At 65.7% G+C, this 55,875-nt stretch carries 62 protein-coding genes; 44 read left to right on the forward strand and 18 right to left on the reverse strand.

Annotation, left to right across the window (positions count from 1 at the left end; all coding sequences use genetic code 11):
* Positions 1-174, reverse strand: a 174-nt coding sequence (locus tag VHK65_14370) for an FAD-dependent monooxygenase (protein HVS07327.1), incomplete at its 3' end; no start/stop codon positions are given.
* Positions 175-381: 207 nt separating this feature from the next.
* Here VHK65_14370 and VHK65_14375 point away from each other — a divergent pair.
* From VHK65_14375 to VHK65_14385, 3 genes are read left to right on the forward strand one after another with little or no spacing between them, the layout of a single operon-like run.
* The gene (locus VHK65_14375) at positions 382-1,371 is read left to right on the forward strand and encodes an ATP-binding cassette domain-containing protein (GenBank protein ID HVS07328.1); all 990 of its coding nucleotides are present in this window, start codon (positions 382-384) and stop codon (positions 1,369-1,371) included.
* Positions 1,368-2,210, forward strand: a complete 843-nt coding sequence (locus tag VHK65_14380; GenBank protein HVS07329.1) for an ABC-2 family transporter protein — start codon at positions 1,368-1,370, stop codon at positions 2,208-2,210. The genes VHK65_14375 and VHK65_14380 overlap by 4 nt, the downstream gene beginning before the upstream one ends.
* Positions 2,210-2,998: an ABC-2 family transporter protein gene (locus tag VHK65_14385; protein ID HVS07330.1), complete on the forward strand. Its 789-nt coding sequence runs from the start codon at positions 2,210-2,212 to the stop codon at positions 2,996-2,998. The genes VHK65_14380 and VHK65_14385 overlap by 1 nt, the downstream gene beginning before the upstream one ends.
* Before the next feature lie 17 nt (positions 2,999-3,015).
* On the opposite strand, the gene VHK65_14390 is transcribed toward VHK65_14385, so the two are convergent.
* Together VHK65_14390 and VHK65_14395 are read right to left on the reverse strand one after the other, a co-directional pair.
* The gene (locus VHK65_14390) at positions 3,016-3,381 is read right to left on the reverse strand and encodes a hypothetical protein (protein ID HVS07331.1); all 366 of its coding nucleotides are present in this window, start codon (positions 3,379-3,381) and stop codon (positions 3,016-3,018) included.
* A 20-nt stretch (positions 3,382-3,401) separates the two neighbouring features.
* Positions 3,402-4,226 carry a hypothetical protein gene (locus VHK65_14395; GenBank protein HVS07332.1) on the reverse strand — a complete coding sequence of 275 codons (825 nt, stop codon included), beginning with the start codon at positions 4,224-4,226 and terminating at the stop codon, positions 3,402-3,404.
* Positions 4,227-4,368: 142 nt separating this feature from the next.
* On the opposite strand from VHK65_14395, the gene VHK65_14400 reads away from it, so the two are divergent.
* From VHK65_14400 to VHK65_14425, 6 genes are read left to right on the forward strand one after another with little or no spacing between them, the layout of a single operon-like run.
* Positions 4,369-4,734 (forward strand): hypothetical protein, encoded by a 366-nt coding sequence (locus VHK65_14400; protein ID HVS07333.1) that lies wholly within the window; start codon positions 4,369-4,371, stop codon positions 4,732-4,734.
* A 7-nt stretch (positions 4,735-4,741) separates the two neighbouring features.
* On the forward strand, positions 4,742-4,879 hold the full coding sequence (locus VHK65_14405; GenBank protein HVS07334.1) for a hypothetical protein: 138 nt from the start codon (positions 4,742-4,744) through the stop codon (positions 4,877-4,879).
* Positions 4,876-5,325 (forward strand): hypothetical protein, encoded by a 450-nt coding sequence (locus tag VHK65_14410; protein ID HVS07335.1) that lies wholly within the window; start codon positions 4,876-4,878, stop codon positions 5,323-5,325. The genes VHK65_14405 and VHK65_14410 overlap by 4 nt, the downstream gene beginning before the upstream one ends.
* A gap of 32 nt (positions 5,326-5,357) precedes the next feature.
* Entirely contained in the window at positions 5,358-5,864 is a 507-nt protein-coding gene (locus VHK65_14415; protein HVS07336.1) for a MogA/MoaB family molybdenum cofactor biosynthesis protein, read from the forward strand.
* Positions 5,864-6,745, forward strand: coding sequence for a DUF72 domain-containing protein (locus VHK65_14420; GenBank protein ID HVS07337.1), 882 nt, complete (start codon positions 5,864-5,866; stop codon positions 6,743-6,745). Before VHK65_14415 ends, VHK65_14420 begins: the two co-directional genes overlap by 1 nt.
* Positions 6,746-6,801: 56 nt before the next feature.
* Positions 6,802-8,061: a hypothetical protein gene (locus VHK65_14425; protein HVS07338.1), complete on the forward strand. Its 1,260-nt coding sequence runs from the start codon at positions 6,802-6,804 to the stop codon at positions 8,059-8,061.
* Here the strand turns inward: VHK65_14425 and moaC are convergent.
* Together moaC and dinB are read right to left on the reverse strand one after the other, a co-directional pair.
* On the reverse strand, positions 8,045-8,542 hold the full coding sequence (gene moaC / locus VHK65_14430; GenBank protein ID HVS07339.1) for a cyclic pyranopterin monophosphate synthase MoaC: 498 nt from the start codon (positions 8,540-8,542) through the stop codon (positions 8,045-8,047). The genes VHK65_14425 and moaC overlap by 17 nt on opposite strands.
* The gene (gene dinB / locus VHK65_14435; GenBank protein ID HVS07340.1) at positions 8,539-9,744 is read right to left on the reverse strand and encodes a DNA polymerase IV; all 1,206 of its coding nucleotides are present in this window, start codon (positions 9,742-9,744) and stop codon (positions 8,539-8,541) included. The genes moaC and dinB overlap by 4 nt, the downstream gene beginning before the upstream one ends.
* Before the next feature lie 208 nt (positions 9,745-9,952).
* Between dinB and VHK65_14440 the strand changes: the two genes are divergently transcribed.
* Complete coding sequence (locus VHK65_14440; GenBank protein ID HVS07341.1) at positions 9,953-10,702, forward strand: hypothetical protein; 750 nt, start codon at positions 9,953-9,955, stop codon at positions 10,700-10,702.
* Between the two features lie 15 nt (positions 10,703-10,717).
* Here VHK65_14440 and VHK65_14445 read toward each other — a convergent pair whose 3' ends face one another.
* Genes VHK65_14445 through VHK65_14455 form a run of 3 tightly spaced genes read right to left on the reverse strand, consistent with a single transcriptional unit; the run spans position 10,718 to position 12,688 of the window.
* Positions 10,718-11,041, reverse strand: coding sequence for a hypothetical protein (locus VHK65_14445; protein ID HVS07342.1), 324 nt, complete (start codon positions 11,039-11,041; stop codon positions 10,718-10,720).
* A gap of 10 nt (positions 11,042-11,051) precedes the next feature.
* Positions 11,052-11,840, reverse strand: a complete 789-nt coding sequence (locus tag VHK65_14450) for an HAD family hydrolase (protein ID HVS07343.1) — start codon at positions 11,838-11,840, stop codon at positions 11,052-11,054.
* On the reverse strand, positions 11,837-12,688 hold the full coding sequence (locus VHK65_14455; GenBank protein HVS07344.1) for a deoxyribonuclease IV: 852 nt from the start codon (positions 12,686-12,688) through the stop codon (positions 11,837-11,839). The genes VHK65_14450 and VHK65_14455 overlap by 4 nt, the downstream gene beginning before the upstream one ends.
* Positions 12,689-12,712: 24 nt before the next feature.
* Here VHK65_14455 and VHK65_14460 point away from each other — a divergent pair, with 24 nt between their 5' ends.
* Positions 12,713-13,312, forward strand: a complete 600-nt coding sequence (locus VHK65_14460) for an MBL fold metallo-hydrolase (protein HVS07345.1) — start codon at positions 12,713-12,715, stop codon at positions 13,310-13,312.
* Between the two features lie 56 nt (positions 13,313-13,368).
* A complete protein-coding gene (locus VHK65_14465) occupies positions 13,369-15,573 on the forward strand; it encodes a TIM-barrel domain-containing protein (GenBank protein ID HVS07346.1) in 2,205 nt (734 codons plus the stop codon).
* A gap of 108 nt (positions 15,574-15,681) precedes the next feature.
* Here VHK65_14465 and VHK65_14470 read toward each other — a convergent pair whose 3' ends face one another.
* Together VHK65_14470 and VHK65_14475 are read right to left on the reverse strand one after the other, a co-directional pair.
* Positions 15,682-16,740 (reverse strand): hypothetical protein, encoded by a 1,059-nt coding sequence (locus VHK65_14470; protein ID HVS07347.1) that lies wholly within the window; start codon positions 16,738-16,740, stop codon positions 15,682-15,684.
* Between the two features lie 159 nt (positions 16,741-16,899).
* Complete coding sequence (locus tag VHK65_14475) at positions 16,900-17,433, reverse strand: hypothetical protein (protein ID HVS07348.1); 534 nt, start codon at positions 17,431-17,433, stop codon at positions 16,900-16,902.
* A 22-nt stretch (positions 17,434-17,455) separates the two neighbouring features.
* Between VHK65_14475 and VHK65_14480 the strand changes: the two genes are divergently transcribed.
* Together VHK65_14480 and VHK65_14485 are read left to right on the forward strand one after the other, a co-directional pair.
* Positions 17,456-18,643 carry a M20 family metallopeptidase gene (locus tag VHK65_14480; protein ID HVS07349.1) on the forward strand — a complete coding sequence of 396 codons (1,188 nt, stop codon included), beginning with the start codon at positions 17,456-17,458 and terminating at the stop codon, positions 18,641-18,643.
* Positions 18,644-18,667: 24 nt separating this feature from the next.
* On the forward strand, positions 18,668-19,828 hold the full coding sequence (locus VHK65_14485; protein ID HVS07350.1) for a thymidine kinase: 1,161 nt from the start codon (positions 18,668-18,670) through the stop codon (positions 19,826-19,828).
* Here VHK65_14485 and VHK65_14490 read toward each other — a convergent pair.
* Together VHK65_14490 and VHK65_14495 are read right to left on the reverse strand one after the other, a co-directional pair.
* Positions 19,814-21,517, reverse strand: a complete 1,704-nt coding sequence (locus VHK65_14490) for a hypothetical protein (GenBank protein HVS07351.1) — start codon at positions 21,515-21,517, stop codon at positions 19,814-19,816. The genes VHK65_14485 and VHK65_14490 overlap by 15 nt on opposite strands.
* A complete protein-coding gene (locus tag VHK65_14495) occupies positions 21,501-22,265 on the reverse strand; it encodes an ABC transporter ATP-binding protein (protein HVS07352.1) in 765 nt (254 codons plus the stop codon). The genes VHK65_14490 and VHK65_14495 overlap by 17 nt, the downstream gene beginning before the upstream one ends.
* A 165-nt stretch (positions 22,266-22,430) precedes the next feature.
* On the opposite strand from VHK65_14495, the gene VHK65_14500 reads away from it, so the two are divergent.
* Complete coding sequence (locus VHK65_14500; protein HVS07353.1) at positions 22,431-23,933, forward strand: diguanylate cyclase; 1,503 nt, start codon at positions 22,431-22,433, stop codon at positions 23,931-23,933.
* Between the two features lie 65 nt (positions 23,934-23,998).
* Positions 23,999-24,919 carry a TIGR01777 family oxidoreductase gene (locus VHK65_14505; protein HVS07354.1) on the forward strand — a complete coding sequence of 307 codons (921 nt, stop codon included), beginning with the start codon at positions 23,999-24,001 and terminating at the stop codon, positions 24,917-24,919.
* Positions 24,920-24,971: 52 nt separating this feature from the next.
* On the opposite strand, the gene VHK65_14510 is transcribed toward VHK65_14505, so the two are convergent.
* Positions 24,972-25,100 (reverse strand): hypothetical protein, encoded by a 129-nt coding sequence (locus VHK65_14510; protein HVS07355.1) that lies wholly within the window; start codon positions 25,098-25,100, stop codon positions 24,972-24,974.
* Between the two features lie 8 nt (positions 25,101-25,108).
* Between VHK65_14510 and VHK65_14515 the strand changes: the two genes are divergently transcribed.
* The 23 genes from VHK65_14515 to VHK65_14625 all read left to right on the forward strand — a co-directional run bounded on the left by VHK65_14515 (position 25,109) and on the right by VHK65_14625 (position 44,996).
* Positions 25,109-25,987, forward strand: a complete 879-nt coding sequence (locus tag VHK65_14515) for a DUF4166 domain-containing protein (GenBank protein HVS07356.1) — start codon at positions 25,109-25,111, stop codon at positions 25,985-25,987.
* A 44-nt stretch (positions 25,988-26,031) separates the two neighbouring features.
* Complete coding sequence (locus VHK65_14520; protein HVS07357.1) at positions 26,032-26,427, forward strand: hypothetical protein; 396 nt, start codon at positions 26,032-26,034, stop codon at positions 26,425-26,427.
* On the forward strand, positions 26,427-26,657 hold the full coding sequence (locus VHK65_14525) for a hypothetical protein (protein ID HVS07358.1): 231 nt from the start codon (positions 26,427-26,429) through the stop codon (positions 26,655-26,657). Before VHK65_14520 ends, VHK65_14525 begins: the two co-directional genes overlap by 1 nt.
* 40 nt (positions 26,658-26,697) lie before the next feature.
* Positions 26,698-27,549, forward strand: a complete 852-nt coding sequence (locus VHK65_14530; GenBank protein ID HVS07359.1) for a conjugal transfer protein TrbL family protein — start codon at positions 26,698-26,700, stop codon at positions 27,547-27,549.
* On the forward strand, positions 27,546-28,112 hold the full coding sequence (locus tag VHK65_14535; protein HVS07360.1) for a M23 family metallopeptidase: 567 nt from the start codon (positions 27,546-27,548) through the stop codon (positions 28,110-28,112). Before VHK65_14530 ends, VHK65_14535 begins: the two co-directional genes overlap by 4 nt.
* Positions 28,113-28,187: 75 nt before the next feature.
* A complete protein-coding gene (gene ssb, locus VHK65_14540; GenBank protein HVS07361.1) occupies positions 28,188-28,565 on the forward strand; it encodes a single-stranded DNA-binding protein in 378 nt (125 codons plus the stop codon).
* Positions 28,566-28,580: 15 nt separating this feature from the next.
* On the forward strand, positions 28,581-28,718 hold the full coding sequence (locus VHK65_14545) for a hypothetical protein (GenBank protein HVS07362.1): 138 nt from the start codon (positions 28,581-28,583) through the stop codon (positions 28,716-28,718).
* A gap of 12 nt (positions 28,719-28,730) precedes the next feature.
* The gene (ychF, locus tag VHK65_14550; protein HVS07363.1) at positions 28,731-29,828 is read left to right on the forward strand and encodes a redox-regulated ATPase YchF; all 1,098 of its coding nucleotides are present in this window, start codon (positions 28,731-28,733) and stop codon (positions 29,826-29,828) included.
* Positions 29,821-30,651 (forward strand): biotin/lipoate A/B protein ligase family protein, encoded by an 831-nt coding sequence (locus VHK65_14555; GenBank protein HVS07364.1) that lies wholly within the window; start codon positions 29,821-29,823, stop codon positions 30,649-30,651. Before ychF ends, VHK65_14555 begins: the two co-directional genes overlap by 8 nt.
* A gap of 256 nt (positions 30,652-30,907) precedes the next feature.
* Positions 30,908-31,204: a hypothetical protein gene (locus VHK65_14560; GenBank protein HVS07365.1), complete on the forward strand. Its 297-nt coding sequence runs from the start codon at positions 30,908-30,910 to the stop codon at positions 31,202-31,204.
* Positions 31,205-31,290: 86 nt separating this feature from the next.
* On the forward strand, positions 31,291-31,704 hold the full coding sequence (locus VHK65_14565; protein ID HVS07366.1) for a polymer-forming cytoskeletal protein: 414 nt from the start codon (positions 31,291-31,293) through the stop codon (positions 31,702-31,704).
* A gap of 72 nt (positions 31,705-31,776) precedes the next feature.
* Positions 31,777-32,439, forward strand: a complete 663-nt coding sequence (locus VHK65_14570; GenBank protein HVS07367.1) for a site-2 protease family protein — start codon at positions 31,777-31,779, stop codon at positions 32,437-32,439.
* 2 nt (positions 32,440-32,441) lie between these two features.
* On the forward strand, positions 32,442-33,794 hold the full coding sequence (gene selA, locus VHK65_14575; GenBank protein HVS07368.1) for an L-seryl-tRNA(Sec) selenium transferase: 1,353 nt from the start codon (positions 32,442-32,444) through the stop codon (positions 33,792-33,794).
* Positions 33,791-35,680: a selenocysteine-specific translation elongation factor gene (gene selB / locus VHK65_14580; GenBank protein ID HVS07369.1), complete on the forward strand. Its 1,890-nt coding sequence runs from the start codon at positions 33,791-33,793 to the stop codon at positions 35,678-35,680. The genes selA and selB overlap by 4 nt, the downstream gene beginning before the upstream one ends.
* Positions 35,680-36,378, forward strand: coding sequence for an LppX_LprAFG lipoprotein (locus VHK65_14585; protein ID HVS07370.1), 699 nt, complete (start codon positions 35,680-35,682; stop codon positions 36,376-36,378). The genes selB and VHK65_14585 overlap by 1 nt, the downstream gene beginning before the upstream one ends.
* Positions 36,338-37,882: an MFS transporter gene (locus VHK65_14590; protein HVS07371.1), complete on the forward strand. Its 1,545-nt coding sequence runs from the start codon at positions 36,338-36,340 to the stop codon at positions 37,880-37,882. The genes VHK65_14585 and VHK65_14590 overlap by 41 nt, the downstream gene beginning before the upstream one ends.
* 27 nt (positions 37,883-37,909) lie before the next feature.
* Positions 37,910-38,869: an ROK family protein gene (locus VHK65_14595; GenBank protein HVS07372.1), complete on the forward strand. Its 960-nt coding sequence runs from the start codon at positions 37,910-37,912 to the stop codon at positions 38,867-38,869.
* Entirely contained in the window at positions 38,820-40,250 is a 1,431-nt protein-coding gene (locus VHK65_14600; GenBank protein ID HVS07373.1) for an HD domain-containing protein, read from the forward strand. Before VHK65_14595 ends, VHK65_14600 begins: the two co-directional genes overlap by 50 nt.
* The gene (locus tag VHK65_14605; protein ID HVS07374.1) at positions 40,247-41,359 is read left to right on the forward strand and encodes a cation:proton antiporter; all 1,113 of its coding nucleotides are present in this window, start codon (positions 40,247-40,249) and stop codon (positions 41,357-41,359) included. Before VHK65_14600 ends, VHK65_14605 begins: the two co-directional genes overlap by 4 nt.
* Before the next feature lie 84 nt (positions 41,360-41,443).
* Entirely contained in the window at positions 41,444-41,839 is a 396-nt protein-coding gene (locus VHK65_14610) for a hypothetical protein (GenBank protein ID HVS07375.1), read from the forward strand.
* 5 nt (positions 41,840-41,844) lie between these two features.
* Entirely contained in the window at positions 41,845-42,282 is a 438-nt protein-coding gene (rplI, locus tag VHK65_14615) for a 50S ribosomal protein L9 (GenBank protein ID HVS07376.1), read from the forward strand.
* Positions 42,283-42,290: 8 nt separating this feature from the next.
* Complete coding sequence (gene dnaB / locus VHK65_14620) at positions 42,291-43,649, forward strand: replicative DNA helicase (GenBank protein ID HVS07377.1); 1,359 nt, start codon at positions 42,291-42,293, stop codon at positions 43,647-43,649.
* 3 nt (positions 43,650-43,652) lie between these two features.
* Positions 43,653-44,996, forward strand: a complete 1,344-nt coding sequence (locus VHK65_14625; GenBank protein ID HVS07378.1) for an adenylosuccinate synthase — start codon at positions 43,653-43,655, stop codon at positions 44,994-44,996.
* Here VHK65_14625 and VHK65_14630 read toward each other — a convergent pair.
* Positions 44,940-46,301 carry an RnfABCDGE type electron transport complex subunit D gene (locus tag VHK65_14630; GenBank protein HVS07379.1) on the reverse strand — a complete coding sequence of 454 codons (1,362 nt, stop codon included), beginning with the start codon at positions 46,299-46,301 and terminating at the stop codon, positions 44,940-44,942. The genes VHK65_14625 and VHK65_14630 overlap by 57 nt on opposite strands.
* 114 nt (positions 46,302-46,415) lie before the next feature.
* On the opposite strand from VHK65_14630, the gene VHK65_14635 reads away from it, so the two are divergent.
* Both VHK65_14635 and VHK65_14640 read left to right on the forward strand, forming a co-directional pair.
* Complete coding sequence (locus VHK65_14635; protein HVS07380.1) at positions 46,416-47,696, forward strand: hypothetical protein; 1,281 nt, start codon at positions 46,416-46,418, stop codon at positions 47,694-47,696.
* 160 nt (positions 47,697-47,856) lie between these two features.
* Positions 47,857-48,321, forward strand: a complete 465-nt coding sequence (locus VHK65_14640; GenBank protein HVS07381.1) for a RidA family protein — start codon at positions 47,857-47,859, stop codon at positions 48,319-48,321.
* Here VHK65_14640 and VHK65_14645 read toward each other — a convergent pair.
* Together VHK65_14645 and VHK65_14650 are read right to left on the reverse strand one after the other, a co-directional pair.
* On the reverse strand, positions 48,318-49,760 hold the full coding sequence (locus VHK65_14645; GenBank protein HVS07382.1) for an ATP-binding protein: 1,443 nt from the start codon (positions 49,758-49,760) through the stop codon (positions 48,318-48,320). The two genes, VHK65_14640 and VHK65_14645, sit on opposite strands and share 4 nt — an antisense overlap.
* A 34-nt stretch (positions 49,761-49,794) precedes the next feature.
* On the reverse strand, positions 49,795-50,496 hold the full coding sequence (locus VHK65_14650) for a response regulator transcription factor (GenBank protein ID HVS07383.1): 702 nt from the start codon (positions 50,494-50,496) through the stop codon (positions 49,795-49,797).
* A 107-nt stretch (positions 50,497-50,603) separates the two neighbouring features.
* Here VHK65_14650 and VHK65_14655 point away from each other — a divergent pair, with 107 nt between their 5' ends.
* Complete coding sequence (locus VHK65_14655) at positions 50,604-51,545, forward strand: phosphatase PAP2 family protein (protein HVS07384.1); 942 nt, start codon at positions 50,604-50,606, stop codon at positions 51,543-51,545.
* On the opposite strand, the gene VHK65_14660 is transcribed toward VHK65_14655, so the two are convergent.
* Positions 51,520-52,830: a gluconeogenesis factor YvcK family protein gene (locus VHK65_14660; protein ID HVS07385.1), complete on the reverse strand. Its 1,311-nt coding sequence runs from the start codon at positions 52,828-52,830 to the stop codon at positions 51,520-51,522. The genes VHK65_14655 and VHK65_14660 overlap by 26 nt on opposite strands.
* 179 nt (positions 52,831-53,009) lie before the next feature.
* Between VHK65_14660 and VHK65_14665 the strand changes: the two genes are divergently transcribed.
* Together VHK65_14665 and VHK65_14670 are read left to right on the forward strand one after the other, a co-directional pair.
* Complete coding sequence (locus VHK65_14665; GenBank protein HVS07386.1) at positions 53,010-53,981, forward strand: branched-chain amino acid transaminase; 972 nt, start codon at positions 53,010-53,012, stop codon at positions 53,979-53,981.
* A 31-nt stretch (positions 53,982-54,012) separates the two neighbouring features.
* Positions 54,013-55,152: a glycerate kinase gene (locus tag VHK65_14670; GenBank protein HVS07387.1), complete on the forward strand. Its 1,140-nt coding sequence runs from the start codon at positions 54,013-54,015 to the stop codon at positions 55,150-55,152.
* Here VHK65_14670 and VHK65_14675 read toward each other — a convergent pair.
* A complete protein-coding gene (locus VHK65_14675) occupies positions 55,126-55,551 on the reverse strand; it encodes a hypothetical protein (GenBank protein ID HVS07388.1) in 426 nt (141 codons plus the stop codon). The two genes, VHK65_14670 and VHK65_14675, sit on opposite strands and share 27 nt — an antisense overlap.
* Between the last annotated feature and the right edge of the window lie 324 nt (positions 55,552-55,875).

A 55,875-nucleotide genomic window follows, 5' to 3' on the forward strand; every position in this document is an offset into this window, starting at 1 on the left:
CTGATCGAGCACTTCGATGGTGCGGGAGTGCAGACCTCGCGAGCGCGAGCTTTCCAGCTTGAAGCTGGCGCGTCGCTCGACGATGACAACGTCGGTCCCCGCCAATGTCAGCTCTGCCGCCAGCATCATCCCCGTCGGACCTCCTCCGGCGATCACCACCGCATGCTCGGTCATCGCCACACTCCGGTCGGCATCACCCCGGTACGGCCCAAAAACACGCATTCGTGACTCCCATTTCCGTAGGTTCTGGCTTCGTCCGGCGATTATGCGGCACTACCCGGGGCTTGCCGCAAGCCCCCCGTTGCGCTATATATTGAAAGTGGAGAGGAGCGGGTACTCTCCTTTCCGGCCTCATCACCGTTCGCTAGCATTCGACGTGCCATGTCGGAGCGCACACCGGATGTCCTCGTATCGAACCTATCGCGCACCTTTTTCGTCCCCGAGCGCGAGGCTGGCATGCGCGCGGCAATCGGCAGCCTCATTCACCGAAAGACGCGCGCAGTTCGCGCGGTCCACGCCATCTCATTCGAAATCAAACCTGGCGAAATCGTCGGCTTCCTGGGTCCGAATGGCGCGGGCAAGACGACGACCCTCAAAATGCTCTCCGGCCTTGTTTATCCGACCAGCGGCGAGGCGCGTGTCCTTGGCCACATCCCCGCGCGACGAGAGCGAGATTTTCTCAGCGGGATCACGCTCGTCATGGGAAACCGCAGCCAGTTGCAGTGGGACCTGCCCGCCCTCGACTCGTTCGAGCTGAATCGGGCGATCTACCGCTTGCGCCGTGACGACTTCATGGCGATACGGGACGAGATGATCGAGCTGCTCGAGGTCGCCGACGTGGTCCGCAAGCCGGTGCGCAACCTCTCCCTCGGGGAACGGATGAAAGTCGAAATGGTGGGCTCGCTGCTCCACCGCCCCCGCGTGCTCTTTCTCGACGAGCCGACCATCGGCCTCGACGTGACCATGCAGAAGCGGGTGCGCTCCTTCATCGCCGAGTACAACCGGCGCTATGGGGCCACGGTGCTCCTCACCAGCCATTACATGGCCGACGTCGTGGCGCTGTGCCGCCGGGTGATCGTGATTCACCACGGGCGAGTGCTCTTCGACGGCGACCTGACGGCCCTTGCGGATCGCTTTGCCGCCTACAAGACGATCAACGTCACCCTTGCCAACGCCTCGGTGCCGCTCGATTCCTACGGTGAGGTCATGGAGCGGGATGGCTATCGGGTGAAGCTGCGCGTGGCGAGGGCAGACGTGTCGCGCATCGCCGCGCGCTTGCTCAGCGAGCAGCAGGTCACCGACCTCACGATCGAAGAGCCGCCGATCGAGGACGTGATCGAGCTGGTGTTCGCTCAAAAGGCAACGGCATGACCATCGCTGCTCCCGTTCGCGGCCAACCGTCCCCGCTGCGCGCGATGATCGATTTCTACCTCACGATGATGCGGACCGCGATCCAGACCCAGTTCCAATACCGGGCTGCGACCTATATGTACCTGCTCGGGATGGTCGCCGAGCCCGTGATCTACCTCGTGGTCTGGACGACCATCGCTCGATCCCATGGCGGCGAGGTTGCGGGCATCACCGCCGGTGGGTTCGCCGCCTACTACATCGTGTGGACCCTGGTCCGCAATGTGAACATCGTCTTCACGCCCTACGGGTGGGAGGCGCGGATTCGCGAGGGGCAGCTCTCTGGCCAGCTGCTGCGACCGCTGCACCCGATTCATTACGACATTGCCGACTTCGCCGGCGGCAAGGTGATCTGGGTGTTGTTCTACCTCCCGATCGCGGTCGGACTGACGCTCGTCTTCAAGCCGACCTTCGACCTGACGCCACTCGGACTCGTCGTGTTTTTCCCGGCGATCGTGGGCGCGTACCTGATTCGCACCATGAACCTCTGGCTGCTTGGGATGGTGACCTTCTGGACCACTCGGGGCAGCGCCATTTTCGAAACCTACATCATGGCCGAGCTTCTTCTTTCCGGTCGCCTCGTCCCCTTGCAGCTGATGCCGGCCTGGGTCCAGGGAATCGCGAACTGGCTTCCGTTCAAGTGGACCTTCTTTTTCCCCATCGAGGTCCTGGTAGGACATCAGTCCGCAACGTCGCTCCTGATCGGCCTGGGCATGCAGGTCTTCTGGACGGCGGTTGGTGCGGGTCTGGTGTGGCTCCTCTGGCGCGCCTCCGTAAGGCACTACACGGCGGTGGGCAACTGATGCCCCGTCCTCTCGCGGTCGCCTGGCTCTACGTTCGCATCGGGGCCATGAACGAGCTTCAGTACCGCGCCAACTTTATCGTCGCGCTTTTCCAGGCGCTGCTCGCGCTCGCGGTTGCCCTTGTCGTGCTCAGTCTCGTCTACGCCCATACGACGGAGCTCAACGGCTGGACGCAACCGCAACTCCTCTGCCTGCTCGGAATCCAGATCTTGATGGGAGGCGTGATCAACGCTGTGATCCAGCCCAACATGGAACGGCTGATGGAGGAGATCGGAGACGGAAAGCTGGACCATGCCCTCACCAAGCCTGAGGATGCGCAGCTGCTCGTCAGCGTCCGCGAGCTGCGCATCTGGCGGACGATCGACCTCATCACGGGTGCGATCGTGATCGGCGTCGGCCTCACCCAGCTCCATCGCGGCATGGCGGTTGGCGACTGGCTGGCGTTCGCGCTGCTCATCTTGCTCGGTGGCGTGATGATGTACTGCTTCTTGCTCATCCTCACGACCGGCGCCTTCTGGGTTGTCCGAATGGGGTTTCTGCCGGACTTGTTCGAAGGCGTCTATCAAACCGGCCGGTGGCCGATCGGCATCTATCCGGACTGGCTGCGCTACTCGCTGACCTTCCTGGTCCCGATTGGATTTGCCATCACCGTACCGGCGGAAGCCCTAACCTCTCGGCTTCAGGAAAACACCGTCCTGCTGGCGACAGGATTTGCGATCGTTCTGCTCACGGTCAGCCGCTGGTTCTGGCGTCGCGGGCTCCGCCGTTATTCGGGCGCGTCGGCCTGAATTCGCGGCGGCAGGAGCTAGCCGGTCAGGCGCCGCCGGCGCTTCCCGGCGATGTTGAGGCGCCCAAGGATGAAGGCGTCGAGGACGCGGTGCGAGGCGATGACGCCGTCGCCCACGCGGCGGGATCCCTTACGCCGGTCCGCCTTGAGATCGATCAAGTACTTCTCCTGCTGTGCCCACACCATCTCGATCAGGCGGCTGAAGCTCGTGCCGTCCTCGACGGTGATGCCTTCCTTCTCGATCCGGGCCTTGACCGCCTCGGGCAGCGTTTTGGCCTCGGCGAGGTTCAGCCGCTCCAGCGCTTCCAGCAGGTCGTCGAGCCGTCGGAGGTGGTAGCGGCGCTCCGCCTCGTTGCCGTATGCGTGAGGTGCTGATGCGTCCAAGCGGTCCTCCTCGTTGTGGTCTACGGTCGTATAACTCCGGAGCCCGCGATAACTTCGATTCCCTGCTTCTCCAGGGCATCGATCACCCGGTTCATCCCGATGGAGTCGCTGGGGATGTGGCCGGTGATCACCAGGTTCGCTGTAGGCCGCTGCAACTGCTCCAGCTCCCGCAGGTCCCGCTCGTCGATGTGCATCGCCAGAATGGTATCAATGCCATGCTCATAATACGTGCGATAGACGAGTGCGCCACCATTGGTTCCGGCTGCCATCTGGACCACCCAGCGTCCAACCGGGTTTTGGGCCTCCCCCAGCCAGAGTTCCGGCTGCACCAGCGAAGCCTCCATTTCCGGGATCGTCTTGAGCTCGCCCAAGAGGCCGCCGACACTCGTCGTTCCGGCGTCGACCACCCGGCCCACGAAGTCGATGAAGAACTGGCGCCCGATCAGGTCGGCCGCCAAATGGATGTTCATCATCGGCATCTCGAGCTGGCGCGCCGCATCCACCACGCGGTCGTAGTTGGTTGTGTGCAGGCCGTGGGCCACGGGTCGCTGACGGGCCAGCATCATCTCGTGGGCGACCTCGGCCGGGATCCCGGCAGCCCGCATCTGGGTCTTATGGCCTTCGATCACCGTGGCCAGGCCGAGCCGGGCGTGCGAACCGATCGGGTGGTGAGCGATCACCCCGTCGGCGCCGAGCGCCCGGGCCAGGAGCAGCTCACCGACGTCGACGTCGATACCGACAAAGACCCGCCGTACCTCACCGTCGAGGTAGACCTGCGAGTCGGACGGAGTCTGGTCGCAGCCCGCGAGGCGATTGGCCGTCGCCATGATGTCGCTGAGCCGCACTCCGGCATTATCTTCTCTGCCTCTCCCTCCCCCGCTCCGGGCCTGTCGGCCCACGCGAGCGGCGCTTCAGTGCCAGGCGAGCGGTTGAGACGTTCCGGGGGAGGGTTGGGGTGAGGGCGTTAAGGCCAATTAGAATCCGTCCGTGCCGGCCAATGCGGGAACCGATCGCCGGGGCGGCGACGGCGGATTCGCGCCGACCTTCAAGGAAGCGGTGGGTCGCTGGCGTCGCCGCCATCGACACCCCGGGCCCAGCGAAACCTGGTTCGCCGTGCACTACCGGGTCGGCTGGCTTGTCGAGCGCCTCTCCTACCTGGAGAGCATCCACCTCCTTCGCCAGGGCCTCGACGTCCGCTCCCTCGCGGCTGAACGCCCGGCACGGCGGAAAAAGGGCGAGGCCAGCGCTGATGACGCGCACCCCGACGACGCCAACCCCCTCGATGTCGAAGACGAACCAGCGGACGCCCTGGCGTCGACCGAGACAGGCACACCGCCCGGCGATGCCCGATAATCCGCCCATGCCGCGCTTTCGGCCGCGCTGGCTTAGTGCGCTCCTCGGTGGCATCGTCCTGCCATTTGATCCCGTGCTCGGCATGGTGATACTGATGGTCGGGTTGTTGCCAAAGCGAAGGACCGCCCCCAGAGTCCTGAAGTGAAGGTGTACCTCGGCCGCGCGGTCAGCGGCGAATTGGGTCCGCGCAGCTTGGAGGCGATCCAGCTGGCCCACCGGGCGCTGCGTGAGTTCGGGGTCGGCATCCTCGCCGAGCGGGTGGCGGATCCTGATTACCGGCCCGGGCTCGATCGTCCCGAGCTGATCGCCGAAATGATGCACCGCGAACTCCTCGAAGCGGACGCCGGCTGCATGGAGATGACCGGGCGCAGCACGGGGGTTGGCTTCGAGGCGGGCTGGCTGCTGGGGCGTGGGCGGCCGGTGCTGGCGCTCTATGACGCCGACGTTCCGCCGGCGTCATCCGTGGTTCGCTTCCCGCCCTTTGATCACTGCGTGCCCTTCGGCTATCACGACCTGATGGACGTTGGCGGCGCCGTCACCGACTTCTGCCGCACCATCGCCGCGCACGCCGCCTACCGCGCCGAAGGCTGATCTAGCTTTCCTGCGCCTCCTAGACTTCATGGGTGAGCTTTCGCGCGTGCGTCCTGACCGTGAGTACCAAAGGAGCGCGTGGCGAACGCGCCGATGAGAGCGGGGAGAGAGTCAGCGAGGAACTCGCGCGCGTCCCATGCGAGATCGTCGGACGCGCGGTGGTCAGCGATGAGGTCGCCGACATCCAGCGCCAGATCCGCGAGTGGCGGCAGGCGACCGACCCCGACCTGATTGTTTTGACCGGTGGCACGGGGCTGGGCCCGCGCGACGTCACGCCGCAGGCTTTGGAACCCATGCTCGACTACCCGGTGCCGGGCATCGCGGAAGCGATGCGCGCGGCGGGGCTGCGCAAGACGCCGCATGCGATGTTGTCGCGCTCGCTCGCCGGCGTGATCGGCAAAACCCTGATCCTGGCGCTTCCCGGAAGTCCTCGCGGCGTCGTGGATAGCCTCGAGGCCGTGATGGAAGCGTTGCCGCACGGCCTGCGGACGCTCCGCGGCGACGTCAGCGACGCCCCGGCCGCCCACCGTCCCCGTTGATGGGTCGCATCAGGGTCGGCATTTCTTCCTGGACCGAGCCGACGCTGATCAAGAGCGGGTGGTATCCACCGGATGCCACTACCGCGGAGGATCGGCTGCGCTACTACGCGTCGAAGTTTCCCGTTGTCGAAGTGGACAGCACGTTCTATGCGATCCCCAACGACAAGACGGCGCAGCTGTGGGTCGAACGCACACCGAAGGATTTCACTTTCAACGCCAAGGCGTACGCGCTGCTGACGCAGCACCCGACCCCCGCGGCCAGGCTGCCCAAAGACCTGCGCGAGAAGCTCGCCGACTCCAAAGCCAATCTCTATTTCAAGGACCTGGCACCGAAAGACAAAGAAAGCGTATGGGACCGTTTTCGCGAGGGCCTGCAGCCGTTGCAGGATGCCGGCAAGCTGGGTGCGATCGTCTTCCAGTTTCCCAAGTGGTTCCTGCCTTCGCCCGCCTCCTACCGATTCATGGAAGACCTTCGGGAGTGGCTCCCGGATTTCGGCATCGCGATCGAGTTTCGCCAGGCCTTGTGGATGAAGGAAGAGCGTCGTGCGCGCGTCGTCAAATTCCTCGACGAGCACGGCTTTACCTACGTGGTCGTCGATGAGCCGCAGGGCTTTACCTCGAGCGTGCCGCCGGTGGTCGCTGCGACGGCGCCGCTGGGGATGGTGCGCTTCCACGGACGCAACCGCGAGACCTGGGAGAAGAAGGGGATCAGCACCGCCGAGAAATTCCGGTACCTCTACGAGCCGAGCGAGCTGAAGCCCTGGGTCCCGAACCTTCGCGATATGGCGAAGGTGGCCAAGGACGTGCACGCCATCTTCAACAACTGCTACTCCGATTACGCCGTCCGCAACGCGGAGGACCTCACCCACCTCCTGAGCTGAGCGCCGAAAGGTTCCCGGTGCGGGCCGAGTTGCATGGGTAGCGCCGCGGCGCAGCTATGCAGGCTTACCAATCGCCTCCGTGTCCGTATTGTGGCGCTACCTGGAACCAACCGGGCGCCCAGGCCTGCGCAAATTGCCGAAACCCTCTGCCGCCGCCGCAGCCGAGCTATGGGCCACCTGGCTATCCACAGGGACAACAGCCGGGCCAGGGCTACGGTGCCCCCAACTATCCTCCACAAACCTATCCCCAGCAGCCGCAGTACCCGGGAGCTCCGCCAGGATACCCGGGGCAGCCGCCGCAAGGGTATCCCGCCTACGGGCCGCCCGGATATCCGCAGCAACCGGGCCCCTACGGCCCCGACCCGGGGTACGGGGCATACGCGCCCGCGGGCCAACCCACCGCCGCGTTAGGTACGACGATCCGGCTCTTTGGCCAGACCTTCTCGCTGCCGGTCGCGCTGCCGCCGGCCCTGCTGCAGTTGCCGCTGCCGACCGCCCGGTCAGCGGCCGTTGTGGTCGCGGGAGTGGTCGTTGTGCTGGTGCTGTTCGTTGGGGTGCTCCCTGCGGTCGCCTCGAGTCAGATTTCAACCGCCAACCAGTCGCTGAAGACTGCTGCCTCCCACCAGGACAAGATCGATGCCGCCTTCACCCAGGCCTTCACCCTGCGGAACACCACCAGTGACCCTGTCGCCGCCAAGACCCAATTCGACAAGCTGTCGAAGTCGTTAAACGACGGCCTTAACCTGGTACGGTCCGATGAGGCGGCCGTGACATCCGTCGATCAGCGGCTGACCTTCCTCCAGGGGTTGGCGCCGTCGAAAGGTGCCGGCATCACCGCCGTGCGGAACCGTATCAACGGCGCCATGGTGGGCCTGAAGCAAGCAGACCAGGCACTCACCGCAGCAGTCAACGAGACAAAGGTCATCCAGCCATACAACGACGCGCTGATCGACTACGGAAAAATTGGTGCCGCGCTCGCCAAGCACGACCTGGTGGGCGCCGGCGCGCCGTATCCCGACGCCCAACAGAAGATCGACCTGGCCGTGTCGAACTCACATGCCGCCGGACTCCCTCCCCAAATCGCCGAGCAGGTCAGCAGCTTCAGCGACGTCCTCCAGAACACAGAGAGCCTGATCCAGGCCATCCAGGCCAAGGACACGGCGGGCATCAAGAAGAGCACCGATGCCATGAATGCCGCCCTCAAGGCGATGTCGACTCCAGAAGAGACGGTGCCCGCGGACTATGAAGCGAAAACGTTCGCTCCGATGCAGAAGGCCTACGACGCGGCGATGAAGGCGGTCAAGAGCGCGAGCTAGCCGGGCGACGCTGGTCGCCGCTCTTTCCTCCGCGCTTCTCGACGAGCTCGATCCCTTCGATCGTCATCCAGCGGTCGGCGCTCTTGGCCATATCGACGACGGTCAACGCCGCCACCGCGACCGCCGTCAGCGCCTCCATCTCGGCGCCTGTTTTTCCGTCGCAGCGCACCCGTGCCTCGATCCGCACGCCAGGCAGGTGAGGGTCTGGCACACAGTCCACATCGACCAGCGTTAGCAGCAGCGGGTGGCACATCGGGATCAGCTCGCTGGTGCGCTTGGCAGCCAGGATGCCGGCAATGCGAGCCGTGGCAACCACCTCGCCTTTGGGAAGGTTGCCGAGCATGATCGCCTGGAGCGCCCCCGCGCTCATTTTTACCGCGCCGCGCGCCCGGGCCTCGCGGCTGGTCACCTGCTTGTCACCGACGTCGACCATCCTCGCCTCGCCGCTCGGTTTTAGGTGGGTGAGCTTTTTGGCCGTCACCGCAGCGCATCCAGGTCGTCGCGCCGGACGTCCTTCTGGTGCGGACGGGGGGCCGCGCCGCGAGCGATGACGTGGTCGCCGTAGCGGCCGCGCAGCTCATCGAGCTGCTCATCGAGCATGGCCAGGCGTGACGATCGCGATTCGAGCAGGCTCAGCTGCGTGGCGCCTTGCTCCAGGTTGCTGACGCCGGCTCCGATCAAGCGGATCGGTCGAGAGGGGTCGAGCTGTGTTTCCAGCAGCTGGCGGAGCGCCGCCGCCAGCTGGTCATCGCGGTCGGTGGGATGGGGCAGCGTCGCCTGCCGCGATTGGGTATCGAAGGGCTGGTATCGGATCTTCAGCACGATGGTCCTGGCTGAGAGGTGGTGTGAGCGCAGACTCTGCGCGACGTCCTGCAACAGAGCGAGGGCGGTTTCCCGCACCTTGGCGGCGTCGCTCACGTCGCGATCGAAGGTGACCTCACGCGAGATGCTCTTCGGATCACCGGGCGGTAGCACCGGGCTCAGATCGATGCCCCGAGCGTGAGCGCCGAGCAGTCGGCCGTACTGGCCGAAGAGTTCGCCAAGCAGCGGGTCAGGGAGGGCGGCCAGGTCGCCGACGGTGCGAACCCCCATCCGTTCGAGGCGGAGTATCGACGCCGGCCCGCAGCCGGGCAGCCTGACAAGCGGTAAAGGGGCGAGGAACGAGGCCTCACCGCCGGCCGGCACGACGACGAGGCCGCGCGGTTTGCGAAGCTCGGAGGCGACCTTGGCGACCAGCTTGCAACTGGCCACCCCGATGCTGAGATCGAGACCGCAGCGCGTCTTGACCTCGTCACGAAGGCGGACCGCCACCGTGCCCGGTGGGCCGAACAGCGCCTCCTCGCCGGTGAGGTCCAGGTAGGCCTCGTCCAGGGCGATCGGCTCGATGACCGGCGAATAACGATCGAGGATGGCAAAGACCGACTTTGACGCCTCGCGGTACGCGGGAAAGTCGCAGGGAACGAAGACGGCGCCTGGACAGAGCCGTCGCGCCCGGCTGAGCGGCATGGCCGAACGGACGCCGAAGGGTCGGGCCTCGTACGAGGCCGCGGCAACCACACCCCGCTCGCCCTCGACGCCGGCCCCGCCCACGATCACCGGCTTGCCGCGCAGCTCAGGGCGGCGCAACTGCTCGACCGATGCGTAGAAGGCGTCGAGATCGACATGCATCACGACCCGCTGCACGGGCCTATCTTAGGTGGGTGTAACAAGCGCGTGACAAGCGCGTATATGGCGTGTCGCGGCGAGATTGCGTTGCTATGATCCCGGGGCTGGCTAGGCCCGCCGGCGTCCCTGATTCCCGTCCCCTCTTCGGATCCAACGACAACCCCTCCTTCCGGCGGGCCGCGCTTCTCCTTAGCAAGGAAGGTCAGAGGCTGGCGTTGCCATGGGGATGGGTCGCCTCATCACCCTGGGCGTCGCGGTCGCCTCTATCCTGCTGATCTGGAAGGGCGGCGTCCTCAATTCGATGCTGCCGCAGCAGGCGGCCCCGCCTCTGGATCCCGGGCCGGTCATCAGCAAGAGCGGTGACGCGATGCAGGCCCTCAAGAGCGTTCACCTGTCGCTGAACGGCATCCTGGTCCTCAATGGCGTCGCGGGCGTCAAAGTCACCGGCTCCGGCGACCTCATCTATCCCCACAAAGAGAACCTCAGCCTCCAGCTGGAGATCCCGGCCGCGAATGGCCAGACCGCGATCGTCGCCATGAATGAGCGCATCGAGGGTGGCCACGACTTCGTCCAGATCCCGAGCCAGGGCCCGGCCTGGAAGGACGTCACCGGGAACTCAAAGGGCCAGGTCGCGCCCGGGATGGATCCGATCGCAAACCTCGAGTTCGCCCATGCCTTTCGGGCGTCCGACGACCTGGGCGACATCACGATGGACCAGATCGCCATGCACCATTTCTCCCTGACCGTCGACCCCGGCAAGTACGTCGGTCAGCTCAAGGCCGATCCGAATAGCGGCGTAACCGCCCAGGACGAGGCGGTCCTGACCAACGCCGGCATCCAGGTCGAGGTCTGGATCTCGGCCAGCGACTCGCTCATGCATCAGATGAAGATCGACATGAGCACCACCCAGTTCACGTGGACCCTGACCTATCACTTCTCGAACTTCGTGACCGGCGGCGGGTCGACCTCTACCTAGCGACGAAGCCTCCGGTCAGACGCCGACCTTCTCGCGCTCCCGCTCCCGCTCTTTTTCGGGCGGCCTGGGTGGGTGGGTGCCGTACTCACGAAGCTCGTCCTCGGTCAGGTGCCCGGCGGCGATCAGCAATTCGACGTACGTTACGCCCAGATGCGGCGCCGCCCGCCGGAGCACCCAGGGTGGCGGATTCTCCTTGTTCTTGTTGACGGCCTGGTAGAAGTAGATCTGGTTCAGGTCACAGCGGACCGCAAGCCGGTGCAGGGAGATGTTCTGCTCGCGACACTTGCGCTTCAGATAATCGCGGAAGTCCACCGCCCCACCTACCTCCAGAAAGCCCATCCGCGAAACACTACTCGCGCGACGTGACCCCATTATAGGTATCGGCCTCGCGCGCCCTGGGGACAAGACGGGCGACGATCGCCGGCAGCTCACCGAGCCGCTGGATGACGAAATCCGCAACACCCGGGTCATCCTCCTGGCGCCATTCGCGCGTCAGCACAGCCCGCATCCCCAACGCCTTGGGCCCCTGCACGTCCTCCAGCACCCGGTCGCCGACGAACAGCGTGCGGCCGGGGTCCGCGCCCAGCTTTTTCAACGCGTCAGCGTAAATTTTGGGGTGCGGTTTGCGTACGCCGACCTCGGAGGAGAAGGTCACCGCGTCGAAATAGTTCGCGAGACCCATCGCGACCAGCTGTTGCTTCATCAGGCGCGGCAGGTAGGCGGCGTTGGAGACGATTCCGAGTCGCAGTGGCTGTCCGCGCAGGGCCTCGAGCGTGCTTATGACGTCGGGGCCGACATGGACGCTGCTCAGCCAGCCCTCCTGTTCCAGCTCCATGACCCGCTCGATCAATTCCGGCTCGAGCTCCAGGCCCAGTCCGCGTAACGCGGTGTCGTAAACGGTCGCGATCTCGACCTCCTCGGCCCGGCCGGCCGCATAGTCGCGCTGGATCGCGTCGTCGACCGCCTTCGATACCTTCTCGATCAGGACGTGCGCCGCCGGCACGTCACGTTCTAGTTTGTCAGCCAGCAGCCGGTTGACCTTCTCGTAGGCCTCGACCAGCAGGGAGTGCGGCCGATCATCGAAGTAGATCAGCGTGTGTCCGTAGTCAAAGAGCACCGTCTCGATGGGTGCGCTCACAGGAGCGAACGCAGCGCGTCCAGATTCTCGCGTCCTTCCAACATCTCCTCCCCGGGCGTCTCGAGCACGAACGCGCAGTGGGCCAGCGGTTCGTAGTTGAGTAACGTCCGGAAGCCTTCGAGCCCGATGTTGCCCTTGCCGATGTTGACGTGCCGGTCGGCCTTGCCGCCGAGGGCGACAGTGGTGTCGTTGCAGTGGCAGGCCCGGATCCGTTCCGCGGGAAGGATGGAGGTGAGTTGATCCAGGGTGGTGCGCATCCCCTCGGCGCCGGCGACGTCGTGGCCCGAGGCGTAGGCGTGGGCGGTATCGAGGGTGACACCCAGCCGCGCGGCGTGCTGCGGTAACCGGCCGAGGATCTGGGCGAGATCCTCGAAGTTTGCCCCGACGTACGCGCCGCCGCCGGCCGAGGTTTCGAGCAGGCACATGCTCGAGCCGCCAGCCTTGCTGAGTACGTGGTCGAGCGTCGCCACGACACGATCGATCCCCGCTTGGGCGCCATCGCCCATGTGGCTCCCGACATGGGTGACCACATAGGCGCAGCCGTACACCTCGGCGCGCTCGAGTTCCGCAATAAGCGCCTCCCGTGACTTCTTCTGGAAGTTGGGGTTGGGGCTGGCCAGATTGATCAGGTACATGGCGTGTGACATGGCTGGTCGTACGTCCAACTCTTCGAGCGCTCGCTTGAACTGCGCCGTCGCCTGGGCGTCCACCGGTGCCGACCGCCAGGCACTCGGGTTGCCGGTAAAAATCTGGACGGCCTTGAGTTGCAGCGCCTTGATCGTCTCGACCGCCTTGTCCAGGCCACGGCCGGTGTGGATGTGCATGCCGATTCGTCGCTCCTTGGCCATCGCTCTCAATTCTAGGTAGGGCCGGTGCGTAGACTGACTGCCGTGTACAAGCTCACGAGCTTCGCGGTGGGCCCCTACGACAACAACGTCTACCTGCTCAGTGATCCGAAAAGCAAGGAGGCCCTGTTGATCGACGCCGCCAACGACGCGCCGCGCATCATCAAGGAGCTCGAGGGTCTGCGGGTCACGCACATCCTCACCACGCATGGACACGCCGACCATGTTCAGGCGCTGCAACCGGTACGAGAGCAGACCCACGCCCGCTTCAGCTGTCACGAGTCGGACGAGTCGATGATGCCGATCAAGGCCGATCACCGCGTTCGTGACGGTGACCGTTTCCGTTTCGGCGAGTACGAACTGCTTGCCCTGCACACGCCCGGTCATACGCCAGGCAGCATCTGTTTGCTCAGCGGCGAGCACCTCTTTTCTGGCGACACGCTGTTCCCGGGCGGGCCGGGGAACACGGCGAATCCCTACGCCAGCTTTCCGACCATCATTGAGAGCATCCGCGGCAAGCTGTTCACGCTCCCGGACGAGACCCAGGTGCTGCCTGGCCATGGGAAGCCCACCACCATCGGCCACGAACGACCCCATCTCGACGAGTGGATCCAGCGCGGCTGGTAGCGGCCCGGCCCGCCCGGCCTGCGAGTGACTTTGCGCCACGCGACCCCCGAGCGATCGTGCGCGTGCGTAGCGTGCGGGCACGCCGCGATCGGGTCGAGGTGGCGGCGGAGGACGACCGTGGCGCGCTGATCCCCATCGAGATCCGGCCGGTGGCGCCGAACATCGTACGGCTCCATTTTGGGGCCGGAGCGACCCGCCCATCCCGATTGCTCGTGGACGATGCGCCGTTCGCCACCGACTGGAAGATGGATGAAAGAGCCGACGGGTGGTCCGTCGCAACATCGGCGCTGACGCTGGAGGTGGATCGCGCTCCGTTCCGGATCCGCGTGAAGGACGCGGCGGGCACGGTGCGCTTTGAGGACGAACCAAACGATCGCGATATCCGCGGTGGCTACCACCATTTTCCGACCGGGCATGCGCGTGGGTTGCGGTGGTTGACGGCGGGACTCAAGCCGGATGAGGCGCTCTTCGGCCTGGGCGAGCACTTCGGCGCGCTGAACCGGCGCGGACAGGTATTCGCGTCCTGGACGGTCGATGCGTTCGGCGTCCGCAGCGACCGGGCTTACAAGAACGTCCCGCTGCTCCTGAGCTCCGAGGGTTATGGCGTCTACTTCGACATGACCGGACCTCTCTATTACGACCTCGGCCAGGCATCGGTCGCCGCCTGGCAGGCCACCGCCCGCGCCGATCACCTGCGTGCCTACTTGATCGTGGGCGACGGGATTGCGCCGATGATGCACGCCTACCATCGGCTGACCGGCGCACCAACGGTGCCGCCGGATTGGTCCTTCGGTTTCTGGATCAGCCGCTGGGGCTATCGCAACCGCGACGAGGTGATGCAGGTCGCCCGCCGGATGCGAGAGGAACGCGTCCCCTGCGACGTCATCCACATCGACCCCTACTGGATGCGCTACCACGAAGGGCACCACGGCGACCTGGAGTGGGACGAGTCAGCTTTCCCCGATCCGAAAGGGATGATCGCCGAGTTGAACGCGCTTGGATTCCGCCTCAGCCTCTGGGAGAGCCCCTACGTGCCCCTCGACTCCGAGATGCGAGCCGAAGGCGAGCAGAAGGGCTTCTTGTTGATGGCCAAGGATGGAAGCGGCCCAGCCCTCGTCCATGGCTTCGCCAAGCCGAGCGCGGCCGTCGATTTCACGAACCCCGACGCCGTGGAGTGGTTCAAGGCGAAGAACCGGCGGCTGCTGGAGATGGGCGTCGCGGTGCTCAAGACCGACTTTGCAGAGGACATGCCCGAAGACGCTGTGCCTTACGACGGCACGGCAGCCGAGCAGCTGCACAACTTATATCCACTCCTCTACCAGCAAGCCGTCTTCGAGGTCACGAAAGAGGTCCACGGCTACGGCCTCATCTGGGGGCGTTCGGGCTATGCCGGATCGCAGCGATACCCGGTGCACTGGGGTGGTGATCCGGGCTGCACCTTCGACGATATGGCAGCGAGCCTGCGCGGCGCGCTGAGCTGGATCCTGTCGGGAGCGGCCTTCGCCAGCTTCGACATGGGTGGTTTCTTTGGGATTCCGACGCTGACCGACCCGCCCAGCCCCGAACTCTACGTGCGATGGTCACAGATGGGCTTGCTGTTCTCCCACGCGCGGGCTCATGGCCATACCGCGCCACGCGAACCCTGGGCCTACGGCGAGCCCGCGCTTTCGATCTTCCGGCGGTATGCGCAGCTGCGCTACCGGCTGCTTCCGTACTTGTATGCGGCGGCGCGTCGCGTCGGTGGAGGCGTGCCACTGGCACGGCCGTTGGTCTACGACTATCCATTGAATCCAGCCACGCACCACATCGATGACGAATACATGCTGGGACCCGACCTCCTGGTCGCACCCATGTTCAAACCTCGCGGCTCGCGCGAGATCTACTTACCCAATGGTGGCTGGTACGACTTCTGGAACGATCAGCGGTTCGACGGGGCACGCTGGATCACCTACGACGCTGAGCTTGAAACGCTTCCGCTGTTCGTGCGGGCCGGCGCCGTGCTGCCAATGGGACCCGACCTCCAGTACGCGAACGAGCGAAGCTGGGATCCGCTCAGCTTCGAGGTCTATCTGGGCGTCGATGGCGTGACCGAGATGGAGTTGACCGACGGCCACCGCCGGCTCCACTTCACGTCGACCGTCGGCCGGGAGTATCTGCGGCTGGAGGGTGGCCCTCTCGAGTACGCGGCCACGGTTCGTGTGCACCGGCGCGGCGGGCCACCGGTCGATGGCCGTCTCGGACAAACGATTGAACTCAGCTAAGTCTGCTATGCGGCGTGGCTGAGTGAACTGGTCAGAATAGTCGGCCCTTGATTGAAGGCGATGGCTGGGCCAACTGATCAGGGTTGGCAACTCTGCTAGCCCGTCTTTTTATGGTGAAGAGCTGGCCGCGCTGGATGGCTGCGCGGCCCGGAAAGTCAGATTCAGGCGAAGCGTTGCTCCACTCTCAACAGTGATCACGCGCGGATTAGTAGTCAGCACATAGCCCGAGTCATTCCAAATCGTGTATGTGCCGGGAGGGAGGGGGATGGTGTAGTTGCCTGAGTCATCCGTCGTCACTTCAAAGACGAGGCGAGTCGAAGCGGCCTGGAAGCCAACGTGCTCGCGCTTGAGCGGAAAACTGTAGCAGTTGACCGGTGAACTGCCCGAACAACCCGCATAGCTGACGTAGCCACGCACCGTGCCTTCGGAAGGACACTGGTCCGGCGCCGTGACCGCGGCTCCGAGGGGTACCTGCACGGTCGCCAACGTTGGGTGATCCCAGTCGCCGTCGCAAGCCTGAGCATAGCGGTACGTGCCCGGATTCACAGTACCGGTGATCCAGTCAGTCCCATTCCTGTGCAGCCGGGCACCCACGTCCTCTCCGCCGGGCACCCGAATCACCGAACCGGCTGAGGCGGGAATGGTCAGGACCCCCTCGAGATGCAGCGCCGGCGCCGGCGGTACGGTCGGCGGGAGGGCGTAGGTGGCGGCGTAGCCGATCAGGACCACGATGCCTCCCGTGGCGCATGCCGCAAGTGGTGTCGGCGGTCGGACGATCGCGATGAGCAGGAGAAGAGTCGACCCGGCGGTTGCCGCCGCGATCACCGCGTAATAAGGAACCGGATCGGGTTGCCAGAACGCCAGCGCCCCGGTGACGATGGCGCCCAGGGTGTTGACGAGGAGGAAGATTGGAGCGCGCCGGCCACGCGGCAGTCCTGGACGCAACGCGAAAACCAGGGCTGGAATGCCGAATAGCAGCGCCGGGCCCAGCAGGATGGCGACCGCCCCAATCCCGTAATAGAGGACGATCGCGCCGTAGGCGATGGCAATCACGATGACGACCGCCCACAGTCCCAGGCCCTCGGCCAGCAGCAGAAGGCGGATGCTGACGCTGAGCCACCACGGGAAGCGATCATTAAGTGACGGCGACCGGAACCTGCCGTGCATCCACAACACCAAAGCGTTCACTGTCTGAAAAAACGGGGATCAGGCCCACTTCATGTGGCCGGACGGTGATGAGCTCGAGGCGAGGCCCTCAGGGTGAAGGCCGTTGCTGGGCCGACTGGATTCGAACCCCCAGAGTGACGACCGGGACCACCTGCGGGGCTAGCCGCTCCCTCTCAACCGAACGAAGACTTCGGACGCTTCGAGGATCTTCTCCGTCCGGCTGTTGGGAATGTGGATGCGCACGCCGGGATGCGCCGATGTCCCGAAGTCCCAGCCCTCGAGATAGCGCGCGCGGATCTCAGCGATCGTCTTGACGCCCTCCGTGCTCGACCCGTTCGTCATCCAGACGGTCGGCTCTCGCGCCGTCGCGTAGCCGAGCCCGACTTCGGTTCCGCTGTCCCGAAAGAACCGTAGGCCCGTAAGCGCGGTATCCGGCGGGACCAGGTCGCTGGAGCTCTCGGCCACCTGTTGCAGCGTCGCCATCTGTCCCTGAGCGACGGTGGTCCGGACCTGCATCCGCGCCTTGAGGTGTTGTGAGCGCTCCCTTTTCTTCTGCTCGCTGGCCACCTGCTGGATTTGGACCCGCAGCCGGGCCAATGCCTCCTCGAGAGGTGCCATCTCCGCCATGATTTCCCGAACCCGGTGGGCCAGGTCTTCGTCGGAGGCCTGGTCGAGGTTCACGTGCTCTGCCATCGACCTACAATTATTGGCCAGCGTGTCAGTTGCTCAAGCGTCGACCGGCCAGCTCAAGGATTCCATCAGCACCCGCGTCGACGCATTGCGGCCGGAACTCGAACGGATTGGCCGCGATATCCACGCCAATCCCGAGATCGCCTACGAAGAGCGGCAGGCCGTCGCCTGGCTGGCCGAGCTGCTCAAGAAACACGGCTTCAGCGTCGAGGTCGGCGTGGCCGACACCCCGACCGCCTTCGTCGCGACGCGCCGGAATGGAACCGGCCCGACGGTTGCCTTCCTCTCCGAATACGACGCCCTCCGTGGCCTCGGCCACGGCTGTGGCCACAACCTGATCGCCACCGCCTCCGCCGGGGCCGGGATTGCGCTGGCCGAGTCGCTAGACCGCTTGCGCGGACGGGTGCTTGTCATCGGCACGCCCGCCGAGGAAGGTGGCGGCGGCAAAATCCGGCTGATCAACGCCGGCATCTTCCAGGAAGTCGACGCGGCGATGATGTTCCATCCCGACACGCGCACCCAGGTGCTGCATTGGGCGCTGGCGGTCACCCACATGCACTTCGAGTTCATCGGTCGGGCGGCGCACGCCTCGGGGGATCCGGAAAAGGGGATCAACGCGCTCGATGCCTTTGTGCTCGCCTACAACGGGATCAGCCTGCTCCGCCAGCAGATGAAGGAGGGTGCCCGGCTCCACGGTTTCCTCAAAGAGGGCGGCACGGCCCCCAATATCATTCCCGAGCGCACCAGCGGCGAATTCCTGGTGCGGGCCCGCGATCAGGCATACATGGAGGAACTGCTCCAGAAGGTGAAGAATATCTTTCAGGCGGCGGCGCTCGCCACTGGCTGCAGCCTGAATCTCACCTACGAAGAGTCGGCCTACACCGACCTTCGGAACAACGGGGTGCTGGCTCGGCTGTTCGAGGAGAACCTCCGTCGGGTCGGGATCGATCCGGTGGAAGGCGTGCCCTGGGAAAACGCTGGTTCGACCGACATGGGCAACGTCAGCCACGTGGTTCCCGCGCTCCATCCCACGCTCGCCATCGCGTCGGAGGATGTGCCGGGTCACTCGCAGGCGTTTTTGGAGGCTTCGGGCTCGCCGCGCGGCTACCAGGCGATGATCGACGCCGCCAAGGCGCTGGCGATGACCGGCGCGGATCTGCTCGCTGACCCCAGCCTGGTCGAGCAGGCGAAAGTGGAGTTCCGCCGCACCTGAGCCCGCCTCGGCGAAACTAAGCCCATGATCAACGAGCGCTACCGCGAGGATCGCGAGCGCCGCCGCCTCGGCAGCCTCACGGTGTTCTCCGGCCCGACCCACTCCGGCAAGACCAAGAAGCTGGAGGCCGAAGCCGAACGCGCCCAGCGGCAGGGACGCCACAACCAACTCCTGGCCGGTCCGCCGGACGCCAACCAACTGCTGGACCAGCTCGACCCCGCCGCCGAACTCGTGACCATCGATGGCGCGCAGCTGTACGACGATCGCCTGGTCGAGGTGCTCAACGACCTGGCGACCATCCATCGCGTCGACGTCGTGGTCGCGGGCTGGGAGCTCGACTACACCGGCCAACCGGCCGGCCCGCTGCCGGAGTTGATGTGCGCCGCCGATTTTGCGCTCAAGCTCGACGACGGCGTCTGCGCCCAGCCCGGCTGTCGAAACCTGGCCAGCCGCACGCAACGGTTTCACCCGGTGAATGGCACGCCCGAGCGCTTCTTGCCCGTCTGCCGGCGACATCACACGGCCGAAGCCCGCGCGGCCAGCTTCCAGGAAGTGTGGTTCGACGAGCCGTCTGGCAGCCTCGACCTGATTAGCGGTTGTATGTTCAGCGGCAAGACCCAGGAATTGATCCGCCGGCTCGACCAGGCGCGCTACGCCGGCTCGACGATCCAGGCATTCAAGCCCGCGCTCGACGATCGCTACGCCATCGAGGCGGTAGCCTCGCACCGCGAGGTCCGTTTTCCGGCGATCGCGGTGCCGGATGTGGCGGCCCTCCGCGATCAGCTCCGAGACGACACTCGGGTGATCGGTATCGACGAGGCGCAATTCCTCGGGCCGGAAATCGTGAGCCTGGCGGAGGAGCTGGCCGATCGCGGCCGTCACGTGATCGTCGCCGGCCTCGACCTGGACTTCCTCGCCCGGCCGTTCGGACCGATGCCGCTGCTGGCCGCCTACGCGGACCGGCTCACCAAGCTGCAGGCATCATGTCAGTACCCGGGTTGCGGCTCGCGACAGGCGACCCGTACGCAGCGGCTGGTCGACGGCGAGCCGGCGTCCGCGGATTCCCCGCTCGTCGTGATTGGCGGCGCGGCCACGTACGAAGCGCGCTGCCGCCACCATCACCGCGTCGGGGTCGTCAGCAGACCAGAACCGGCATCGATGGTCGAGGAGTCAGCCGAGCTCTAGGCCGCGCAGGCGCTCGTTGCCGATCAATACCCCGAGAACCGCCACGGCGACAGCACCGCCCACCGCGAGCGTCATCGCCGCCAGCCAGGTGGTGAATGTCGAGAACCCGGTTGCGCTCGCAAGCGCCAACGAGATCGCCAGCAGGAGGGCGCTGCCGCCGGTGATGATGCCAAAGAAGGCGATGCCGATGACGACCCCGACCGGGCTCAACATCCGTCGCGCATCGGTCCAATCGAAGCGGGCGAAGACCGCACCGATGCCGACCATCAGGGTGGTGACCGTGACCGCCTGGGCGACCGCGAGCAAAATCGCCGTGGCTGCCCACAACCAACCGGGCCGGATGAGGATCTCGGCGGCAAGCGCGACTAGGGCAACCAGGAGCGCGGTGGGCAAGGCGGCCGACCAGCACTTGCCCTGCAAAAAGCGCAGGGTCGTATTCGGCGACACCGCGTAGACCCAGATACTCTTGCCCTCCAAACTGACGGCGGTCAGCCCGAGCGAGATGCTCAGGGAGAAGAGCAGGATCCAGGCCGGAACGAGGCCGACCATGGCCGCCGCCGGCCCGTCGCCCAGGCTCTGGACGGCACTGCGCAAGCCGCCAAAGCGCAGCCCAAAGATGACGAAGATGAACACGACCGGCATCACAAAGCGCACGAGTTGGGCCAGGTCGCGGGTTCGCATGCGCCAGTCCTTGACGACGATCGATGCCAGCAGCGGACTCAGCAGCGGAAGCGCGCCGCTGAGCCGGCGGGTGCGTGCCCCCGCTGGACGGCGTCGCCGCGGCGGGACCGCCTGGATCCACCCGGCAAGGTAGAGCCGGCCGCTGAGCATCGTTCCCGCGACGAAGATCGCGAGCGAGACGGCGAGGAGCACCAGCGCCCACTCGGCCGCGACGGACCAGTCGCCCCGCAGAATCGCCGCTCCGCTCCGCCCGGCCCACCCGGAGGGCAGCCAGGTCGCGCTGGCGGCCGGCACATCGGGCAAGGATGGTGGTACGCCCCGGCGGGCGAAGCCGGGATCGCGCAATGCCGGGTTGAAGAGGAAGTTGAGCACGTTGATGCCCAGCGCCAGCACCACGCCGAAGATCGTCACGACCTCGCGTCCCCGTCCCACCGGAATGAAGCGGACGAGGAGGAGGCTTGCCAGGGAGATGATGACGACGATGGAGACGGGATAGAGCAGGTAGAGCGCGGCGAAGACCACTGGGATCGCGAAATTGTGATTGGCGATCGCGAGGACGAGCAGGGCCGGTAGGGTGAACACCAGGCTCAGCAGCAGGAGTCGCAGGACCTGGACCACCATCCGCCCGGCAAGCACACTCTCGACGGGAAGCGGCGACGCGAGCAGCAGGTCCAGGTCCGAATTGAGCAGCAAAGCATTGAGGCTGAACACCAGGCTGCTGAAGATGAGGACGCCCGTGTAGCCGAGAAACGCGAGGTTGAGCAGATGCACCGTGTCGATCTGGATCGGTGAGCGATGCGACGCCTGGACCCCGAGCCAGGTGATGAACGCCTCCCACGACCAGGCAACCACGATGACGGCCGCACTCACGATAGCGCCGGCGATTCGTCCCGGCTTGTGGCTGCGGAGGGTCTGATTGAGGAACATTTGCAGCTGGGCACGCCAGAGCAGCAGCCCGACATCGAGCCCGGCAACGAGCCGGCCGATCGGGTTATCCCTCGAGGCCACGCAAGACCGCGCTGACGTCTTCCTCGCGGCTCCCGGTCAGCTCGAGGAAGATCTGCTCCAGCGATTGCCCGTCCTGTCCGACCATGTGCCGCAGCTCCTGCAGGCTGCCCATGGCGACCAGCCGGCCGCGATTGATGATGGCCAGCCGGGTGCACATCCGCTCCGCGATCTCCAGGATGTGGGTGGAGAAGAACACCGTCTTCCCCTCCTTACAAAAGTCCTGGAGGATGTCCTTCATCTGGCGGGCACTGTGTGGATCCAGGCCTACGGTGGGTTCGTCGAGGAAGAGCACCTGTGGGTCATGCAGCAGGGCGGCGGCCAGCGACACCTTCTGGCGCATGCCGCGCGAGTAGCCGGAAAGGAAGTCGTTGGCGCGTTCGTGCAGGTCGAAGAGCTTCAACAGTGCCTCGATCCGGCGATCGCGAAGGCGGCGCTCGACGTGGTAGAGGTCACCCGAAAACTCGAGGAATTCGCGGGCGCTCAGCTTGTCGTAGAGCGTCGCAGCATCCGGCACGTACCCGATCCGGGCCTTCGCTCGCTCCGGCTCCACCATGATGTCGACACCCGCCACCCGGGCGCTGCCGCTGGTGGGGCGCAGCAGGCCCACCAGCATCTTGATGGTGGTCGTCTTGCCGGCGCCGTTGGGCCCCAGGAAGCCGAACAGCTCCCCGGCCGAAACCTCCAGATCCAGGTCCTCCACGGCCGTCAGGCTGCCGTACCGCTTGGTCAGGAGCCGGGTGGAGAGCACCGTGCCAAGTCTAGCGGGGCAGCTCGAAAAACCGGCCTAAAATGGCCCTCGAAGGGCGGCCTCCGCTGAATTCAGCTCGAATTGGGCCTGAGGGCGCCGCTGCGTAACAGGTTTTGCGCCGTTACAGCGTTGTTTCCGTGACCCACACCGAAAAGGCCGGTCAGCATGATGGAGGCAGAACCGCAGGAGGGCGAACTCGGCGTCCTCGTCAGCAGCCCGGAGTTCGCGCGGATGGTGGACCGCTTCCAGGCCTCCACCGGGCTCAAGCTCCAGGTTTTCGACCTTGACGCGCACCCGCTGACGCCGGTCGAAGACTACCCCCGGTATTGCCGGATGCTCCAGGAGCGCAAGGCCTGTCCCCTCTACAACGACCCCGAGTTCCTCAGGCGCGCCGAGGAGACGATGGGGGTCTGCAAGTCGGGCGTCGGGCACTTCATCGCCCCGGTGCGCAACGAAAAGGAGGTCCAGATCGGTGCCGTCCTGGGCCCGGCTGTGAAGTTTGCGCCAAACTCCGTTGAGGAGTTTGCCGAGCTCGCCTTCCAGCTCAAGATCTTTCCCGACGACCTGATTCAGGCCGCCGACGCCGTCCAGGAACACGATGCCGAGAAGCTGCTGGGAGCGGGAGAGCTGGTTTCGGTTGGGCTGAACCTGCTCGCCGAGATGCAGGCCGAAGAGCGCGTCGGCCAAACCCTGCGCCGGCTGGAAGCCCAGATCGCGGAGTCAAACTCGCAGATGCTGTCGCAGCACGTCGTCGACGCCATCCTCTATCTAACCCGTGCCGACTACGGCCTGGTCCTCTTGCTGGACGACAACGGGGCGGACCTGGCCTCGGGCTACGATCAGCCCGCGCCGGACCACCTGGTCGAGGCGAAGCGACGGCTGCTGGAGGGAATCGCGGAATGGGTGAGACACGCCGACCGAAGCGTGAGCGTCCCTGACATTTCGAAGAGCGCCTGGTCCCGATATCTGACAGACGATGTCGTCAAGGAGGGAAGCATCGTGGGCGTCCCGATCACCGAGCAGAAGGGCAAAGGGACGGTCGGCGCCATCGTCGTCGGCTTCGACCGTCCACGCGATGACCTCGAGGAACCGCTGGCCGCGCTGGAGAGCTTCGTCGGCGAGGGTCTGTACGCGCTGATGATGGGCCGCAAGCTGATCCAGGCTGAGAAGCTCGCCCTACTCGACGTGCAATCGGGGGCGTACAGCCAGGCGTTCCTGGAGGAGCTCCTCGAAAAAGAGATCAGCCGCGCCTCTCGCCACAACCACGACCTCGCGGTCATGATCTTCGAGATCGAGGCGTTCGAGGTTCTTAGAGGCAAGTACGGTGAAGTCGGGCTCAGCCGGATCCTCCGCGAATTCGTCGCCGTCATCCGCTCCAAGACGCGCAAGGTGAACACGCTGGCCCGCATCAGGGACGGCCAGTTCTCCCTCGTCATCCCGGAGGCGGACCGGGCGATCGCGGTTCGGCAGGCCGACCGGATCCGCCTGATGCTGGAGGAGCATCCCTATGCGGCCAGCCCGAACGGCGACATCGTGCGCCTCGCGGTCGATACCGGCGTGGCTGCCAGTGAGCGCGGCCAGCTCGATCGGGTTTCACTGCTGGCGCTCGCCGAGGAAAGCCTGCAGCAGGCTCGCACCGAACGCCGCACGCGTAGCTTCAACCCCTAACGGGCCCATGATCGGGACGCCGCCCGATCGCCCTGCCGGCTGGTCTGGCAGAGGATAGTAAGAGGATGAAAGTCCTGATCAGCGGTGGATCCGGCTTTATCGGCCGTCACCTGGTCGCGAGCCTGGTCGAGGACGGTCACGAAGTGGTCGTACTCACTCGGCGGCCTCAAACGACGAATCCGCAGAAGGGGGCCCGTTACGTCGCCTGGGATCCGCGCACCGAGAACGGCGAGTGGGTTAAGGAAGTAGCGGGAGCTGCCGGAGTAGTCAATCTCGCCGGGACGAGTATCGGCAGCTGGCCATGGACGCGACAAAAGATGGCGGAGCTGTTGTCCAGCCGGCTTTCCGCGACCGCCACGCTGGTCAAGGCGCTCGAGCGCACGCCGGCCGAACGTCGGCCGTCCGTGCTCGTCAGCGCCTCGGGCATCGACTACTACGGTGACCGCGGCGACGAGGCGATCACGGAGGAGAGCCGCGCCGGCGATTCGTTCCTCGCGCGGCTGAGCCAGCAGTGGGAAGCCGAGGCGGAAAAGGCGCAACCACTCGGCGTCCGCGTCGTCCGGATTCGCACCGCCATGGTTTTCGGCCGCGAAGCGTCTGCGTTTCGACTGTTGACCCTACCATTTCGACTCTTTGTCGGTGGTCCATTGGGTAATGGTCGCCAGTGGTTTACCTGGATTCACATCGACGACATCATCGGGCTCTACCGGCTCGCGCTGGAGGACCCCCGCGTCACTGGTCCGGTGAATGCCGTGGCCCCCGATATCCGGCGCGAGCGGGAGGTCGCGAAGGAAATTGGTCGCGTGCTCCATCGTCCCGCCCTGATTCCCGTTCCGTCGTTCGCGCTCAAGTTGGTGCTCGGCAAAGAGGCACAGCTCCTCTTGCATGGCCGCCACGCCGAACCGAAGAAGGCCCTGGGATATGGTTACCGGTTTCGATTGGGTGGGCTTCATGAGGCCCTTGAGGAAACCTTCCGGCGCCGCTGACCCCAACCGGGCCGAATCCCGGCTCGGCCCATCCTCACCGTTTGCTCCAGTTCTAGGCAATTACCGCGACCGCCTGGCGAGACCGCTCGCGGATCAATTCCTTGGCGCCGACCGTCGTCATCGCGTGCGCCTTGACGGAACCATGCACCAGATCTGGGCCGGCACGGCTGGCTGCGGCCATTGTTCACCGTGCTGGCCTGGGCTGACATCCTGTTCCCCGAGACCGGCCGCGATGTTCCCGTCTCGCTGACGATCGAGCCTGACGGCCACGGTGGCGATGTCTGGCGGCGCACCTTCGCCTTTGCGCGCGAGCGGCGGTTCAACGCGACGATGGCCTACGAGGGCTCAAGCGTGATCGAGCGCCTGGGACCTCGCGGGATACTACAGGTGCCATGGCATCTGCGAGTTCAGTCGAGGGATGCGATCCAGATCACGACCGGCGAAACCTGCCTGCGGATCGGCGGACTGCGGCTGCGTTTTCCGCGCTGGCTGCGTTTCCAGGTTGGCGCGCTACAGCATGCCCGACCGAACGGCCGCATGGAACTCGACCTCGTTGTCACGCACCCTCGGCTCGGTCGGATTTTCGGCTACTCGGGAACGTTCACGGTTCAGCGCGAGTCGCTCGATGCCCCGCCACACGAAGCGTCTCCGGGGATCTATCTCGATAGGTACCGCCCGTGGTTTTACGCAGCCGCCGCGTACAACCTTGCCTGGGGACTGATGGCGATTCTTTGGCCGCTGGCATTCTTCCCGCTCATTCGTATGACATCCCCCACCGAGACCGCCATCTGGCGAGCGCTGGGCATGATGGTTCTCGTCTACGCACCGGCGTACTGGTGGGTCGCGCGTGATCCGGTCGCGCATCGGCACCTGGTCGCGATCGCACTTCTTGGCAAGATCCTCGGCCCACTCGGATTCCTATGGGCACTGAACGCACACACGCTGCCGCTCGTCTTCGGCCTCACCATCGTGACGAACGATTGTTTCTGGTGGCCGGCCTTTACAGCGTTCCTAGTCAGAGCCGCGCGATTTTCTGGCGGGTGGAGAGAACTGGTTCAGGGCCGTTAGTTCTCGTCTTGACAAATACACAGATCTGTGTAAGGATGGCAGCGTTGCCGCCCGCCAAGCCGCTCGAGGAGTCCCCCATGCGCCCATCGTGGAAGCTCGCCCTCATCGGGGGCGAGGTCACCGTGCTCGCCGCCTTCACCGGAGTCGGGATTCACCTGGCGATGCAGCCACACCGCATCGCCTTTCGCCCGCCGCCGCTCGTCCTGCCGACGACACGACCGGCCGTGATTCCAAGCGTTGGTATCCCGTTGGTCCCCGTTCCGCGGCCGACACCACCGAGCGCCAGTCCGCCCGGGCTGGGGCCTGAGCTCTTTCGCAAGTTCGGTCAGCAGGACCATGACCTGGCGATGCAGGAATGGGACATCCTGCGGGGCGTGACCGGTGCCATCGAGCGCTACGTCGAGGCCCAGATCGCCGAGCGTTTCCCCAAGAAGCGCTGATGGATCAGCTCAAACACCTGATCGAGGTCTGGACCAGCTACGCGCAGGGACTGACGGGCAGCATTGGCGCCCTGGCGTTCGTTTGCGCCTTTATCTGGAAGATGATCGCCATCGAGCCTCGCAGCGTGATGGAGGCCAAGCGATGGATCGGCCGGATCGTCTTCGGCACGATCGGCGTGGAGATGGCCGGCATGCTGGTCCGCGTGCTGGTGGATTCGGTCAATCACTGAGCGGACTTGAAACCTGCTAGAGATCTTCTCCGCCCTGATCATCGGCTTCTTCAACAACCTGATCAACGACGTCCGCGACTCGATTGCCGGCAATGTAGAGACCTACCTGCTGAGTACGCACGACCTTTCGACCCTGACCCCGCGTCCACTGACCGAGGAGCCGGCGCTGCAAGCGATGTACCACCTGACGCTTGGCATGGCGGACCTTCTTTTAGTGCTGGTTTTCACCTGGGCCTCCCTTCGCAGCCTGTGGGAACACAGCTTTCGTGCCCATTACACCTTGAAGGTCGTGTTGCCACGGGCGATGGCCGCCATCGCCATGGCTCACTTCGCGCTGCTGTTCGGCCAGATGGCGATCGACTTGAACAATGCCCTGGTCCACACCATCTGGACGCAGGCGCTTCCGGGCGGGTCGCCCCGGATGCCGTGGACCTTCGCCATGTCGAACGGCTTTGGCCTGCCGCTCTTCGAGGTCGTGGTACGGCTGGCGATCGCGGTGATGCTCGTCATCGTCGCCTTTACCTACGTCGTGCGGTTCGCCCTGCTGGCGGTGCTCCTCGCGGTGGCGCCGCTGGCCTCGATCTGCATGATCCTTCCGGAAACCAAGCGATACGCGCAGTCATGGCTGCGCCTCTTTCTCCTTACCGTCTTCATGCAGTTTGGTCAGGTCCTCGTGCTCCGTTTCGCCAGTTTGTTTGCCGATCAACTCGGCGCCCGGCCTCTTGAGGCGCTCTACGGCGTTGCGGTGCTCTACCTCCTAATCAAGGTGCCGGGGCTGATGAACGCGTCCTCCCATTTCGAGTCGAAGGCGCAGCACGTCGCCGAGGGTTGGGCCAAGCGGGCCATCAAAGCCGGCATGGCGACCGCGACGACACGGAGTTCGAGCGCATGATCTTGCTGACCTCGACGCGCCTGGCGCTGTTCGTCTGGTCCTGCCGGCGGCCCCTGCTCGCCGGCGGCGCTGCCTGCCTGATGGTGCCCTTGCTGATCGCCGGGATGGTGGTGCAGGCCCGGCAGGATGGAGCCGGCGTCCTGATGCCGCCGGTGAAGGAGGCGATCATCACCCAGCCCTTCGGTTGCACGACGCTCGCGATCGAGCCCTGGTCGGCGGCGTGCCCCGGTCACCACTTCCACAGTGGAGTCGACCTGGCGGGGCCGCTCGGCACACCGATTTATGCCGCCACGCGAGGCACCGTGACCGTACGCCGCGAACGCGGGGGCTACGGCCTTTACATTCTCCTCACTCGCGATCCTCAGCTCAGCACGCTGTACGGCCATCTCGACTGGCCGCTCGTGCAGCCGGGCGACGTCGTTGCCGCGGGACAGGCGATCGCCCTCATGGGATCGACCGGCAACAGCACCGGACCGCACCTCCACTTCGAGGCGCGCATCGCAGGGGTTCCGGTCGATCCGCTCCCGCTTCTCCAACATGCGGCATTGGGAGGTGGTGGATAAGCCGAGACTCTCAAATATCCCTCCCCCCTCGGGGGGAGGGCAGGGTGGGGGCACTCAATGGTAGGGAGTAAGAAAATGGTCAACCGTGTGATTTTGGTCGGCCGCTTGACACGTGACCCAGAGATCGTCGTCAGCCCCAAGGGATTGACGATCGCGAAGCTTCGGCTCGCGACCAATAGCTACTCGAAGGACGATGACGGCAACCGGCAGGAGGACGTTCAGTATCACTCGCTGGTGGCCTTCGATCGCTTGGCCTCGATTTGCCAGGAGTTCTTGACCCGCGGCAAGTTGATCTATGCCGAGGGCAGGCTACGCAGTCACGAGTGGGACGGCAAGGACGGTTTGCGCCGCTACACGACCGAGGTCGTGATGGACCAGATGAAGATGCTCAGCCCGAAGACCGAGAGTCCCGTCGAGAACGGTCAGCCGGCCGCTGAGCCGGTCACTGCCTGAGGAGCAACAGCAAGAATGATCCCCGAACCGCATCCCTACGATCCGGACGATCCAACCTATTACGACGAGACCTCCGAGGAGCTCGGCTATCTGGTTCCAGACCGGGGATTCCGGCCCGACCCGATGGAGGTCGACGATTACCTGAGCCACTAAACTCCGGTAGCAATGACGCTTGGCGTCGGTATCGTCGGCTTGCCTAACGTCGGTAAGACGACTCTGTTCAACGCCTTGACGCGCGCGGGCGCGGGCGTCGCCTCGTACGCCTTCAGCACGGTCGAGCCGAACACCGCGATGGTCGAAGTGCCAGACAAGCGGCTCGACGTGCTGGCGGAGATGTATAAGCCCAAGAAAGTCACGCCGACCATGATGAAATTCGTCGACGTCGCCGGGCTGGTCGCCGGCGCCAGCCGCGGCGAGGGAATGGGCAACCAGTTTCTCTCGACCATTCGCGATCTCGACGCCCTGGCCATGGTGGTGCGCTCATTCAGCGACGCCAACGTGCAACACGTCGACAGCAAGCTGGACCCGCGCCGCGATATGGCCATGGTGAATCTCGAGCTGGCGCTCGCCGACCTCGACGTGGTCAACAAGCGGCGCGAGAAGATCAGCGGGACCGCGCGCCTCAAGCCAGGGGCCAAGGAGAAGGAGGAGCTCGAACTTCTCGACCGGCTGGCCGCTCACCTCGATGAAGGCAAACCGATTCGCACGCTGAGTTTCGAGGCGGAGCAGGCCAAGCTGCTCAAGAGCTTCTCTTTCCTCACCGCCAAGCCGGTGCTGTACGTCGCCAACATCGGTGAGGATCAGATCGGAAAGGAGACTCCCGAGCTGCAGGCCCTCCGTGAGGAAGCCGCCACCGAGCATGCCGAGGTCATCGCGCTCTCAACGCGCCTCGAGGCGGAGATCCGTGAGCTGCCGGACGAAGAGGCGGCGGTGTTCCTCGAGGACGCTGGCCTGAAAGAGGCGGCGCTTCCGACCTTCATCCATGCGGCCTATCGATTGCTGAACCTCGTCACCTTCCTCACGGCGGGCGATCCAGAGGTCCGTGCCTGGACGGTTCGCGAGGGCGCGAAGGCCCCCGAAGCCGCCGGCGTGATCCACAGCGACATCGAGCGTGGGTTCATCAAGGCCGAGATCGTGGCCTACGACGACCTCATTGCGGCCGGATCCTATGCCGCGGCTCGGGAACGGGGCAAAGTGCGGCTCGAAGGACGCGACTACGTGATGAAAGATGGCGACGTCTGTCTCTTTCGCTTCAATGTCTGACGCCTGGCGCCTGCTGGTCGATGCACCGGCCGATGGCGCCTGGAACATGGCCGTCGACGAGATCCTCCTGGATGGCGTGGCCGCCGGCGCGGCACCGCCCACCCTTCGCTTCTACGAGTGGATGCCCGCCTGCCTCTCGCTCGGCTATTTCCAGCCATTCGATGTCGTCGACACGGATGGATGTCGCCGGCTAGGCGTCGACGTGGTCCGGCGCCCGACCGGCGGTCGAGCCATCCTTCATGATCGCGAGCTCACCTACAGCGTCGCGCTGCCGGCGTCGCTGCTGGGGCACGATGGCGGCGTGCTGCCCTCGTACTACCGGCTTAGCCTCGCCTTGCAGGACGGCCTACGCCATCTGGGCGTCCCGGCTACGCTCGCTCCACAATTCGCCGCACGTGGCCCGGTTGCGCACGGGCCCGTCTGCTTCGATCGCCCCTCAGCCCACGAGATTCTCCTCCAGGGGCGCAAGCTCGTGGGAAGTGCCCAGATGCGGCGCGGCGGCGGCATCCTCCAGCACGGCAGCATCCTGGTCGAGCCGCGCATCGACAAGCTCACCGCGTGTCTGCGCTTGCCCGATGGCTCTGCGGGAATCGAGGATGGGGTGGTCGGCGTTGCCGAGGTGGGTCTGACTGAACCGGCCCGGATCGCGGCCGCCATCAGCGACGCCTTTGCCGGGCGGTTCGGCGTTAGCCTGGTGCCGGCCCCCCTCGAGCCGACCGAGCTCGCGGCGGCGAGGGCCCTGGCCAACTCGAAATATCAGTCAGTCTCCTGGACGCACGGGCTGACGCCGGCAGTGGCTGGAAAAACAACAAGGACCAGATGAGGAGGGGCATTGCAGCGGCGATGGCAGGACGGCTGCAGGATCTGGCCCTTGTTGGCTCGCGGCTTCGGGCACACGCTATATCTTGTACCCGGGGCAGTTTGTACCACAGCCTGTTGGACGTGTCAAGCGCTTATCCACGTTCGCGCTAAACTCCACTCGGCGTACGCTCCGCATGTCTCGAAAAAACAGACGCTCGCAACTCAGGAAGCCCCAGCGCGGATCATCCGGTGGTGGGCGTGCCGCCCGCCCGGCTGGGATGCCACCCGCGCCCGCGTCGCAGCCTGAAGCGTCGGGACCGTCGGCCCAGGCGGCCAAGCCGGTCCAGGTCCCACCCGCGGCTGCTGCCAAGCCGGCGCCCGTTGCGCGGCCGCTCCCGCGCGGTCCCCGCGGCCGGCAGCAGGCCGGCCCGCTGCCAGCCGAGGATGCCGCGATCCCGATGGACCGCGTGCCGTACTTCCGTTCGGACCTGCGGCGGATCGCGATCACGGCCGCTTTGATGTTCGTGCTACTGATCGCTGGCTCGATCGTGCTGCGCGGTTTGCTCCAGGCGTGAGGGTCGCGGGATTTCCCGCGTGTGCAAGAAAGCCGATCAGGTAACCGTTCTGCCCCAAGACGCTAACAACTTGGCAGGAGGTTTCCGTGTTCGACAAGAGGTCCCCGCGCGAAGCGGCTCCCATCGTCGCTGAGACGGTGCTGAGCAACCAGATCAAGCTGGAAGGCCGGCTGCAGTCGACTTCCAACATCCGGTTCGACGGCGAAATGAACGGCGACCTGACAACCGAAGGTGACCTGTCGGTCGGCGAGCACGGCCGGGTCAAAGGCAATGTCAGCGGGCGGAATGTCGTCGTCGGCGGGACGATCCAGGGCAACGTGAACACCACGGGCCGCCTCGAGATCCTGGCCACCGGCAAAGTGTTCGGCGACATCGTCGTCGGTTCGCTGATCATCGACGAGGGCGGCATCCTCCGTGGGAAGAGCGCCGTCCATGCCGAGGAATCCGCGTCCTCCACCGTCTCGGTAGGGGTCCGCGCGGAGGTTGGCGCCGCCGCCTGACCCGTCGGGTTTCATTCGTCAACAGGGTCCGGACGCGTCCGGGCCCTTTTCCTTTTTGCCGATACTTACGGCGTGTTGATATCCGGGGATCCAGTCCAGTTCCTCGTCAGCGCTCTCTACCTGATTCCAGCGCTCCTCCTGGGGCTGATCGCCCACGAGATGGCGCACGCTGCCGTGGCCGTCGCTCGGGGCGACCAGACGCCCCGACTCGACGGCCGCCTCTCCCCGAACCCTAGGAATCACCTCGACCCTCTCGGCACCATCGCCATCCTCCTGATCGGTTTCGGCTGGGCGAAGCCAGTCCGAATCGATCCTCGGCGCATGCGGGGGCGCTTCGATGCCGCGCTCGTGGCGCTGGCCGGCCCCCTCACCAACCTTATGATCGCCTTCGTGCTGGCGATCCCGATCAAGCTACTGCTTCGCGCCGGGAGCTTTGACCTCGGATTTCCCCCCTGGCGCTTACTCTGGGTGGCCTTCATTCTCAACGTAGTGCTCACCGTCTTCAACCTTCTCCCGATTCCGCCGCTGGATGGGTACAGCTTCGTGTCCGCCCTCTTCCGCCGGACCTTTCCGGAGTTTTTCTTCCGGATCGACAGCAACCGGCAGGCCATCATGCTCATACTCGTGCTCGTCTTGCTGCTCAGCAGCTTTGTGGGGATGAGCTTGCTCGCGTCCATCTACACGCCCGTTGTGCGGTTCATCCTCTCCTCGCCGCCGTTTCCGATTGGGGGCTGACCATGGCTACCCTGCGGGCTCTGCCCAGCGTTCATCAACTGCTCGAGGACGAGCCGGCGGCCGCGCTGATCGCCGAGCATGGCCGTCCGCTGGTGCGATTCGCGGTGCAGCGCATCCTCGAGGAGGAGCGTGGGGGCGGCGTTATCGCCGAGCCCGGGGCCCGCTGGTCGGCCATCGGGCACGCGATTGAGGAGCTGCGCCGCCCGCGGCTGCGGCCGGTGGTCAACGCCACCGGGGTGATCCTTCACACCAACCTCGGCCGGGCCCCCCTGGCGCCTGCTGCGGCGCAAGCCGCTGCCGCCATTGCCGGTCGCTACTCGACGCTGGAGTTCGACCCGCGGACCGGCCGCCGAGGCCGGCGGCATGACCTCGTCAGCGACCTGCTGCGCCATCTGACAGGCGCGGAGGCGGCGGCGGTTGTCAACAATTGCGCCGCGGCGGTGCTCTTGATGTTGACGGCCCTGGCCAAGGGCAAGGAGGTCATCGTTGCGCGCGGCGAGCTGGTCGAGATCGGCGGCGGATTCCGGATGCCGGATGTCATGCGCCTTTCGGGCGCTCGGCTGGTCGAGGTCGGCACCACCAACCGCACCCGCGCCGAGGACTACACCGCCGCGATCACGCCCCGCACCGCCGCCATCATGAAAGTCCACGCCAGCAACTTCCAGGTGATTGGGTTCACCGAAAGCGTGGAGCTCAAGGCGCTGGTAGAGATCGCCCAGCAACACAAGGTGCTGCTCCTTCACGATCTGGGTAGCGGTTCGCTCCTCGAGACCGCATCCTACGGACTGGCCGACGAACCCCGCATCCAGGACAGCATTCGGTCCGGGGTAGACCTCGTCGCCTGCAGCGGCGACAAGTTGCTGGGTGGGCCGCAGGCGGGCCTGTTGCTCGGTCGTGCGGCGCTGGTGGGCCGGGCGATGAAGCATCCGCTGGCGCGGGCGCTCCGCGTTGACAAGCTCACGCTGGCGGCGCTGATCGCCACCCTCGACCTTTATCTGACCCAATCCCTATCCCGGTTGCCGGTCTGGGACATGCTCGGCGCGGCAACGGAGTCGATTGCCGCGCGCGCACGTGCGTGGCAGAGCCGGCTGATGGAGCGTGGCGCCGCGGTCGAGGTCGTCGCCGCGGAGTCCACTGTCGGTGGCGGTTCGCTGCCGGGGGAGCGGCTGGCCACGATGGCGCTCGCGATCACGCCGGCGCGCGGTGGTGCCGCGGAGCTGCTCCGCCGTTTGCGCGACCACGAGCCGCCTGTCATCGGGCGAATTGTTGAGGAGCGGGTTCTGCTCGATCCGCGCACGGTGCTGTCCGATGAGGACGATGTCGTCATCGACGCCGTGCTCGCGGCACTGGCATGACCGACCTCCCGGTAGGCTCGTTCGTCGTCGGCACGGCCGGCCACATCGACCACGGCAAGTCATCGCTGGTGCTGGCGCTGACGCAAATCGACCCTGATCGATTAGAGGAAGAGAAGCGCCGCGGCATGACCATCGACCTCGGCTTCGCTTACATGCAATTGCCCAGCGGCCGGCGGGTCGGGATCGTCGACGTACCGGGCCATCAGCGCTTTCTCAAGAACATGCTCGCGGGCGTCCACGGGATGGACGCGGTCCTGCTGGTGATCGCGGCGGACGAGGGGCCGATGCCGCAAACGCGGGAACATCTCGCGATCGTGGACCTGCTCGGCATCGAGCATGGTCTCGTGGTGCTGACCAAGGCCGACCTGGTGGATGACGCCTGGCTTGGCCTGGTGCGTGAGGATGTGGCCAGCTTGATCGCCGGAACCTCGCTGCAGCAGGCGCCGATCATGGTGGTGTCGAGCGCCACCGGCGCCGGCTTAGACGAGCTTCGGGCGGCGCTCGACGCGGAGCTCGCAAAAACCGCCGCGCGTCCCGATGTCGGACGGCCGCGCTTGCCGGTCGATCGCTCATTTGCCATGTCGGGATTCGGCACGGTGGTCACCGGTACCCTGGTCGGCGGTGCCCTGCGGCAGGGCGCCGAACTCGCCCTCTTGCCCGCCGGCCGCCGGGTGCGCATCCGCGGCCTGCAGCAGCACAACCAGCCGGTCGACGAAGCCCGGCCGGGGAGCCGGACTGCCGTCAATCTCAGCGGGCTCGACCACTCGCAGGTCCGGCGAGGCGACGTGCTCGCGCTTCCGGGAACACTGCCGTCGAGCCGGCGCCTGGACGCGCGCCTCGAGGTGCTGCCCGGTGTCCCGCCATTAAGGCACCACCAGCGCCTGCAGATGTATCACGAGACCAGTGAGGTAATGATCGAGCTGAGCCTGCTCGAGCGAGATGAACTTCGCGGCGGCGAGGCGGGTTGGGTCCAGCTCTTTGCCACGCAGCCGCTGGTGGCCCTCGACGGTGACCGCTTCATCCTGCGGGTGCCCTCACCGGCCGCCACGGTCGCGGGCGGCGTGATCGTCGACAGCGCGCCACGCCGTCACCGGCGGCGGGACCCGGCGGTCCTGGCGGATCTCGCCGCCCGCGAGCGCGCCGATCCGGCAACCGCCGCGGTTCTCGAGCTCGGTAAGCACCCCTGGGGCCTGGTGGGGGCGGAGCTGGCTGGCCGATTGGGCCTGTCTCCGGAACAGGTGGAGACGGTTCTCGCGCCCCTGAGAGACCGCGGGGCCGTGCGACGGATGGCCTCGCGATGGTTGACCCGCGAGCAGTGGGAGCGCTCGGTGGCGCGCGTGTTGAGTGGCCTGACCGCATACCACAAGGCGCAACCGCTTCGGCGTGGGATGCCGAAGGAAGAGCTGCGCAGCCGCACCGGGATCCCGGCCGAAATGTTTGCCGCGCTGCTCACGACGCTCGCCGCCGAGCAGACGGTTGTCGACGAGGGGGGCGAGGTCGCCGCCACCGCCCACCACCCGGCACTCACCTCCGAACAGGAGACTGCGATTGCGGCATTTGTCGCCGAGTTGCAAGGGCAGCCCTTCAACCCGCCGCCGCTACCAGACCTCATCCGTCGGTACCAGCTGACGCCCGCACTCCTCCAGTACCTCGTCGTCGATGGGCGGGTGGTTCGCGTCAACGATGACACGGCGTTCGCCCGCTCGGCGTACGATGACGCCGTCCGCCGGATCCGCGACCATCTCACCGAGCACCGCACGCTGACGGTCGCCGCCGCTCGCGATGTGCTGGGATCGAGCCGCCGCTACGTTCTTCCCTTGCTCGAGTGGCTGGACGCGCAGAAGATCACGCGCCGGGTCGGAGACGACCGCATCCTGAGGAATTGATGCTGGCCGGCGGTGCCTCGCGGTCTCGCGGCGTACTCGCCGGCCTCGCCCTCATCCTGGGGCTCGCGGCGTGCGGCCCCCAGCCGCCGGACGCGGCGACCTTGCTCAACCAGTCGAGCCAGCACATGCTTCACTTGAACGGATTTCACTTCCAGATGCAGATCACGGGCTTCACCGGCGCCAGCGAGCCGGTGCAGAGTGCGCAGGGCGATGCGCATCCGCCCGATCTTCACGCGCGGGTGAATCTCAAGGAGGGCACCATCCTGCTGGAGGTCGAGGTTGTCTTCGCCGCCGAGAAGGTCTATCTGAAGTCATTCACGGGCGGCTGGCAGCAGCTCACCGACGCCCAGCTCGCCGCGTTTTTTGATGCCCGAACGCTATTCGATCCGCAGGCGGGTCTGTTCGCCGCGATGCGCGATACCACGTCGCCCACGCGCGGCAACAGCGAAAAGATCGCCGGCCACGACACCTATCCCGTCGCGGGCCAGGTCTCAGCGGTTCGGATGCACCAATTGCTGACGCTGATCCGCGACCAGGGCACCTTTGTGGCCACCTACTGGATCGAAAGCCAGGGAAGTAACCTGTGGCGAGCACGTTTGACCGGCAGCCTCTTCGATGCCTCAAAGTCGGCGACCATCACGTTCGACTTCTCCAATCATGATCACTCCGTTTCGGTCACTCCGCCGCCGCTCGGCTAACCGGTCGGTCCTGCTCGCCCTGAGCGGCGCCGGGCTCTTCCTCGCATCCCTCGACGCCTATGTCGTCGTCACGGTCCTCTTCAACTCAACCGATCCGCGGGCGTCCATCTTGACGACCTTGAACATTCCGGCCAACCATTTCGAGCGGGCGACGCCGATCATCACGGGCTTCTTGCTCGGCTACCTGGCGGCGATGCCTCTCGCCGGCGGCCTCAGCGATCGCTTGGGCCGCCTCCGCGTGTTCGCGCTGTCGATGGTGCTGTTCGCTTTCGGATCCTTGCTGACCGCGACGGCACCCAACCTCGGGCAGCTCGTGACCGGCCGTGTCCTCCAGGGGGCCGGCGGTGGCGCGCTCGTGCCCGCGGTGCTCGCGCTCGCGGCGGACCTCTATCCCGCGGGAGGCCGGAGTCCGGTGCTCGGCGCGGTCAGCGCGCTGCAGGAGATCGGTAGCGTGTTGGGCCCGCTGTGGGGCGGCTTCATCGCGGCCCTTCTGGGGTGGACCTGGATCTTCTGGATCAACATTCCATTTGCCGCGCTGCTCCTGTGGGGGCTCTGGCCGGAAATCCGTAGCGGCGGCGAGCCGCGCCGACCGGCGCAGCTCGACGGGCTCGGTGTGCTCCTGGCCACCGCCGGCCTTGCCTCACTCACGTTGGCGCTGTACGCCGCCAACCCCGAGCAGAGCCCGGTAGGCGAAGGCTTCTTCTGGCAGGCGCCGTTGGCGATCCTGTTCTTCGCCGCCTTTGTCTGGCATGAGCGCCGAAGCTCTCACCCACTGATCAACGTCCGCCGCTTTGGGGATTCGTCCTTCAGCGGTTCGGCGCTGACGAACGCGATCGCGGGTGCCGGCCTGATGGTGGCGCTTGTCTATATTCCGGTGCTCGCGAACGCCGTCTTCTCGATGAATGCCAGTGGCGCGGCGCTGCTCCTCTTCCGTCTGATGCTCGGCATACCCATCGGGGCTCTGCTTGGCGGTTGGCTGGCGCAACGGATGCGGAGCTACCGCGTTGTCGCGGCACTCGGCCTGGTCCTCGCAGCCGCCGGATTTCTCATGCTGTCCGGCTGGAACGAAGGCTCGCTCAAGCCGCACCTGCTCGGCCTGCCCATCACGGTGGCCGACGCCGAGTTGTTCCTCACCGGTCTTGGGCTTGGCATCGAAATCGCGCCGGTCAGCGCGGCCCTGCTGGATGCCGTCGGTGAGTCGGAACGCGGCGCCGGGGCGTCCTTCCTGATCATCATGCGATTGGTTGGCATGCTGGTCGGCTTCTCTCTGGTGGCCGGCTTTGGGCTGTGGGAATTTCACCGGGCGACAGCGCACCTGCTGCCGCCGCTGCCCGGCCTGAACCCGAACTTCGCGACGCAATTCGCGATCTACACCTTCAAGGTGAAGGCCGCCATCTTTGACGAATACCACCTGATCTTTCGCGCCACGGCCGTTGCGCTTTTCATTGGCGCACTGCTGGCCGCGGCGACCTTGCGGCCGCTGCCCCGTCCTCGCTGGCGATAGCGGGACTATTCTGAGCCGCGACAACCCATGCCCTACGTCGGTATCGATCTTGGGGGCACGCAGCTGCGTGTCGCAGTGGCGGATGCTCGAGGCCGCCTCCGCACGGTCGTACGGCATCCCACCGAGGCCGCGCGCGGCCGTCAGCACGTCATCAACCGGATCGTTGCCGCGGTTGCGGAAGCGCTCGAAGCGGACGGCACACCGGCTGGTGGGGTCCACGCGCTGGGCATCGGGCTGCCTGGACCGGTGGACCCGGCGGCGGGCCTCGTCATCAGTCCCGCCAACCTGCCAGGCTTCAGAAACGTGCCGCTCAACCGGATCCTGACGCGCGCGACCGGCATCCCGAGCTTTCTCCATCATGACGCGCACCTGGCCGCGCTCGGCGAGCATCGACGCGGCGCCGCCCGTGGCGCCAGCGAGCTGATCTATGTCACGGTGTCCACCGGGATTGGGGCCGGCATCCTGCTGCGCGGCGAGCTCTACGCCGGCGCCCATGGCATCGCCGGCGAGGTCGGCCACATCGTGGTGCAGCGCGATGGGCCGCTCTGCACCTGCGGCAATCGGGGCTGCCTCGAGGCGATCGCCAGTGGCACCGGGATTGCCCGCGCGGCGCGCGAGTCGGCGCCGCAGAGACCCGGCAGCGCGCTCCACGGGTTGCTCGAACCGCATGCCGAGGACGTGGTCCGCGCCGCCCGCGCCGGCGACGAGCTGGCGACGGCGATCCTGGAGAACGCCGGCAGCTACCTCGGGCTGGCGATCGGCACCCTCGTCAACCTCTTCAACCCGCAAGTGATCGTGCTTGGGGGGAGCGTCATCAAGGCCGGGCACTTTCTGCTCGCCCCCATGCGCCGCTCGCTGAACGACTCGTCGTGGAAGGCGGCGCGGCGCGGCCTTCGGATCGTCCGCCCCGCGCTGGGCGACGATGTGGGATTGATCGGTGCCGTCGAATTCGCGCGGCTTCGCGCCCGGCATGCCCCCTCGGCTTGATCCGCCGGCGCTCCCGGATTGGGAGCGGCCGTTCGCCGCGGTACGGGAGCAAGCCAAGCACCGCGGACAACGCGCATTCGTGGTCGGCGGTTATGTGCGCGACCGCTTGCTGGGCGGAGACCGAGAAAAGCAGATTCACGAAGTCGACATCCTGGTCGAGGGTCAGGGTGCAACCCAACTCGCGACGGCGGTTGGCTCTGCTTTGCAACTGCATCCGCCCGTGATCTTCGAGCGATTCGGGACCGCCCACCTCGATATCGATGCTGGCCACGCGCTGGAGTTCGTCTCCAGCCGGACCGAGCAATACGACCGTGCCAGCCGAAAGCCCGACGTCAGTCCGGGGACCCTTAAGGATGACGTCATGCGTCGGGACTTCACGGTGAATACCCTGCTGATGGAGTGGGATGGGACCGTGCTCGACCTCACCGGTCGTGGCCTCGATGACCTGAACGCCCGCCGGATCGTGACGCCACTCGAACCGCGGACGACTTTCGACGAAGACCCGCTCCGCATGTTGCGCGCGATACGGTTCGCCACGACGCTCCAGTTCAGTCTCGATCCGTCTGTCGAGGCCGCCATCCGGGATCAATCCTCACGGTTGCAGCCGCCCACGGTGTCGATGGAACGCATCCGCGACGAGTTCTCGAAGCTCCTGCTGGCCGAGACGGTGCAGGGCGGCCTCGACCTGTTGGATGCGACCCGGCTCCTGCCGCGCATCCTGCCGCAACTCGAGGCCGGCAAGGGCATGCGGCAGGGAGGCTGGCATAGCCACGACGTCTTCGGGCACGGCCTGCTGGCCGCGTCCCTTGCCCCGCCGGAGTTGATCACTCGGCTGGCCGCGCTGCTGCACGACGTCGGGAAACCCGCGGTGCACGAGTTGCGCGACGGCAAACCCACCTTCATCGGTCACCAGGACGTTGGCGCAACCATGGCCGCTGCCGCACTCCGTCATCTGCGTTATCCGGGCGAGGTCGTCGACGCCGTCACCAAATTGATCCGTTTGCACATGCGGCCCATCCAGTACGACCCGCAGGGCTGGGAGGACAAGGCGGTGCGACGACTGGTCCGCGACGCCGGTGAGCAGCTCGATCGCCTGCTCGTGCTGGCGCGTGCCGATATGCGTGCCAGTCACTACCCGGATGTCAAGAAGATCGACGACCTCGAGGCGCGCATCCGACAACTCGACGCCGATGCGATCGCCGCCATCCGCTCGCCGCTTACCGGCGAGCAGCTGATGGCACGGACTGGCCGTCCCGCCGGACCCTGGATCAAGCGTGTCAAGTCGGCGCTGGAAGACGCGATTGTGGATGGAACGCTGCCGCCCGACGCGCAGTCGGCCTGGCGGTACCTCGAGGCGCACCCCGAGCTGCTGGGCCCGTGACCGCGTTGCGCCGCTGGCCCTGGCCCTTCCTGCTCCTGCTAGTCGGTGCCGTGATAGCCAGCGCGCGCCTCGTGCCGGCCTTCACCGTGAGCCCGACGCTGGTGCTCGCTGTCTTCTTGCCGCCGCTGCTGTTCGACGCCGGGTTCTCGATGCGGGCCGCGGCGATACGCCGCGAGCTGCCGTGGATCCTCTTGCTCGGTCTGGCGGGTGCGGTGCTGACCGCTGCCGTGGGCTTCTGGCTTCTTCGGGCCGCCGGCCTTCCATCCGATGAAGCCCTCTTGCTATCGGCCATCCTGGCGGCAACCGATCCCGTGTCAGTCTTCGCCGCGCTGCGCCGCTTGCACACGCCGGAGCGCCTGCGGGTGGCGCTGGAGGGGGAGAGCCTTGTCAATGACGGCGTCGCGGTGCTCCTTTTCGTGGTCGCGCTCGCGGTGGTCGAGCGGCGCGTGATCGACCCACCCGGCGTGATCGGCCTCGTCCTGTTCCAGACGGCGGGCGGCCTGGTGGTCGGGGTGGTTATTGGTCTGCTGGCACGCCGGATTCTTGCTGCGCTTCCCCATGTGGTGCAAATCGCAGTCACGGTGCTGGCGGCCTACGCCGGCTACCTCCTCGCCGATCGGGTTGGGGCTAGTGGCCTGCTGGCGGTGATCGCGATGTCGCTGATCCTGGGAACCGCCTATGAGCCATCGGCGCACCACCAGGTGCATCGCTTCTGGCGCGGGCTCGGCTTTGTCATGTCGAGTGCCGTCTTCCTTCTGGTAGGTCTGCAGGTCCACCTCGATAAGGTGGTCCGGGCCGGTGGGCGATTGATGCCGCTGATCGGCGCGGTGTTATTGGCGCGGGCGCTGATGGTGACCGTCGTCACGCTCCCCAGGACCGACCTCTGGCCGTGGTCGTGGCGTCTGGCGCTGGTCTGGGCCGGGCTGCGGGGCGCCCTCTCGCTGGCGCTCGCCCTCGGCGTCCCGGCGGTGGTCGCCGGCCACGACGAAATCCTGGTCCTGGTCTTCGGCTTCGTCTTTCTCTCCCTGGTTGTTCAGGGCCTTTCCACAGGCCCTGTATTCAAGGCTCTGGGGATAACGCGACAGACAGCTGTCACAACGGTTCTTTAGGCTGTGCTCTGCTAAAATCTGCGGCGCCACGTCGCGTCGGGTAAGGGTCGACGCGACCGTAGGCTCGCAATAAAGAGAGGAAGCATGCTGTTTAGTCTCGGGCTGCTCCGGCGGATCGCTCGGGAACTTCCTCGTTACGGAAAGCTGACCTACTGCCTCTATCGGGATCCACGCGTGCCGCAACGCAACAAATTGGCGCTCGCGGCTGCCATGGCGCTGATTCTCAACCCGGTGGTCGATGTCCCGCTGCGCCTGCCGGTCTTCGGTGAGATGGATGCGGTGGCGCTGACCGTGCTCGCCATCCGATTGTTCGTCGACAAGGCACCCAAAGACGTGGTCGCCGAGCACCAGGAACGCATCGCGCTGGGGACCAGCGTTTTTGACCAGGATTTACGCCGGAGCCGTGAAGGGCTCCGTGGCCGCGTCAATGCGTTGCGCGGACTGGCCCTCGAACGGGTCGGCCGGAGGAGGGCGATTTGAAAGTCGTGCTGATCGAGGACGTCAAGGGAACCGGGAAGGCCGGTGAGACCAGGGACGTGGCCGACGGCTACGCGCGCAACTTCCTCCTGCCGCGCAAGCTCGCCCAGCAAGCAACCAGGGGTGCGCAGGAGCAGGTCGATCGCGTCAAGGCCACGGCGGTCCAGCGCGAGAACCGCGAGCTGGAGGACGCGAAGGCGTTGGCCGTCAAGCTGGAGGCCGTGCAGGTGGTGTTGAAACTGCGAAGCGGGAAGGATGGCAAGTTGTTTGGTGCCGTGACGAATGCAGATGTGGCGTCGGCACTCAAGCAGCAGCACGGGATCACGCTCGACCGCCGGAAGATCGAGTTCGACGAGCCGGTGAAGGCGATGGGCGTCGGCACCGCTCACGTGAAGCTCCACCGTGAGGTCACGGCCCGGATCCCGTTGATGGTCACCTCCGCTTGACCGTTGACCTGAGACGCGCGCCGGCGCCGCCGGCAACAGGCGGCCGCGTGCCGCCCCACAACCTGGAGGCGGAAGCATCGGTGCTCGGCTCCCTGATGCTCGATCGCAACGCCATCGTGCGAGTCGCCGACTTCCTACGACCCGAGGACTTCTACCTCGACCATCACGCCCAGGTCTACCGGGCTGCGCTGAACCTTTACGACCGGAGCGACCCAATCGACCTGCTCACGCTCGCATCCGAACTCGAGAAAATGCTGGTCCTGGAACGCATCGGTGGCCAGGTGTTTCTCGCAGAGCTCGAGAGTCGGGTCCCTACTGCGGCCAACGTCGAGTACTACGGCCACCTCGTGGAGGAGGCCGCCACCAAGAGAAAGTTGATCAGCGCCGGCGGACGGATCACGGCGCTGGGGTTCGACGACAGCACGCCCGCGGGTCAAGCATTGGATACGGCGGAAGGCGTGATCTTCAACATCGCGGAAGGCCGCATCACGCAGGACTTCGTTGCATTGAAGGACATTCTCAAGACGACCTGGGATCAGATCGAGCAGATCCACAAGGACCAGTCAGTTATCTCGGGCGTGCCGAGCGGCTTCAGTGACCTCGATGCGAAAACCGGTGGCTTCCAGAAGTCAGATCTGATCATCATTGCCGCACGCCCAGGCGTGGGTAAAACCAGCCTAACCTTGAATATCGCGCAGCACGCCTCGATTCAATACAAAATTCCGGTCGCAATTTTCTCGCTAGAGATGTCCGAACAGCAGCTCGTGACTCGACTCCTCTGTAGCGAGGCTTCAGTTGATTCGTATCGGCTGCGCACCGGACTCCTTAAGGATGCCGAGTGGCCGCGAATCGCCCAGGCGATGGGTGCGCTCTCCGAAGCGCAGATTTACATCGACGACTCACCGAGCGTGTCCGTTATGGAAATGCGCACCAAAGCTCGCCGACTGAAGTCCGCGAATAACCTCGGTCTGATCATCGTCGACTATCTTCAGCTGATGCAGGGTCGCAACCAGGAAAACCGTGTGCAGGAGATTTCAGATATCTCGCGTTCGCTGAAAAGTCTGGCGCGCGAATTGCAGATACCGGTGATTGCCTGCTCTCAGCTAAGTCGCGAACCTGAGAAGCGTCCTGATCACCGGCCGGTTCTTGCGGATCTTCGCGAAAGTGGTTCGATAGAGCAAGATAGCGACCTCGTGCTCTTCATTTATCGCGAGCGTTTTTACAACGACAACGTTGCCGAGGACAGACGGAACATCGCCGAGGTCATCATTGCGAAGCATCGCAACGGGCCGACCGGAAAGATCGAATTGCTCTTCATCGATGAGCAGACGAAGTTCGCCAATCTCGACCGGAGACGCGGGAGCTAGCGCATGGTCACCATCCTCGTAGGCGGCCAGTGGGGCGACGAGGGCAAGGGCAAGATCATCGACCTTCTCTCGGAGAAGGCGGACATGGTCATCCGCTCCCAGGGCGGCAACAACGCCGGACACACGGTGGTCAACGCCGGCCAGGAATTTCGGTTCCACCTGATTCCCTCAGGCATCCTCTATCCGACCACCACCTGCGTGATCGGCAACGGCGTCGTGCTCGATCCACGCGTGCTGCTCGAAGAGATGCAGCAGGTGCAGTCGCGCGGCATCAGCATCGACCGGTTGATGATCTCCGATCGTGCCCACCTGATCATGCCGTGGCATCCGATCCTCGACAAGCTCGAAGAGGAGCAGCGCGGCGATGATCGGCTTGGCACGACCTGGCGCGGCATCGGCCCCGCCTATGCCGACAAGGTCCGGCGAATCGGCTTCCGCGCCGGCGACCTGCTGAAGCCGCGCTTCCTCCAAAAGAAACTCGGGTTCGTTCTCAACAAGATCAAAAACCCGATCCTGGAGCAGCTCTACCACGTACCGCCGCTCGACCCGCAAGCGGTGCTCGAGGAGTACACCGCGTACGGTGAGCGGCTCGGCCCTCACATCAAGGACATCTTTCCGATCGTTCACCAGGCGGTTGGGCGCAATGGCCAGATCCTGCTGGAGGGAGCCCAGGGCAGCATGCTGGACCTCGACTTCGGCACCTATCCCTATGTGACGTCTTCATCGCCCACTGCCGGCGGCGCGCTCACCGGCTCCGGCATTCCGCCGGCCGCCGTCGACCTGACGATGGGTGTCTTCAAGGCCTATACGACGCGTGTCGGTTACGGGCCGATGCCGACCGAGCTCACCGATGCCCTGGGCGAGCAGATGCGCAAGATCGGCGTCGAGTTTGGCACGACAACTGGGCGGCCGCGACGCGTGGGATGGTTCGACGCGGTGGTGGCGCGCTACAGCGTCGCCCTCAACGGGATCCGCTCGATTGCCTTGACGAAGCTCGACGTGCTCGATGAGTTCGACCCTATCCGGATCTGCACCGGTTACATCAGCAAGGGCGAGCTCCAGGCCTATCCGATGTCGAACATCAGCCACCTGAAGCACTGCGAGCCCGTCTACGAGACCCTGCCCGGCTGGCGCTCATCGACTGCGGGCCTCCGGCGGCCCGAGGATTTGCCGAAAGCCGCTCGCCGCTACATCGACCGGCTCAGTGAGCTCTGTGGCGCGCCCATCGACATCGTGTCAGTCGGCGCATCCCGCGATCAGACGATCTGGATGCAGGGAGGGCCGTCTGGCCTAACGGTGCGTCAGCGCGAACACGAGGCCAGCCACCCCTACGTACCACAGCACTGATACGGCGCTCAGGATTAGCTTCGTCTGGCGGTTGAGCGATCGCTGAGACCAGGTAAGCCACAGCCCGATGGGGTTGATGAGCAAGAGGGCTGCCATGAGGACGATTGGGTTCTGCGCCCCGCCCCGCAACGGGCCGCCGCGCGTGGCCGCGCTGCGCATCTGTCGCACCAGCTCGTTCGAGTCGCCCTGCGTATCGAACGACCGGACCGGACGCGGGGTGGTGCTGCGGCTGTAGGCCGTCGAGACGGGCGACGTCGCCATGACCGGTTGGCGTACCTCCGACCGGACTGGTGCCCAGAGTCGATGCGGATCGGGTGGTTCCGCGGAGTCGACTGCCAGGGTACGCAGCGCCGCCGGCCGGCTCGCCGACCTCGCACGCCGTCGAAGGAGGTCCTGCACGAGCAACACGACCGTGACCAGCGCGCTGACCAGTAACAGCGCCTGCCATGCCGCCTGCTGTCCATTGCCGTACCAGCGCAGGATCATTGTTCCCACGCCCGCGGCGAGGCCGAACGCAAACGTGAATCGCTCGGAAAGCATGAGGCGACGGCGGTCGGCGGCGATGTAGCCCGCGAGGAAGAGGGATGGTCCGGAGGCGAGTTGGAAGCCGAGGTCCGATCGAATGGCGATGGCGGCGGCGGCCACGCCACAGAGGAATCCGACGACGACGCCCAGGGAGATCTTCCGCGTGTACCAGAGGTAGGTGACGCCGAGCAGCACCGCGGCGCCCGATGCCGCCCCGACGGGCCCAGGAAAGTTACCGATGTACAGCTTGACCGGGTCGATGATGGTGCCGTTCCGGAACCAGAGCAGCAGCGGATCGTCGAGGTGGCGGGCATCGACGGCGGCGTACCCGATGTGCAGCGGCATCTGGATCAGAAAGAGAATTCCGAACACGATCAGGGCCGGATGGATCATCACCCGACGTAGCTGCGGCCAGAGGACGGTGTCGATCGCGATGAAGAGGATCACCAGCGACGCGCCGATCCAGGCCGGCGTGCGAGGGGAGAAGAAGCTGGCGATCAGCACGCTGGCGACCAGCGGATGCGTCGCTTTGAAGCCGACCCACGCCGGCAGCCCGAAAGTCAAGCGGGCCAGTTGCAGGGCGAGCAGGCATACGATCCCGGAGAGAAACGAAATCGAAAACAAGAGCAGGGCGTCCTGCAGGAAGAAGATGATGCCGGCGAGGACCAGGGGTAGGAGGGCCAGCGCGTAGGCCAGGTCATAGTTAAGCTGCTCCGGCTGGACCAGGAGCAACTGCGGAACACCGTGCAGCGCTCGCCAGAGCTGTCGCACGTCGAGCATTGTAGTCGAGCTTCGCGCGAATTGGGCCCTGACTTGGACGCTCCGTCCAAAGTTGGCCGGAGGGATCGCGCGAATTGCGTCTGCTATCCTTACTCCGTTTTTCCGGGCACCCACGTGAAATTGTCGCGCCACACGCTGCTTACGCCCATCTTGCTGGCCGCCGGGTTGCTCGCCACCGTTGTCGCTGCGTCCGCGGCGGACACCAGCTGGACGTTGACGGGTGCCCAGCAACCCGGGACGCGAGACCTTCCGGTGTGGTCGATCGCTGTTGCGCCCGCCCATCCGTCGGTGTTGCTCGAGGCGACGCAGGGCCGAGGCGTCCTGCGCAGCAGCGACTCCGGCGCCACCTGGACCTCGGCGATCACCGGGATCGACAACGCCTGGGTCGTGCGCTTCGACCCGCTGCAGCCGGCGACCGCCTACGCCGGCACGCAGGCTGACGGCGTCTACAAGTCCGTCGACGAAGGGAAGACATGGGTCGCGCAGAGCCAGGGACTCAACAGCATGGATGTCCGCTCGATCGCGGTGGACAGCGGTCTACTGCTCGCTGGGACTGCGCACGGCGTCTACTACTCCAGCGATGGCGCCGGCTCCTGGCATTCGCTCGGCCTCGAGACATTGAATGTCGCCGCGGTGGCGGTGCTGCCGAAGACCAACGGCCCCACGCTGTTTGCGGGCGCCGACAACGGCAACGCCGTCTCGGGCTATCTGCTCAAGTCCGAAGGACTCGGCGGGAACTGGGCGGTGGTCAAAGGGAACTTCCCCGGCGACGCGGTGGTTGCCTCGCTCGCAGCAGCCTCGGCGCCCTCGGGCGGCACCGATCCGCCGGTGCTGGCCGGCACCTCGCAGGGCCTCTTTCGCAGCGATGATCGCGGCGTGACCTGGAGCCCGCTGGCCGGTCTGCCAACCACCGACTTCAACATCGTGCTCTTCAACGCCGCGAATCCCGATCAGATCTACGCGGGCAGCGATGGCGACCAGGGCAACGGCGGCGTCTTTCGGTCGCTGGATCGGGGGGCGAGCTGGGGCACGCTTGGCGGCGGCCTCCCGCTCAAACCCCGGATCACGGCCCTCGCGCTCCAGCCGCTCAACCCGGCGCAGGTCGTCGCGGCGGCCTGGAATCCGACGGATGGCTTGGCCGGGGCGTACCGCATCGCCGATCCCGCCGCCACGGTCGCGGGCGTGACGGCCACGGCCGTTCCGTCCGCAACCAGCCGTGCCTCCGCCACGCCGCCTGCCGGCACCGCCGGGGCGGTTCCGGTCCGGCGCTCGAGTGGGACGCCCGGCTACGCCAGCTACGCCGCCGCGCTGGCGGCGCTGCTCGCCCTGGGCGCCGTCATCCTGGCGCGGCGCTGGCGGGTCCGCCGGCAAGACCAAAACTCGTTTCGCCCGTGACCCGCCGTCACAACCAGGCCGGCCGCGTTAACCATCCTTTCACCGGTTCAAGGTGGTGGTTTGAGACCGGCGACGGTACCCTCTTTTCTACGGCCCGTCCAATGCGGGCTGAGGAGGTCGATCGCGGCTGCTCACCACACGGTCGAGGCGGAACCTGAGCGTGGATTCGGCTGAAGCGACCCTGCGCACGCTCGGACTCCAGCTGCCGGAACCTCCAAAGGCGCTCGCCTCCTACGTGCCGGTCCAGCAGGTTGGGGAGCTGCTCTATACGTCGGGCGTCATCCCCAGCTGGAACGGCCAGGTCCAATTCCACGGCGTGGTGGGCGGCGATGTCAGCCTCAAGGACGGCACCAGGGCGGCAGAGATCTGTGCCCTCAACATCATGGCGCTCATCCGCCAGCATGCGGGATCGCTGGACCGGGTCGAGCAATTCGTCCAGCTCAGCGGCTTCGTCCGCTCGGCGCCCGGCTTCGAGGAGCAGCCGAAAGTCCTCAACGGGGCTTCCGACCTGATCTTCAAAGTGTTCGGGGAGCGGGGGCGGCACACCCGGCAAGCGCTGGGAACCAGCGAGCTGCCGCTCGGTGTGCCGGTCGAGATCTCGGCGATTATCCGCTTGCGGAGCTAAGCCGCCAGCGGCAGCCAGGCAGTGAAGGTCGCCCCCTGGCCGGGTTCGCTGGCCGCCTCGATCGTGCCCTGGTGCGCCTCGACGATCGACTTGGCGATGGCCAGGCCCAGCCCCGAGCCGCCCATCGACCGGTCGCGCGCCTTGTCCCCGCGGTAGAAGCGCTCGAAGATGTGTGGAAGATCCTGCCGGGAGATGCCCGGGCCGGTGTCCTGCAGCCGGATCGCGGCCCGCCCATCCGCCTGAAAGACGCTCCAGTGCTGTTCCGCCCCCGGTGCGTACTTGAGCGCGTTTTGGGCAAAGTTGGTCACCACCTGTTTCAGTGCCTCGGGGTCGGCCCGCACGGTGACCCCCGGCTGCAGATCCTTTGACACGACCGCGCCCTTGTCGCGCAGGCTCAGCTCGTCAAGCGCCTGGTTGACGAACTGGTCGAGCCGCACCGGTTGGCGACTGGGCACCTTGCCGGATTCGAATCGGGTGAGCGTGAGCAGGTCGTTGACCAGCCGGGTCATGCGGGCGCTTTCCTGCTGCATGGCGGCGAGCGACGTTTGCAGCGTCTCCGGGTCGACCACGTCACGCCGGCCGAGCACATCGATGTAGCCCGCGATCGAGGTCAGCGGCGTACGGAGCTCGTGCGAGGCGTCCGCGACGAAGTGCCGCATCTGTTCTTCCGACTGCCGGCGGATTTCGAAGGCACGGTCGATGCCGGCGGCCATCTGGTTGAACGCGACCGCGAGCGTGCCGATCTCATCCCTGGTCTTCGGCACGTTCACCCGTTGTTTGTAATCGCCGGCGGCCAGGGCCCCGGCCGTGGTCGACATCTGCTGTAGGGGACGGAGCGCCCGGCCGACGATCAGCGGACTCAGCAGCAAGGCCAGCAGCAGCACGAGCAACGACCCTACGACGGCAACCTCCCGGTCCAGCCGCAGCGTTTGATCGATCTCGCTGGTCGGAATGGCGAGCTGGGCCAGGCCGATCGGCCGGGTGCCGTTGCGGATTACGTTGAGCACCACGAGGTAGGTCGAGCCATCGGCAGCGGCGGCGACGTAATAGGGCCGGGGCCCGTGGAGCACCGCGTTGCGGTACTCCTGGGTGGTGAGGCTCGGGGGGTCCAGCGTGGCAAACAGGGTCGCCGGCGACGATGTGACCCAGCCCCCGTTCACGTCGATGATGGTCGCGGCCGTCCGGCGGGAACTCAGTTCGAGGCTGAACGTCTGCGACAGGATCAGCGCGCGCAGCGTGGCCGCCGGCCGGCTCGCGTTCTGCCTGCGGAAGGCGGTGAAGACGGCGTTGTACTCGCTCACAAGCACATCGGCGTTGGTTCGAAACAGGACCTCCCGTGCGGCGAAATACTGGGCGACGCCGGCGGCCAACAACAAGACGGCGAGCAGGCCGAGGTAGAGGAACGTGAGTCGCCAGCGCAGCGATCGAAAGCGTGACATGGCTAGCCGCGCCCACCGCGGCGCGACTGCAGGTTCATGCCTTGATCCGGTACCCGACTCCCCTTACCGTCTGGATCAACTGGTGCTGCTCATCGCCAAGCTTTTGCCGGAGATAGCGAATGTAAACCTCGACGTTGTTCGCGTCGCCGAAGAAGTTATAACCCCAGACCTGATCGAGAATGCGATCCCGGGGCAGGACCTGGTTCGGATGCATCATCAGCAGTCGCAAGAGGTCGAACTCGCGAGCCGATAGATCGATGGCACGGCCGTCCCGTTTGACTTCGCGCGTCGTCTCATCCATCGTGACGTCCTGTACCTGAAGTTGCGGACCGGCATTCGGATTCCGGCGTCGCATGACGGCGCGGATCCGCGCGAGCAGTTCACCGAAGTCGAACGGCTTGACCAGGTAATCGTCGGCACCGACCTCGAGCCCCTTGATCCGATCCTGGACCTCGTCCTTGGCGGACAGGATGATGACACCGGTGTCCTTGTTGCCACGGATCGCTTCGGCGACGGCCAGGCCGTCCAGCTTCGGCATCATGATGTCGAGCACCACCACGTGCGGCCTGAACTCACTAATCATGCGCAGGGCCGCCTGCCCATCCGGTGCGGTCTGTACCTGGAAACCCTCGTACTGCAAGCCGAGACGGATGAAGTCGACGATGCTCCGCTCGTCATCGACGACCAGCACCCGCGGGCTGCGTGAGGCCGAAGGCTCCGGGGCGGTTTCTGCCATTTCGAGTCTCAATATAACGGCAGTTTTAGCGAAATCCCATCTTCTCGCCGGCTTCTCAGCCGGCTTTAAGGGAGGGTGTTGAGGGAGTCCTTGAGTAAGCTCTTTCGGTGCAGCCGGGTGACGCGCCTCAGCGCCCAACGGTAGGTCGCCGGCGCTCCTGGCTCATACCGTTGCTGGTGGGCGGCTACCTGGCGGCGGTGACGCTCTTCATGGTCTTCGTCCTCCACCTTTCCGTTTCGCCCGAACGCTTCCTCCTCCTGATGTTGATCGCTGCGCTGATTCTGGGCCGGGCCAAACTGTTTCTCGCGGACTGGATCCCATTTCTCGTGCTGTTCCTGTCCTACGAGTACCTGCGCGGCTTGGGCGGCAAGCTCGGCATGCCAATCCACGACGTCACCTCGCTCGAGCGGCTGGTCAGCTTCGGGCAGGTGCCGACGCTGGTCCTGCAGCAGGCCTTCTACCATGCGGGCCACCTGAGCTGGTACGACATCGCCGCCACGATGTTCTATTTCCTGCACTTTGCATTTCCGCTCGGGCTCGGCTATCTCTTCTGGGTCGTCGACCGGCGGACCTTCTTACGATTCTCCAGGGCCTTGATCGCAATGTCGTTCGCCGCGTTCGTCTTCTATTTGTTGCTACCGGTCGCGCCGCCCTGGAAGGCGCTGCCCACCGTCGTCAAGATCATCGACCACACGCTGCCGAGCTTCACCGACATCCCGGGCATCCCGGTACCCGCCACCGTCTACCACTGGCTGACCCCCAACCAGTACGCCGCCATGCCGTCGCTGCACGCGGCCTACCCGCTGCTGGGTACGCTCTTCGCGCTACGGCTCTGGGGCCGCCGCGCCTGGCCGGCGCTGCTTTACACGGCGTGCGTCTGGCTGAGCATCGTGTACCTCGGCGAGCACTACGTCGTCGACATCATCGGTGCCATCATCTTTGCGTTCGCCGCGTTCTTCGGCGAGGACTGGTTCACCCAGTTCTGGCGGCGACGGCGATCCCAGCGCGAAGACGCGCAGCTGGTTACGAGTGCCAGATCTTCTTCATGATCGCGCGCGCCAGCTTGTCGGGATCGTGATGGGTTGAGATCCGTGGATTGACGACGTCGACCAGCACGGCGTGGATGCTGCGCTGGCTCACCGTCGCCGGATCGTAGACCACGCGCCTGATGCCCGCCGCCTGCGCCGAAGGCGGAAGGGTGAAGTTGTTGTTGCTGTTGACCACGACGAAGTCGAAGATGTTGGTGCCCAGGTGGCTCTCGATCGCCTTCAGGTGATCGCTCACGCGGAAGGCATCGGTTTCGCCCGGCTGGGTGGCGACATTGCAGACGAAAACCTTGATCGCCGGTGAGGCCTTGAGCGCTTCGGCCATCCCGTCGACGACGAGGTTGGGCAGGATGCTGGTGTAGAGGCTGCCCGGGCCGATGATGATCATCTCGGCGTTGAGGATCGCCTCCTCGGCCTCCGGGTTGATGGTGGGCTCCGGCTGGAGAAAGACTCGTTTGATGGCGGTCGCCACCGCGACGTTACCGTCGCCATCGCCATTAGGGTGGGGGATGCTCGACTCGCCAACCCGGGTCTGGCCGTCGGCCATCTCGGCGATCAGCGTGACGTCGCGCAAAGTCGATGGCACGATCTGTCCCCGGACGGCGAGAACGCGCCCGGACTCGCGAATCGCGTGCTCGAAGTCTCCGGTGATCTCGGCCATCGCCATGATGAAGAGGTTGCCGAAGGAGTGCCCGTTGAGGCTGCCCTCCTTGAATCGGTGCTGAAAGAGCGTCGTCATCAGCGGTTCGACGTCGGCCAGCGCGGTGATGCACTGCCGGAAGTCGCCGGGGGGCAGGATCCGGTACTCGGCGCGCAGCTTGCCGGAGCTGCCGCCGTCATCCGCCACGGTCACGATCGCGGTCAGGTTGCCGGTGTACTTCTTCAGCCCGCGAAGCATGGTGGAGAGGCCCGTCCCGCCTCCCAGCGCGACCACGCGCGGCCCCTTTTGCAGGAAGCGGTAGTTGTAAATGATCTCGGAGAGCGCCCGATCCCGGCCGGGCAGGAAGGGGCCAAGGACCGACTGGGTCAGCTTGTACAACGCGTAGCCGACGAGGCCAAAGCCGAGAAGTCCGAAGAGCACGGCTCGGTAACCACGAGGGATGAACTGGAGGGTCAGCGGGCCGACGAACTGGGGGAAGTGACCGTACTGGTAAAAGTCACGCAGAAGGTAGCCGATCCCGAGGCTGATGATGACCAGGCCGACAGTCAAAAGGACCAGCCATCGCTTGACGTGGAGGCCGGGGGTGAACCAGCGCACCACCCGGGGGTTCATACGTATGGGGGCCACCGGCGCCCCAAGCTTAGCACAGCATTTTTTGAACTCAATTGCGGCCCATTTCGTTACATCCATTGGACCCTATCCGGGTCGGCGGAAGCGGGCATATAATCCAGTCAGGGTCGCCGAGCGCGAATTCGGACCCAGTTCAAAGCTAGCCGCTTCGCAGGCACAAAGGAGGTCGTCTGTCGATGGCGATCAAGGCAGAAGGCGTCACGCGCGCGACTGAAGCCCGGCGGAAGGAGCAGGCGCAGTACTGGGTCTACCTCGACGGCGAGATCAAGCGCTACGCCGACGCGCGACTGGGCCTGATGACCCATGCCCTGCACTACGGCACGGGGGTCTTCGAGGGCATCCGCGGCTACTGGAGCGCGGAACACGAGCAGCTCTTTCTCCTCAAGCTGCGGGAGCACTACCGCCGGATGCAGAACTCCGTGAAGGTGCTCAAGCTCGCGATCCCGATCAGCCTGGATGAGCTGTGCACCACCAGCATCGAGCTCATCAAGCGCAACAACTTCCGGCAGGACGTGTACATTCGACCGATCGCCTTCAAGAGCTCCGAAGAGATCGGCGTCCGTCTCCATAACCTCAAGGATTCGTTCGCTATTTACGTCAGCCCCTTCGGAAATTACGTCGACATCGAGCGCGGCATTCGCTGCATGGTGTCGAGCTGGCGGCGCATCGACGACAATGCGGCACCTGCCAGGTCCAAGATCACCGGCATCTACGTCAACTCCGCGCTCGCCAAGACCGAGGCCATGGAAAACGGTTTCGACGAGGCGATCATGCTGACCCACGAAGGCCATGTCTGCGAAGGCAGCGCCGAGAACATCTTCCTGATCCGCGACGGCAAGGTGTTTACACCGCCCACCTCGGACAACATCCTGGAAGGGCTGACCCGGCTCGCCATGATCGAGCTGCTGCGCGCCGAGCTCGACCTGGAGGTGGTGGAGCGCTCCATCGACCGCTCGGAGCTCTACATCGCCGATGAGATCTTCCTGTGCGGCACCGGCGCACAGATCTCGCCGGTGGTCGATGTCGACCGGCGGCCGATCGGCGATGGCCAGGTGGGACCGGTGGTCGACCGGCTGCAGAAGCTCTATTTCGAGATCGTGCGGGGCCGCAGCGCCAAGTACCGTCACTGGTTGACGCCCGTCTACTGACCGCCGCCGCACGCCTGCCGGCGATGGGCTGATGCGCATCGTCATCGCACCCAACGCGTTTAAGGGTTCGCTCTCCGCACTCGACGCCGCGCAGGCGATTGCCGAGGGCGTCCGGGCCGCCGCTCCAGACGCGGATATCGCGCTGGTTCCGATTGCGGACGGTGGTGACGGCACCGTCGATGCACTGGTCGCCGCGACCCGCGGAGAGCGCCGCACCCTCGGGGTTCGCGGACCGCTGGGTGATCCCGTGGACGCCGACTACGGACTGATCGACGGCGGATCGACCGCGGTGATCGAAATGGCGAAGGCGGCCGGTCTGGCGTTGGTGCCGCCAGGGAAACGCGACCCGCGGATCACGACCACCTACGGCGTCGGGGAGCTGTTGCAACATGCCTACGACGCGGGCGCCCGCCACGTCATCGTCGGCATCGGCGGCAGCGCCACCAACGACGGCGGTGCCGGTATGGCGCAGGCGCTCGGCTATCACCTCCTCGCCGAGAACGGCCACGAGCTTCCTCCGGGCGGCCTGGCGCTGAAAGGCTTGGCGCGGATCCACGTGGGAGGCGTGCACGCCAACTGGAAGGAGGCCGAGGTCGAGGTCGCCTGCGACGTCACGAACCCGCTGACGGGACCCGGCGGGGCGAGCGCCGTTTACGGCCCGCAGAAGGGGGCGACGCCGGAGATGGTGGCCGAGCTCGACGCCGCGCTACAGCATTTCGCCGAGATCATTCGGCGCGATTTGGGTGTCGACGTCGAACGGCTGCCGGGTGCCGGCGCGGCCGGCGGCCTGGGTGCCGGGCTGGTCGCCTTCACCGGAGCACGGCTCCGGCCGGGCGCCGAGATGGTGATGGAGGCGCTGCGCCTGGACGAGCGGCTCGCCGGCGCCCAGTTGGTGATCACCGGCGAGGGCCGCCTCGATTCACAAACCGCGCGCTTCGGCAAGGGGCCCGCCGCGGTGGCTCGTCACGCCCGTCAGGCGGGCATCCCGGTGCTCGCCCTGGGTGGCAGCATCGCGGATGAGGCGGAGCTGCGGCTCCTGTTCGATGGGCTGGAGGCGACCATCGTCGAGCCCGGCACCACCGATGAGGCGATCGCCCAGGCGAGGCCGCTGCTGGTGCGAGCGTCGACGCGGATGATGCGGCTGCTACTGACCGGCCGCCGCCTGGTCTGAACGCGCGCCGCCTTGTAACATCGGCCTATGCCGCACCGGCACGATGACGAGTACGTTCACCGCCACGATTTTGGTGCGGATTCGCATGTCCACCGGCTCGTCGAGGTGGTCGAGCACGCGCATGGGGCACATGGTCAAGACCCCCACGGTCACACCCACATCATCATGACCGACCGGTCCGAGCGGGCCAACGGTGACGCAGACCATCGACATCGGCTGAGGGAACCCTTTGAGCACGACCACCCGTCGAAGCCTCCCCGGCACCGCCACCGGCTCGGCGATCTCGAGCATGAGGTCGCCGACCGCCACTGGCACCCGGTCGAAATCACGGAGATCGAGCTGGTGATAGAGCCACGCAAGCCGCAGGGCCGTCAGCGAAAGTAGCGGGGGTCGCCCCAAGTCGCGTGGTGCTGGCCGGTCTGGCGTTGCTGGCGGCCGTCGCGATCGGTGCTGCTGTTTGGGTGGCTGCCTCACGGCATGCAGCGGACAGCCTGGATCCGGCGATCACCGCGAGTCTCCTGAGCCAGGGCATCACCCTTAGCGCACCGTCGACAACCAGCGTCCCAACCACGAGAGATCAGGCAATCGCGATTGCCTTGAAAGACTCCCCGAACCGCACGACGGTTAGCGGGGCGGTCCTCGCTAAAGTTCTTTTTCAGCCTAACCCGGCTTTCAATTGCACGTGCTGGGTCGTATCCTGGCTCATTGGGACCGGGGTGCCTC

Source organism: Candidatus Dormiibacterota bacterium, assembly GCA_035544955.1.
GTDB lineage: Bacteria > Chloroflexota > Dormibacteria > CF-121 > CF-121 > CF-13.

Coding starts and splice junctions, on each gene's coding strand:
- VHK65_14375 (HVS07328.1), top strand. CDS start 382: ATGTCGGAGCGCACACCGGATGTCCTCGTATCGAACCTATCGCGCACC.
- VHK65_14380 (HVS07329.1), top strand. CDS start 1,368: ATGACCATCGCTGCTCCCGTTCGCGGCCAACCGTCCCCGCTGCGCGCG.
- VHK65_14385 (HVS07330.1), top strand. CDS start 2,210: ATGCCCCGTCCTCTCGCGGTCGCCTGGCTCTACGTTCGCATCGGGGCC.
- VHK65_14405 (HVS07334.1), top strand. CDS start 4,742: ATGCCGCGCTTTCGGCCGCGCTGGCTTAGTGCGCTCCTCGGTGGCATC.
- VHK65_14420 (HVS07337.1), top strand. CDS start 5,864: ATGGGTCGCATCAGGGTCGGCATTTCTTCCTGGACCGAGCCGACGCTG.
- VHK65_14425 (HVS07338.1), top strand. CDS start 6,802: ATGCAGGCTTACCAATCGCCTCCGTGTCCGTATTGTGGCGCTACCTGG.
- VHK65_14440 (HVS07341.1), top strand. CDS start 9,953: ATGGGTCGCCTCATCACCCTGGGCGTCGCGGTCGCCTCTATCCTGCTG.
- VHK65_14445 (HVS07342.1), bottom strand. CDS start 11,041: ATGGGCTTTCTGGAGGTAGGTGGGGCGGTGGACTTCCGCGATTATCTG.
- VHK65_14455 (HVS07344.1), bottom strand. CDS start 12,688: ATGGCCAAGGAGCGACGAATCGGCATGCACATCCACACCGGCCGTGGC.
- VHK65_14470 (HVS07347.1), bottom strand. CDS start 16,740: ATGCACGGCAGGTTCCGGTCGCCGTCACTTAATGATCGCTTCCCGTGG.
- VHK65_14475 (HVS07348.1), bottom strand. CDS start 17,433: ATGGCAGAGCACGTGAACCTCGACCAGGCCTCCGACGAAGACCTGGCC.
- VHK65_14485 (HVS07350.1), top strand. CDS start 18,668: ATGATCAACGAGCGCTACCGCGAGGATCGCGAGCGCCGCCGCCTCGGC.
- VHK65_14500 (HVS07353.1), top strand. CDS start 22,431: ATGATGGAGGCAGAACCGCAGGAGGGCGAACTCGGCGTCCTCGTCAGC.
- VHK65_14505 (HVS07354.1), top strand. CDS start 23,999: ATGAAAGTCCTGATCAGCGGTGGATCCGGCTTTATCGGCCGTCACCTG.
- VHK65_14510 (HVS07355.1), bottom strand. CDS start 25,100: ATGGCCGCAGCCAGCCGTGCCGGCCCAGATCTGGTGCATGGTTCCGTC.
- VHK65_14525 (HVS07358.1), top strand. CDS start 26,427: ATGGATCAGCTCAAACACCTGATCGAGGTCTGGACCAGCTACGCGCAG.
- VHK65_14535 (HVS07360.1), top strand. CDS start 27,546: ATGATCTTGCTGACCTCGACGCGCCTGGCGCTGTTCGTCTGGTCCTGC.
- ssb (HVS07361.1), top strand. CDS start 28,188: ATGGTCAACCGTGTGATTTTGGTCGGCCGCTTGACACGTGACCCAGAG.
- VHK65_14545 (HVS07362.1), top strand. CDS start 28,581: ATGATCCCCGAACCGCATCCCTACGATCCGGACGATCCAACCTATTAC.
- ychF (HVS07363.1), top strand. CDS start 28,731: ATGACGCTTGGCGTCGGTATCGTCGGCTTGCCTAACGTCGGTAAGACG.
- VHK65_14555 (HVS07364.1), top strand. CDS start 29,821: ATGTCTGACGCCTGGCGCCTGCTGGTCGATGCACCGGCCGATGGCGCC.
- VHK65_14560 (HVS07365.1), top strand. CDS start 30,908: ATGCCACCCGCGCCCGCGTCGCAGCCTGAAGCGTCGGGACCGTCGGCC.
- selA (HVS07368.1), top strand. CDS start 32,442: ATGGCTACCCTGCGGGCTCTGCCCAGCGTTCATCAACTGCTCGAGGAC.
- selB (HVS07369.1), top strand. CDS start 33,791: ATGACCGACCTCCCGGTAGGCTCGTTCGTCGTCGGCACGGCCGGCCAC.
- VHK65_14585 (HVS07370.1), top strand. CDS start 35,680: ATGCTGGCCGGCGGTGCCTCGCGGTCTCGCGGCGTACTCGCCGGCCTC.
- VHK65_14590 (HVS07371.1), top strand. CDS start 36,338: ATGATCACTCCGTTTCGGTCACTCCGCCGCCGCTCGGCTAACCGGTCG.
- VHK65_14595 (HVS07372.1), top strand. CDS start 37,910: ATGCCCTACGTCGGTATCGATCTTGGGGGCACGCAGCTGCGTGTCGCA.
- VHK65_14610 (HVS07375.1), top strand. CDS start 41,444: ATGCTGTTTAGTCTCGGGCTGCTCCGGCGGATCGCTCGGGAACTTCCT.
- VHK65_14625 (HVS07378.1), top strand. CDS start 43,653: ATGGTCACCATCCTCGTAGGCGGCCAGTGGGGCGACGAGGGCAAGGGC.
- VHK65_14630 (HVS07379.1), bottom strand. CDS start 46,301: ATGCTCGACGTGCGACAGCTCTGGCGAGCGCTGCACGGTGTTCCGCAG.
- VHK65_14645 (HVS07382.1), bottom strand. CDS start 49,760: ATGTCACGCTTTCGATCGCTGCGCTGGCGACTCACGTTCCTCTACCTC.
- VHK65_14650 (HVS07383.1), bottom strand. CDS start 50,496: ATGGCAGAAACCGCCCCGGAGCCTTCGGCCTCACGCAGCCCGCGGGTG.
- VHK65_14665 (HVS07386.1), top strand. CDS start 53,010: ATGGCGATCAAGGCAGAAGGCGTCACGCGCGCGACTGAAGCCCGGCGG.
- VHK65_14670 (HVS07387.1), top strand. CDS start 54,013: ATGCGCATCGTCATCGCACCCAACGCGTTTAAGGGTTCGCTCTCCGCA.